This window comes from Rossellomorea sp. ABR4_004 (assembly GCF_056159585.1).
Genome location: NZ_JBSWVM010000003.1, coordinates 115343 through 173013 on the forward strand (window position 1 = coordinate 115343; position 57671 = coordinate 173013).

The 57671-nt window shown below is 39.9% G+C and carries 55 protein-coding genes and 1 tRNA gene (2 of these 56 running past the window's edge); 8 read left to right on the forward strand and 48 right to left on the reverse strand.

Features of this window, described 5'->3' with window-relative positions; translation table 11 throughout:
- The 4 genes from ACXAF2_RS17640 to ACXAF2_RS17655 form a co-directional block, all read right to left on the reverse strand.
- Window positions 1–134, reverse strand: partial view of an AAA family ATPase gene (locus ACXAF2_RS17640; protein ID WP_475140644.1) — the 5' portion only. The gene continues 3001 nt to the left of window position 1, outside the view; 134 of the gene's 3135 nt are visible here — the first part of the coding sequence; the start codon lies at window positions 132–134; the stop codon falls past the left edge of the window.
- Entirely contained in the window at window positions 131–1276 is a 1146-nt protein-coding gene (locus ACXAF2_RS17645; protein ID WP_475141276.1) for an exonuclease SbcCD subunit D, read from the reverse strand. The genes ACXAF2_RS17640 and ACXAF2_RS17645 overlap by 4 nt, the downstream gene beginning before the upstream one ends.
- 182 nt (window positions 1277–1458) lie before the next feature.
- The gene (locus tag ACXAF2_RS17650; protein WP_475140645.1) at window positions 1459–1596 is read right to left on the reverse strand and encodes a YvrJ family protein; all 138 of its coding nucleotides are present in this window, start codon (window positions 1594–1596) and stop codon (window positions 1459–1461) included.
- 107 nt (window positions 1597–1703) lie between these two features.
- Entirely contained in the window at window positions 1704–2231 is a 528-nt protein-coding gene (locus ACXAF2_RS17655) for a hypothetical protein (RefSeq protein ID WP_475140647.1), read from the reverse strand.
- A 303-nt stretch (window positions 2232–2534) separates the two neighbouring features.
- Here ACXAF2_RS17655 and ACXAF2_RS17660 point away from each other — a divergent pair.
- Window positions 2535–2631: transfer RNA gene (locus ACXAF2_RS17660), tRNA-Sec, on the forward strand.
- Window positions 2632–2676: 45 nt separating this feature from the next.
- On the opposite strand, the gene ACXAF2_RS17665 is transcribed toward ACXAF2_RS17660, so the two are convergent.
- A complete protein-coding gene (locus ACXAF2_RS17665) occupies window positions 2677–4002 on the reverse strand; it encodes an ATP-binding protein (RefSeq protein WP_475140649.1) in 1326 nt (441 codons plus the stop codon).
- Window positions 4003–4202: 200 nt separating this feature from the next.
- Between ACXAF2_RS17665 and ACXAF2_RS17670 the strand changes: the two genes are divergently transcribed.
- The gene (locus tag ACXAF2_RS17670) at window positions 4203–4628 is read left to right on the forward strand and encodes a DUF2621 domain-containing protein (RefSeq protein ID WP_475140651.1); all 426 of its coding nucleotides are present in this window, start codon (window positions 4203–4205) and stop codon (window positions 4626–4628) included.
- 145 nt (window positions 4629–4773) lie between these two features.
- Here the strand turns inward: ACXAF2_RS17670 and ACXAF2_RS17675 are convergent, their stop codons facing one another.
- From ACXAF2_RS17675 to ACXAF2_RS17690, 4 genes are all read right to left on the reverse strand, one after another.
- Complete coding sequence (locus ACXAF2_RS17675) at window positions 4774–5253, reverse strand: site-2 protease family protein (RefSeq protein WP_475140653.1); 480 nt, start codon at window positions 5251–5253, stop codon at window positions 4774–4776.
- Between the two features lie 171 nt (window positions 5254–5424).
- The gene (locus ACXAF2_RS17680; protein WP_475140655.1) at window positions 5425–5904 is read right to left on the reverse strand and encodes a CcdC family protein; all 480 of its coding nucleotides are present in this window, start codon (window positions 5902–5904) and stop codon (window positions 5425–5427) included.
- 121 nt (window positions 5905–6025) lie between these two features.
- Window positions 6026–6385 (reverse strand): response regulator, encoded by a 360-nt coding sequence (locus ACXAF2_RS17685; RefSeq protein WP_475140657.1) that lies wholly within the window; start codon window positions 6383–6385, stop codon window positions 6026–6028.
- A gap of 115 nt (window positions 6386–6500) precedes the next feature.
- Entirely contained in the window at window positions 6501–7208 is a 708-nt protein-coding gene (locus tag ACXAF2_RS17690) for a cytochrome c biogenesis CcdA family protein (RefSeq protein WP_475140659.1), read from the reverse strand.
- Between the two features lie 266 nt (window positions 7209–7474).
- Between ACXAF2_RS17690 and ACXAF2_RS17695 the strand changes: the two genes are divergently transcribed.
- Entirely contained in the window at window positions 7475–7651 is a 177-nt protein-coding gene (locus ACXAF2_RS17695; protein WP_148969234.1) for an aspartyl-phosphate phosphatase Spo0E family protein, read from the forward strand.
- 90 nt (window positions 7652–7741) lie between these two features.
- Here ACXAF2_RS17695 and ACXAF2_RS17700 read toward each other — a convergent pair whose 3' ends face one another.
- The 9 genes from ACXAF2_RS17700 to yneA form a co-directional block, all read right to left on the reverse strand.
- The gene (locus tag ACXAF2_RS17700) at window positions 7742–9547 is read right to left on the reverse strand and encodes an ABC transporter ATP-binding protein (RefSeq protein WP_475140661.1); all 1806 of its coding nucleotides are present in this window, start codon (window positions 9545–9547) and stop codon (window positions 7742–7744) included.
- 3 nt (window positions 9548–9550) lie between these two features.
- Window positions 9551–11299 carry an ABC transporter transmembrane domain-containing protein gene (locus ACXAF2_RS17705; RefSeq protein ID WP_475140663.1) on the reverse strand — a complete coding sequence of 583 codons (1749 nt, stop codon included), beginning with the start codon at window positions 11297–11299 and terminating at the stop codon, window positions 9551–9553.
- A 141-nt stretch (window positions 11300–11440) separates the two neighbouring features.
- The gene (locus ACXAF2_RS17710) at window positions 11441–12562 is read right to left on the reverse strand and encodes a CamS family sex pheromone protein (protein ID WP_475140664.1); all 1122 of its coding nucleotides are present in this window, start codon (window positions 12560–12562) and stop codon (window positions 11441–11443) included.
- A gap of 187 nt (window positions 12563–12749) precedes the next feature.
- A complete protein-coding gene (locus ACXAF2_RS17715; RefSeq protein ID WP_044337285.1) occupies window positions 12750–12971 on the reverse strand; it encodes a YneF family protein in 222 nt (73 codons plus the stop codon).
- A gap of 84 nt (window positions 12972–13055) precedes the next feature.
- On the reverse strand, window positions 13056–13493 hold the full coding sequence (gene sirA / locus ACXAF2_RS17720; RefSeq protein WP_475140666.1) for a sporulation inhibitor of replication protein SirA: 438 nt from the start codon (window positions 13491–13493) through the stop codon (window positions 13056–13058).
- 269 nt (window positions 13494–13762) lie between these two features.
- A complete protein-coding gene (gene tkt, locus ACXAF2_RS17725) occupies window positions 13763–15766 on the reverse strand; it encodes a transketolase (protein ID WP_475140667.1) in 2004 nt (667 codons plus the stop codon).
- A 185-nt stretch (window positions 15767–15951) separates the two neighbouring features.
- On the reverse strand, window positions 15952–16185 hold the full coding sequence (locus ACXAF2_RS17730; RefSeq protein ID WP_148969240.1) for a DUF896 domain-containing protein: 234 nt from the start codon (window positions 16183–16185) through the stop codon (window positions 15952–15954).
- Between the two features lie 105 nt (window positions 16186–16290).
- Window positions 16291–16941, reverse strand: coding sequence for a YneB family resolvase-like protein (locus tag ACXAF2_RS17735; protein ID WP_475140669.1), 651 nt, complete (start codon window positions 16939–16941; stop codon window positions 16291–16293).
- Window positions 16942–16952: 11 nt separating this feature from the next.
- Complete coding sequence (gene yneA / locus ACXAF2_RS17740; RefSeq protein ID WP_475140670.1) at window positions 16953–17279, reverse strand: cell division suppressor protein YneA; 327 nt, start codon at window positions 17277–17279, stop codon at window positions 16953–16955.
- A 158-nt stretch (window positions 17280–17437) separates the two neighbouring features.
- Here yneA and lexA point away from each other — a divergent pair, with 158 nt between their 5' ends.
- Window positions 17438–18058 carry a transcriptional repressor LexA gene (gene lexA, locus ACXAF2_RS17745; protein WP_148969243.1) on the forward strand — a complete coding sequence of 207 codons (621 nt, stop codon included), beginning with the start codon at window positions 17438–17440 and terminating at the stop codon, window positions 18056–18058.
- Between the two features lie 117 nt (window positions 18059–18175).
- Here lexA and glnA read toward each other — a convergent pair whose 3' ends face one another.
- From glnA to hflX, 4 genes are all read right to left on the reverse strand, one after another.
- Complete coding sequence (glnA, locus tag ACXAF2_RS17750; RefSeq protein ID WP_148969244.1) at window positions 18176–19510, reverse strand: type I glutamate--ammonia ligase; 1335 nt, start codon at window positions 19508–19510, stop codon at window positions 18176–18178.
- A 37-nt stretch (window positions 19511–19547) separates the two neighbouring features.
- On the reverse strand, window positions 19548–19964 hold the full coding sequence (locus ACXAF2_RS17755; protein WP_148969245.1) for a MerR family transcriptional regulator: 417 nt from the start codon (window positions 19962–19964) through the stop codon (window positions 19548–19550).
- Between the two features lie 139 nt (window positions 19965–20103).
- Window positions 20104–21381, reverse strand: coding sequence for a methionine gamma-lyase family protein (locus ACXAF2_RS17760; RefSeq protein ID WP_475140672.1), 1278 nt, complete (start codon window positions 21379–21381; stop codon window positions 20104–20106).
- 17 nt (window positions 21382–21398) lie between these two features.
- A complete protein-coding gene (gene hflX, locus ACXAF2_RS17765; protein WP_475140673.1) occupies window positions 21399–22652 on the reverse strand; it encodes a GTPase HflX in 1254 nt (417 codons plus the stop codon).
- A gap of 200 nt (window positions 22653–22852) precedes the next feature.
- On the opposite strand from hflX, the gene ACXAF2_RS17770 reads away from it, so the two are divergent.
- Window positions 22853–23461, forward strand: a complete 609-nt coding sequence (locus ACXAF2_RS17770; protein WP_149155616.1) for a trimeric intracellular cation channel family protein — start codon at window positions 22853–22855, stop codon at window positions 23459–23461.
- Between the two features lie 72 nt (window positions 23462–23533).
- Here the strand turns inward: ACXAF2_RS17770 and spoVK are convergent, their stop codons facing one another.
- The 5 genes from spoVK to ACXAF2_RS17795 form a co-directional block, all read right to left on the reverse strand.
- On the reverse strand, window positions 23534–24487 hold the full coding sequence (gene spoVK / locus ACXAF2_RS17775) for a stage V sporulation protein K (RefSeq protein ID WP_475140675.1): 954 nt from the start codon (window positions 24485–24487) through the stop codon (window positions 23534–23536).
- A gap of 387 nt (window positions 24488–24874) precedes the next feature.
- Window positions 24875–25111, reverse strand: a complete 237-nt coding sequence (gene hfq, locus ACXAF2_RS17780) for an RNA chaperone Hfq (protein ID WP_113968114.1) — start codon at window positions 25109–25111, stop codon at window positions 24875–24877.
- 27 nt (window positions 25112–25138) lie between these two features.
- Entirely contained in the window at window positions 25139–26098 is a 960-nt protein-coding gene (gene miaA, locus ACXAF2_RS17785; protein WP_475140677.1) for a tRNA (adenosine(37)-N6)-dimethylallyltransferase MiaA, read from the reverse strand.
- Between the two features lie 298 nt (window positions 26099–26396).
- A complete protein-coding gene (locus ACXAF2_RS17790) occupies window positions 26397–28781 on the reverse strand; it encodes a penicillin acylase family protein (RefSeq protein ID WP_475140678.1) in 2385 nt (794 codons plus the stop codon).
- Between the two features lie 156 nt (window positions 28782–28937).
- Window positions 28938–29975, reverse strand: a complete 1038-nt coding sequence (locus tag ACXAF2_RS17795) for a class I SAM-dependent methyltransferase (RefSeq protein WP_475140680.1) — start codon at window positions 29973–29975, stop codon at window positions 28938–28940.
- Between the two features lie 188 nt (window positions 29976–30163).
- Here ACXAF2_RS17795 and ACXAF2_RS17800 point away from each other — a divergent pair, with 188 nt between their 5' ends.
- Window positions 30164–30610 carry a DUF4385 domain-containing protein gene (locus tag ACXAF2_RS17800; protein WP_475140681.1) on the forward strand — a complete coding sequence of 149 codons (447 nt, stop codon included), beginning with the start codon at window positions 30164–30166 and terminating at the stop codon, window positions 30608–30610.
- A gap of 52 nt (window positions 30611–30662) precedes the next feature.
- Here the strand turns inward: ACXAF2_RS17800 and mutL are convergent, their stop codons facing one another.
- From mutL to ACXAF2_RS17820, 4 genes are all read right to left on the reverse strand, one after another.
- Entirely contained in the window at window positions 30663–32552 is a 1890-nt protein-coding gene (mutL, locus tag ACXAF2_RS17805; RefSeq protein WP_475140683.1) for a DNA mismatch repair endonuclease MutL, read from the reverse strand.
- Window positions 32553–32564: 12 nt separating this feature from the next.
- Window positions 32565–35183: a DNA mismatch repair protein MutS gene (mutS, locus tag ACXAF2_RS17810; protein WP_475140684.1), complete on the reverse strand. Its 2619-nt coding sequence runs from the start codon at window positions 35181–35183 to the stop codon at window positions 32565–32567.
- A 183-nt stretch (window positions 35184–35366) separates the two neighbouring features.
- Window positions 35367–35981 carry a DedA family protein gene (locus ACXAF2_RS17815; RefSeq protein WP_475140686.1) on the reverse strand — a complete coding sequence of 205 codons (615 nt, stop codon included), beginning with the start codon at window positions 35979–35981 and terminating at the stop codon, window positions 35367–35369.
- 117 nt (window positions 35982–36098) lie between these two features.
- The gene (locus tag ACXAF2_RS17820) at window positions 36099–36917 is read right to left on the reverse strand and encodes a hypothetical protein (RefSeq protein ID WP_475140688.1); all 819 of its coding nucleotides are present in this window, start codon (window positions 36915–36917) and stop codon (window positions 36099–36101) included.
- 130 nt (window positions 36918–37047) lie between these two features.
- On the opposite strand from ACXAF2_RS17820, the gene ACXAF2_RS17825 reads away from it, so the two are divergent.
- Entirely contained in the window at window positions 37048–37974 is a 927-nt protein-coding gene (locus ACXAF2_RS17825; protein ID WP_475140690.1) for a VanW family protein, read from the forward strand.
- 49 nt (window positions 37975–38023) lie between these two features.
- Here the strand turns inward: ACXAF2_RS17825 and ACXAF2_RS17830 are convergent, their stop codons facing one another.
- The 15 genes from ACXAF2_RS17830 to ACXAF2_RS17900 all read right to left on the reverse strand — a co-directional run bounded on the left by ACXAF2_RS17830 (window position 38024) and on the right by ACXAF2_RS17900 (window position 56292).
- Window positions 38024–38392: a VOC family protein gene (locus ACXAF2_RS17830; RefSeq protein ID WP_475141277.1), complete on the reverse strand. Its 369-nt coding sequence runs from the start codon at window positions 38390–38392 to the stop codon at window positions 38024–38026.
- A 103-nt stretch (window positions 38393–38495) separates the two neighbouring features.
- Entirely contained in the window at window positions 38496–39848 is a 1353-nt protein-coding gene (locus tag ACXAF2_RS17835) for an aminotransferase (protein WP_475140691.1), read from the reverse strand.
- Window positions 39849–39869: 21 nt separating this feature from the next.
- Window positions 39870–41336, reverse strand: a complete 1467-nt coding sequence (locus ACXAF2_RS17840; protein ID WP_475140692.1) for a CoA-acylating methylmalonate-semialdehyde dehydrogenase — start codon at window positions 41334–41336, stop codon at window positions 39870–39872.
- Between the two features lie 148 nt (window positions 41337–41484).
- Entirely contained in the window at window positions 41485–43086 is a 1602-nt protein-coding gene (locus ACXAF2_RS17845) for a PucR family transcriptional regulator (RefSeq protein ID WP_475140694.1), read from the reverse strand.
- Between the two features lie 72 nt (window positions 43087–43158).
- The gene (locus ACXAF2_RS17850; protein ID WP_113968124.1) at window positions 43159–43344 is read right to left on the reverse strand and encodes a hypothetical protein; all 186 of its coding nucleotides are present in this window, start codon (window positions 43342–43344) and stop codon (window positions 43159–43161) included.
- A 21-nt stretch (window positions 43345–43365) separates the two neighbouring features.
- Window positions 43366–43569, reverse strand: a complete 204-nt coding sequence (locus ACXAF2_RS17855) for a hypothetical protein (RefSeq protein ID WP_113968125.1) — start codon at window positions 43567–43569, stop codon at window positions 43366–43368.
- 62 nt (window positions 43570–43631) lie between these two features.
- On the reverse strand, window positions 43632–45104 hold the full coding sequence (locus ACXAF2_RS17860) for an NCS1 family transporter (RefSeq protein ID WP_475140696.1): 1473 nt from the start codon (window positions 45102–45104) through the stop codon (window positions 43632–43634).
- A gap of 130 nt (window positions 45105–45234) precedes the next feature.
- Window positions 45235–46662, reverse strand: a complete 1428-nt coding sequence (hydA, locus tag ACXAF2_RS17865; RefSeq protein ID WP_475140698.1) for a dihydropyrimidinase — start codon at window positions 46660–46662, stop codon at window positions 45235–45237.
- 16 nt (window positions 46663–46678) lie between these two features.
- Window positions 46679–47965, reverse strand: coding sequence for an NAD-dependent dihydropyrimidine dehydrogenase subunit PreA (gene preA / locus ACXAF2_RS17870; RefSeq protein WP_475140700.1), 1287 nt, complete (start codon window positions 47963–47965; stop codon window positions 46679–46681).
- A 22-nt stretch (window positions 47966–47987) separates the two neighbouring features.
- Window positions 47988–49343 carry an NAD(P)-dependent oxidoreductase gene (locus ACXAF2_RS17875; RefSeq protein WP_475140702.1) on the reverse strand — a complete coding sequence of 452 codons (1356 nt, stop codon included), beginning with the start codon at window positions 49341–49343 and terminating at the stop codon, window positions 47988–47990.
- 92 nt (window positions 49344–49435) lie between these two features.
- Complete coding sequence (locus ACXAF2_RS17880; RefSeq protein ID WP_475140704.1) at window positions 49436–50326, reverse strand: nitrilase-related carbon-nitrogen hydrolase; 891 nt, start codon at window positions 50324–50326, stop codon at window positions 49436–49438.
- A gap of 426 nt (window positions 50327–50752) precedes the next feature.
- A complete protein-coding gene (locus ACXAF2_RS17885) occupies window positions 50753–52201 on the reverse strand; it encodes a carbon starvation CstA family protein (protein ID WP_475140706.1) in 1449 nt (482 codons plus the stop codon).
- A gap of 277 nt (window positions 52202–52478) precedes the next feature.
- Window positions 52479–53000, reverse strand: coding sequence for an ankyrin repeat domain-containing protein (locus ACXAF2_RS17890; RefSeq protein WP_475140708.1), 522 nt, complete (start codon window positions 52998–53000; stop codon window positions 52479–52481).
- Window positions 53001–53101: 101 nt separating this feature from the next.
- Complete coding sequence (locus ACXAF2_RS17895) at window positions 53102–55270, reverse strand: DNA topoisomerase III (RefSeq protein ID WP_475140710.1); 2169 nt, start codon at window positions 55268–55270, stop codon at window positions 53102–53104.
- 485 nt (window positions 55271–55755) lie between these two features.
- On the reverse strand, window positions 55756–56292 hold the full coding sequence (locus tag ACXAF2_RS17900) for an outer spore coat protein CotE (RefSeq protein ID WP_113968133.1): 537 nt from the start codon (window positions 56290–56292) through the stop codon (window positions 55756–55758).
- Window positions 56293–56505: 213 nt separating this feature from the next.
- Between ACXAF2_RS17900 and ACXAF2_RS17905 the strand changes: the two genes are divergently transcribed.
- Complete coding sequence (locus tag ACXAF2_RS17905) at window positions 56506–56772, forward strand: hypothetical protein (RefSeq protein WP_475140712.1); 267 nt, start codon at window positions 56506–56508, stop codon at window positions 56770–56772.
- Here the strand turns inward: ACXAF2_RS17905 and ACXAF2_RS17910 are convergent.
- Both ACXAF2_RS17910 and miaB read right to left on the reverse strand, forming a co-directional pair.
- Window positions 56749–57180, reverse strand: coding sequence for a YlbF/YmcA family competence regulator (locus tag ACXAF2_RS17910; protein WP_148969272.1), 432 nt, complete (start codon window positions 57178–57180; stop codon window positions 56749–56751). The two genes, ACXAF2_RS17905 and ACXAF2_RS17910, sit on opposite strands and share 24 nt — an antisense overlap.
- Window position 57181: 1 nt before the next feature.
- Window positions 57182–57671, reverse strand: the final stretch of a protein-coding gene (gene miaB, locus ACXAF2_RS17915; RefSeq protein ID WP_475140714.1) for a tRNA (N6-isopentenyl adenosine(37)-C2)-methylthiotransferase MiaB. It continues 1076 nt past the right edge of the window; 490 of the gene's 1566 nt are visible here — the last part of the coding sequence; the start codon falls outside the window, past its right edge; it ends in the stop codon at window positions 57182–57184.

A 57671-nucleotide genomic window follows, 5' to 3' on the forward strand; every position in this document is an offset into this window, starting at 1 on the left:
AAAATAGTCGTCTTCCCAGAACCTGTCTTCCCTGATATCACAAACATTGTGCGGTTACCCAGCGAACGAAAATCAATTGTTTCTCTTCCTGCATAGGGTCCAAAGGCTTGCATCACTAATTGAAGAGGCTTCATACTTGATCAACCTCCTTTCTAGCTTTTTCAATAACGTTTTGCAGGACTTCTTCCTTTTCATCGGTAAATTCACCTGTCGTCATATCTCCGTAGAATTCTTTAAACAAGTCAAGCTCCGACCTTTTCTTATCCTCTAGTACGCGGAACGTATTTTTCTTTTTGGCATCGGTGAGATCCATTTTCCTCTCCAAATGAAGGACATTCGGATAAACTTGACGCAATTGGTTGATGGGATCGATTAGCGTTCCTTCATCATGTAACATAATCTTTAAATAGTCATCCACTTTCTGGGATTGATAGAATGTGGGATCAAGAAGCTCTTCCATAAGCCCCTCTAGTTCTCTCATATCTTGTTTGGGCTGAAGTACTCTTTCCCGTAAATGGAAGGATCCGTCGCGTTCTATTTCTACTATGCTCACTGATTTTCGCTGACTCGCTTCAGAAAAAGAGTATTTTAATAGAGATCCTGAATATCGAATCGTTTCATGCTTAATAGCATCTGGGCTATGAAGATGCCCCAAGGCTGTGTAATGAAAAGACTTAAACACATCTGCACCGACACACCCGGATCCTCCAACAGAAAGAGTGCGCTCTGAATCTGTGGTTTTACCCCCCAGTACAAATGCATGACCCACAAAGACATGTGGTTCATTCGGATTCATAGTTTCTTCAATCCGTTTCACAATCGCTTCCATTGCAGTGTGATGAGAATTGATTGAATCGTCTTCAAGGACTTGTCTGACATTACCAGGCTCAGCATAAGGAACGCAGTGGAAATGAACCCCATTTATTGTGATTGGAGTAAAGTCATTTGTCAGCTTCCCTTTCAAGTAAAAGTGACTATGCTTGTACCATGATGAACCAAATGATAATCGTTCTGCACTATCATGATTTCCTGATACAGCCACTACAGGTGTGTTTAACTCAACATTTATTCGGAATAAAACCTCATCCAACAGCTCTACAGCTTCAGTAGGAGGGACTGATCTGTCATATAGATCTCCTGCAATCACGACTGCATCGGGCTCCTCTTCTTTCACGAGCTCTATCAATTGCTCTAATATAAAGCGTTGTTCTTCTGTCATATAAACGCCATGAACCAGTTTACCTAAATGCCAATCGGCGGTATGAATGAATTTCACTGCTGTTGTCTCCTCTCCGGTCATCGAGTATCTCCCTAAATTATATCAAACTAAGAAGTTATAAGTGAAAGGAAATGTCACCTTATAGAACGATTGTTCCTATATCACTTTAATTATTATTGCCCTTTCATCATTAGGAAGGAAAGGAGGCCCCTCATGTGAAATGAGGGGCCTCCTTTCTATTATTCTTTTAGCTGCTGAGGTAGTGTTTGTATCGACGTGATCACGGCATCCAGCTTCGTCTCAATACGATATAGGAGATACATCGTGACAACAATCGGAAAGCCTACTTCAGAAATGAATGAAATAATAGCTTCCATCCTTTCCCCTCCTCTCATTTTATATATAGGTAAAATGAGGGAGAAAGGAGACTATATAAATGGAAAAAGCGAATCCATTAGTTACATGGAATCGCTTTTTCATTATATCATCCGTTTATATCACTTATTAAGCTAGAGCTTACTAATCCTGCTTCATCAAGAATTTCTTTGATTTGATTTTCTGCTTCGTTTAATTTCTCATTAGCTGCAGTTAAATCTGTTTCGCCCTCTTTAGAGAGTGCTTCAGCTTTCATATCATATGATTCTTTCAAGGTGGATTTGAATGAGTCCACCGCTTCTTGTTGATCACCAAGACTTTCAGGGATCTCCATGCCTTCTACCGCTTTAGCCGTTTTAGTGGCTGATGCAGCAGCAGCTTCCTTCATTTTTTCCAACTCTTCTCCTGCAGGCGGCTCTTCTCCAGCAACCGCTTCTTCATATCCATTAAGATCAATATCAACACCATTGACGGTTGTTGTTAAATTTAAATAAAAATCCATTAAATCACCAGCAACATTTGTTTCTTCTTCCGTTGCATTTGTTGTTTCTTCTTTTTTAGCTTCGTCAGAACCTGAATCGGAGCATCCAACCAGTGCTAAAGATAGACCCAGACCTAAAAACCATACTTTTTTCATACTTGTTTTCCCCTCTCTGTCTCAATCAACATGTTCAAGTATAGAAGGTAAGCAATCCCTGTAGGAAATCGCTTTCTTCAATTTATGATAAGCCGGCAAAAAGTATCTTATCACGGGGGGAATCGACTGGTAAAGAAGAATTTTCTAATTTCTCCAAAGTTTAAATCTTATAAATATTTTAAATATATAGCCTATTTCTCTATGGATCATCACACTTTACACACAGGTCAATGGTACTTATAGATTCTAAATACATTTGAACAAGTTATTCTTCCATGGTATAACATATATATACTTATTTTCGGGGCTGATTGTAGAGCTGGTGCATGCCTAGGTCTTCAAAACCTCTTGGGAGGCGCGTGCCGTCTCCGCTGGGTTCGATTCCCAGGCAGTCCCGCCATATGTTCACACACGAAAGAGCCCTTAATCCATAAGGGCTCTTATTTCATTGGTTTTGTAAAGTTTCCCTCCTTTTTCTATCTGAAGCTTGAACAGCTTCAAACATGATATGGAAGCTGGTTCCTTCTCCCTGCTCGCTTTGCACCCTGATATCAGCACCATGATCACGAAGAATTCTCAGACATATGGTGAGACCTAAGCCCGTGCCTTTCGTCTTCGTTGTGAAGAATGGCTCCCCGAGTTTATCCAGCGTTTCTTTTTTCATGCCTACTCCCTCATCTTTGAAGGTTAATTGAACCTTGTTATAAGAGGATAAGTCTGCACTTATCGTAATCGTGCCCCCATGAGGCATCGCTTCTATGGCGTTTTTAAGTAAGTTAATAAATACTTGTTTTAGCTGATTTTCATCTCCACGAATATGGAGCTCCCTTTCATGAAAATCGGTTTGGATTTCAATATTATATAAAATGGCATTCGTATTTAATAATTTCGCAACATGATCAAGGGTCTCAATGATATTGATTCGTCTATATGTAACGGATTGCGGCTTTGCGAGAATCAATAATTCGCTCAACACAAGTTCAATCCTCTTGATTTCAGAAAAGACAATCCCTAAGTATTCCTTCGTCTTTTCATCGGCATCATCTCTTAATAACTGTAAGAAACCGTTAATTGACGTAAGGGGATTACGTACCTCATGTGCAATTCCAGCTGCTAATTGGCCGGCGACAGAGAGTTTTTGAGATTCTATGGCTAACGTTTCATTCATTTCAATCAATTCTTCTTCATTATGTACTCTTTCGGTTATGTCTGAGATGGTTCCCACCGTTCCAAGAAGTTCCCCGTTTTTATTGTAATTTAACTTAACATTCACTTCACCCCAACGAAAATGACCATCCCTCTTCTGATAAGAGAAGTCCATTTTCATTTTCTCCTTTTTCATGCTTATACTTTGTCTTACCATTCGAAGAATTTCATGACGTTCATGTAGGGAAATAAAATGAAGTGCATTCTTATGTAAACTTTCTTTAACCGTATATCCCGTATAGTCTTCCCAAGATTGATTCAGAAATTGAAACTCTCCTTTGGAATTGGTATGAAAGACAACTTCATCTATACTCTGAAGCACATGCTGCATTTCTTCATTTAGAAGCTTCACTCTCTCCTCACTCTTTCGCAGGGCAGCTAGTGTTTTATAGCTTGTGTCATAATTTTTCCCCATATAGTAGCTAATAAAGAGAATCAATAGAGTGAACACCAAATCCACTTTCAAATCCACTGGATATTGCAGAACAAAGTAATAAATAAAATCCCATGTTAAGACTAGTAAAAGTCCACTGAGCACTGATACTATTCTCCCTCTATATATCATCCTGTGAGCCCCCTATCCATCCAAGCACGAGAATCGAAATAGAAAGAATTTTCGCGATATTTGTTATTTATTAGTATATCATTTCTAATTAAGAACAGTATAGACTTCTTTTGTAAAAACAGTGATATTCTTGTCACAAGCTTTTCCCTTGTCTATAATGAATACGATACATACGCTTTTTGAAAAATTGAGGTGAAAACATGCTTGAAGGTTGGTTCTTATATTTCATACTGTTTTGGGTCGTATTTTTAGTGGCTTCATTTGCTATTGGTGGATTCTTCATGTTCAGGAAATTCTTAAAGAGATTCCCTAAAGAGGATGGAAAATCCGATTTGGACTGGGAAGAGCATTATGTGAATGAAACCATCCATTTATGGGGTGATGAGGAAAAGAAAATGCTCAATGAGTTGGTCACACCGGTACCCGAATTATTTAGAGACGTAGCGAAGCAAAAAATTGCTGGTAAAATTGGAGAATTGGCTTTAAAAGACAGAGCCTCTTCCATTACTCAGGAATTAGTCATAAGAGGGTATATCCTGGCCACTCCGAAACGGGATCATAAGTTTCTTCGAAAAAAACTGGACGAAATGCAAATAGATGTAACCCCTTACGAACATTTATTCTAGGCGACAGGAAGGAAAGCGAATGGGATCGATACTAATTATTCCGATTGTGCTATATTTAATTTTTATTATAGGTGCGGCTTTTCTGTTTTATAAATGGAAGAAAGCAAAAAAAGGTAAACGATAGTCGTTTACCTTTTTTATATGATTAATCAATGGGATCCTCTGCCTTACCGTATCGAATGACGTCAAGTATCGCTTGTCCATCACTTGGTTTCCCGTCTCCATTCCGAAAAGGAAACAATGAAAAGAATATAAAATAAACGGAAAAATACACAAATTGATAGAAAAAGATGTGAACAGGGATGACTCCTTCAAATATCAGGGAGTTAATGGCTAAAATTGCAATCAGGTTAAATAAACTACCAGACAGATAAATAAGCACATGAACCCACACCTTGTTATACTTCAATTCTGTATATTGACACCAGCCTTCCATAAAATACATTCTCTTCACTTCCAATGGACCAATGCTCATTAAATGCTTACCGGTTCCAATGCAAAATTTTATCTTTGCACCAAATATGCGAGCAACGAGGATATGACCTGCTTCATGGACGATGGTGACCAATGGCAGTGTTAAAAAGAATGCCAGAAAAAACGTCCAAATATCTGCTAGTGTAAACAATACTTATCCCACCAATATCTCTTGTTATTTTCTTCATTTCTCTCTTTGCCCTAATTGCCTCAACCTTAAGCATATTGGTTTCCTTTGTAAAGAAATCGTAATCTCATGTGAAGAATTTCCCAAATGAAAAATAGCAGTGTGATAGGAATCACCCTGCTATTTTCAAGTGAATTAAATTGAATTCGTTGTTAAATCTTGTTGCTCTTGTTGCAGCTTTCTATATTGAAGATACATGGTGATTCTCCACGGAACGATCATACCAAAGGCAAGAATCCAAAACATCCCACTAAGCTCACCATAATCGATCGATGCACTTAGAATGGACTTGGCCAATATTCGTATTAATAGGAGTCCAATCAAAATAAATGCGAACGCTTTAGAACGTTTTAGATAAATATCATTATCACGAATTTCGAATTTGGAAGTCTTGATCAACAATATAGAAAAGATCATTCCTACGGCAATCGCTTCTAGAAACTCTCCTAAAGTAACTCGAAAAACAGGAAATAAGAACATTAATGCACCTGTACTCATAAACAAAGGAGGTAAGATAATCTTCTTGCTGTTAACAGGCTTTTTCTGAGCCTTCATTCTAATAAATATCACCATAAAACCCATGCAAATCGCAACAATGGATGAAGCAATCATCATAAACCATCATCATCCTTTTTTCTCTACTTTCATACCTTTCCCTATTATAGCCCAAATGAGGGAAAAACGAAAACACAAAAAAGAGAGATTAAATAGAGCCTTAATCTCTCTTTCGATTTTATCATCCTAATACTCTTTTGATGGCTTCTTCTACCCTCACTTCGTCAAAGGGTTTCACAATAAAATCCTTCGCTCCCGCTTCAATGGCTTCCACCACTACCTTTTGTTGACCCATAGCAGAACACATGATTACTTTAGCTTGGGAAAACTCTGATAAAATTCTTCTAACCGCTTCTATTCCATCCAGCTCAGGCATCGTGATGTCCATTGTGACCAGATCCGGCTGAAGCTCACGATACTTTTCTACGGCGATAAGTCCATTCTCTGCTTCCCCTACGACTTCGTGACCAACAGAGGAAAGCATGCTTCCAAGAGTCATTCTCATAAATTTCGCATCATCCACTACAAGTATCGTTGCCACAGATGTTTCCTCCTCGTATACGCTACCGATGTCTATTGAACTTTATTTCCTAATTCATCCATTTAAACTATACCATAAAACGTAATGAACTGTATATTCTATTCTTTATTTTGGTTTAAAACCCAGTGAATCCTCCAAATACCGAAGTAAAGTAAGCCAGGATGACGGTCATCCAATCAAAGAATAGCATGATCCCTACCGCAATCATCACATATCCTCCAACCTTTACAATCTTTCCACTGTTTTTTCTGATCCACTGCATTCTTCCGATGAAGAATGACAGAATGAAAAACGGAATGGCAAATCCTAATACGTAAGCTGTCATATACATGACGCCAGAACCTGGATTCGATGCGGCAAGAGCCAGAACGGAAGCAAGGATCGGCCCGGTACATGGTGTCCAGCCGGCAGCGAATGCCATCCCGATTAATACGGAGCCAAAAAAGCCTGCCGGTCTATTCTTGAATTCAATGCGACGGTCCTTCATCAATGTTTCCGGTGTGAATACGCCGATGACTACCAATCCAAAAATGACAATGAAGATAGCCCCAAGCTGACGAATGAGATCTTTATAATCTAAAAAGAAGTTTCCGATTAGGGAAGTACCAAAACCGATGGCGATAAAGATTGCCGAGAATCCGACTAAGAAAAATAACGTATGTAATAAACTTCTTCTTTGAAGCATTGCATTATCCGTTTTGAGCTCATTTACACTCATTCCAGTTATATAAGATAGAAAAGCGGGATATAATGGAAGGCAGCATGGAGAGATGAAGCTTAGGAAACCGGCCCCAAATGCTAAGAAAATATTAATATCAGACATTTTTACAACTCCTACATTTCAGTATATATCTCTATTCTATCAAACAAACCCGGTTTCTATGATGAATGTTTGTGTGAAAGATTTGTGACCATTATATTACATGTACATTTTACTTTTTCAAATGTGTTAAACTCTCTTTTCTTTTTAAAAAAACCAATAATTTTGCTTTGAAAAACAGTTCGATTTTCGTTATACTAATAAAAAGTTACAGTTATTACTAGTTTTGTATTCCGTTTGTAAGGACATACAAAAGAAAGGAAACAGCCGTGTCTAAAAAAGAGCTTCTCCAACGAATTGAAAAAAAGCGTGCTCAATTAATTGATATTGTTGCTGAAAATGGACTCACGTCGCCTCAAGCTATTCAATTTAGTCAGGAACTTGATCGTCTGTTAAATAGCTACAACTCCCTATACATAAAAAAATGCTCACCTCAAATGAGCTAAGGTATTATAAATTACAATTATACTATTCTAATATAAATATTAACGAACAAAGGGCAGACCCTTCATCTGTAGGGTCTGCCCTTTATACGTTTAAGAACCAGAAACGGCATCTTCCATACCATCTACTAGACCATTTTGCAGAAGATACATTTTATGATAAATGCCTTTTTGAACAAGTAATTCCTGATGACTTCCTCTCTCTACAATCTCCCCTTTATGAAGGACCAGAATCAGATCTGCATCTTGAATGGTAGAAAGCCTATGAGCAATGGCGATCGTTGTTCTTCCTTTTCTCATTTTTGATAATGCCCCTTGAATGGCTTCTTCTGTTTCCGTATCGATGTTAGCCGTTGCTTCATCCAGGACAAGGATTCTCGGTCGGGTTGCGATGGTTCGCGCAAATGCGATTAATTGCCTTTGGCCACTCGAGAACGTTGATCCCCTTTCAACCACTGGATGTTCATATGCTTCAGGTAGTTTTTCTATAAAAGTATTGGCTTGAACGAATGTGGCAGCTCCCTCCACCTCTCTATCCGTCATCTCTTCGGAATGAAGCGCAATATTATCTTTGATCGTTCCGAAGAATAGAAAGGGATCCTGCAGGACAAGCCCCATTTTCCCTCGGAGCTCTTCTACTGGATAAGACTTAATGTTTTGACCGTCTATATAAATATTTCCACGTTCAAATTCATAGAACCTCATGAGTAAATTGATGATTGAGCTCTTACCACTTCCTGTGTGCCCTACTAGAGCAACAGTTTCTCCCGGGCTTGCAGTAAATGAAATATTCTTAAGTACATCTTTCTGCCCATCGTAAGAGAATGAAACATTGTCAAACGTTATTTTCCCTTCAACGATTGACCTATTCGTATGATTTTCTACATTCTGTGCAGGTGAAAGTTCATCTTCATCCAGCAGCTTAAAGACACGGGAAGAGGCAATAATGGCCTGTTGAAACATCGATAGCCTCATCATGATTTGATTGACAGGCTCAAAGAAGCGGTCCAGATAATTTACAAAGGCATATAGTACCCCTATTTCAATAGTCTGATTGAATGATGTCACGCCAAAATAACTTAACACAACTATCAGGGCAGCTACATACACCAGATCAATAGCGGGTCTTAATAATAATCCATCCACTTTAATATTCTTCATTCCTGCTAAATAATGTTTTTCATTAATATCACCGAATTCTTCTCTTAGTCTTTTTTCCTGCCTGAAGACTTGAATGATGGACATTCCCTGAAGAGACTCACTAAGCTTTGCATTAAGCTGACTCAATCTCTCGCGCATATCCTGATAGAAGATAGCACTAAACTTGCGGTAAAGATTCATAATCATAAAAATGACCGGCAATATGAATAAACAGAAGAAGGCAAGTCGGGTATTAAGTGCAAACATGGCGATAAAGATGCCTGTTAATAGGAATGCTCCCTGAATGAATGATACCAGCACACTCACAAACATATCTTTAATCGCTTCCGTATCATTCGTCACTCGTGAGACAATGCTTCCTGCCGGGGTTTTATCGAAATACTTCATTCCTAATCCCTGTACCTTCGTAAAAACATCCACACGAAGCTGCTGAATGATTTTCAGTGCTATTTCCTGAAATTTCAATAATTGAAAGTATGAGATCAACACGTTTCCAATTTGTATGAATAAATAGGTCGCACCTAATCCTACAAGGGGTCCGTAGGGAAATTCTCTTGGGGTTAAATAATCGTCTATAAAGACCTTGATGATGATTGGTCCAAAGACATCGCCAATCGTTGTCAAAAGCAATAACGAAAATGCAAATAAAATCGTCTTCTTATGAGGCTTTGTATATCTCATTAGACGAAAAAATATGTTTCTCTGTTCTTTCGCCGTTAACGTCGGTATCGTATCCATAACTTATCCCCCATGTTCAACTATTTCTTCTAACTGTTGACGCAGATACATTTCCCTGTACCATCCTTTTTTCATCATCAATTCACTATGACTGCCTCTTTCCATGACCTTTCCTTCTTCAAGAACGATGATTAAGTCTGCATGCTGAATGGCACTTAATCGATGAGAAGTGATCATGGTCGTTTTTCCGGCTCTATTTTCCTTTAATGATGTCAAAATGGATTCCTCTGTCTTTGCATCAACAGCTGACAATGAGTCGTCAAGAATGAGTACCTCTGGATTCATTAACAGTGCTCTCGCAATCGAGATCCTTTGCTTTTGTCCACCAGACAAGGAAACGCCTCTTTCACCGACCACAGTACCGTATCCGTCGCTGAAATGAATGATATCATCATGGATATGCGCAAGTGCAGCCGCCTCTTCCACTTTTTCTTTCGGGGTAAGTGGATGAGTGAAAGCAATATTCTCAAGAATCGTTGCTGAAAAAAGAAAATGATCCTGAGGCACATATCCTATACTTTCACGTAAACGGGTTAATTTATAATCCTGGATCCTTTCCCCGCCGAACGTTATTTCGCCCTTATACCCTTCAAACTCCCTTAGTAATAATCTTAGTAGAGTTGTTTTACCTGCTCCCGTTTTTCCTACGATCCCTATCGTTTGACCTTTCTTTAAGGAAAATTGAATATTCTCTAAAGTATGCTCATCTTCATTTGGATAAGCAAAGGACTCAATCTTATATTCTATATCTCCTGAAGGCACTCGATCCAGTGCTCCTTCTTGATCTATAATATCTACCCTTTCATTTAACAGCTGTGAAACACGGTCGTAAGACGCACGTCCTCTTTCTACAATATTAAATAACCATCCAAATGCGAGCATCGGCCAAATGAGAAGTCCCAGGTAGGTAGTAAAAGAGATTAATTCTCCTATTGTCAGTTCTCCACTCACGACAAATCTTGACCCAAATACAATGGATAGAAAGAAAGATATTCCTACTATTATTGAAATGGTTGGATCGAAAAGGGAATCCACTTTTGCAACAGCTATATTCTTTTGCACTACATCTTCAGATTGCTTTCGAAATGATTCGATATCCTCTCTCTCTTGTCCAAACGTCTTAAGAACCTTGATCCCCGTTACACTTTCCTGTGTTTTATCATTTAAGGATGAGAATGCTTCCTGTGCTTTATGAAAGCGTTTATGCAAAAGAGTACCATAATAACTCGTCAGCATAGCCATGAACGGCATTGGGATCAAAGCAATAAGGGTAAGCTTCCAACTGATTGTAAAAGCCATGGCCAGTATCACGAATCCTCCTGTAGATATGGAATCTACAAATGTCAATACTCCAACTCCTGCGGTTTGTTGAATCGCTTGAAGGTCATTTGTAGCATGCGCCATCAAATCACCGACTCTTCTCTTTTGATAAAACGAGGGTGACATTTTGGTAAAATGATGATACAAACGATTCCGGAGCAAACGGGAAAGTTTGGTCGCTGAACCAAAAATCATGATTCTCCATACGAACCGAAGTCCGTACATCGATAGAGCCGTGGCGATGAGGATAAGAACCCATTTCAGCATGTCTTGACGGGTCAATGTGTTCTCTTTAATACTGTCCACAATGATCCCTACAATCTTTGGTGGGATCAATTGAAGACATGCTACAAATAAAAGCAGGATAGTTCCAGTGATATATGATTTTTTCTCTTGCAGAAAAAACCACTTTAAATCTAAAAACACTTTCATTCTGTCTCCCCCGTATCTATAATAAATCGACTCTTTATTTTACCAAATTTCAAAAAAATGAGAAATCTTTTTTAAAAAGATTTCTACACAAAAAGAACACCTCTTAATGTATTAAGAGATGCTCTTTTTGTTCATCTTATGCTAATGGATTTGAACAAATGGTTCCTGGTCCACTTCTTTTACAATGGTTGCTTTCAGACCTTTAGGTGTTTTCACATAGAGGTAAACAGGGGTGTGAGGGAAGTAATCAACAATCTCAGGTCCAATCGCCTGAGAAAAGCCTATTAGTTCTGTTTCTTTCACCATCCCTGTATGAACATCAATCACGAGTTTATTCAAGGTGTCTTTTTGGTATAAGCCTTTTCCGACAAACTCAATATCCTGGTGTGAAAAAAATTTCGAAACATAATCTTCTAGATCACGTATCCGATTATGTAGATCTCGATCTTTTTCTTCCCCTTCATCACTAGGGAAGTAATAATATTTATCCGTTACATCGTTCCATTTTTTTGCAGTCTTATCATTTTCGTCAACATAGCTGGAAGTAATATAGTTGCCTGACACTACGCTATTCAATGGTTGAAGTTTGTATAGGGATATCAGTACAGGGACATTTTTTAGTTCCTTATTGGCTTTCACCCTACTGACAACGGTGTTGGCTATCTCTTTTCCGTATTCTTCCAACTGTGGGTCATCGATCTTTACCTCATCAAAATGCATGAGCTTATTTTCATCTTCGACACGAATATAATCTACGGTATTCATAGCAAGACCGAGGGAAATCCCTTTTATTTTCCCTTCTGCGTCAACGTAGTTCTGTTCATGGATATATGCGAGATACATGGGATTCTTTTTTTCAATCTCCATTTGTTGTTCCCAGCCCATATCATCCTTAATTTCCAGAGCAGGATTAAGCCCTGATTTATTTGATTTAGACTTCCTTCCCAACCATGAATCTAAATCCTTAAGATATTGACCTTCCTGGTATACATAATCCTCTGGTGAAAAATGCTCGGTGGATAAAGACATGAGGCCAGTTTCAATTTCATCCATATCACTTCGATTATTAATCATCATCGTAATGAGACCACGATTGATTGATTTTTTCTCTTTGTTCACTTTATAATTTAAATATTCGCGCGCTTCTCCAGCTGCATTATTTTGAATTTCAAGTGTTTCTTCATCCATCACTTCTTGAGGCTTATTGCTGCAACCGGCAACAAGAATCATGAGAGACAGTGAAGCAATCATCCATTTTTTCATATGACTCCCTCCGGACTATATTCTATCATAAATTCAATTTTAATCTGAATGATAATCATTAAGTTTTTATGAATTGATTAAAATAATCATTTTTGCCTAATTGATTAAATAAATAGGAAAATAAACTCATCATAAATAGTATAGTCGCAAATAGAAAAAGCACTCATTACCTGAGTGCTTCTATCTATTACTTCATGTTCTTATTCATTGCATTCATCATTTGATTGATTTTCTTTTGGGAAGGCTTTTGACCCATTTGCATCATCATCATGCGTAACATTTGCTCGTTGATTGGTGGATTTTTCTTAAGATAGCTCATCATATATTTACGAGCAATGAAAAATCCTAGTGCAACTCCAGCAAGTAATGCTAGAACTCCAACTAGAATAAGTAACCCAGTCGTTGACATACTCTTACTTCCTCCTTCATGTTGTCCTTATAAAAGTGTACTAAACCATGAAACATTATACAATATTTCTGTCATAATTTCTTATTAATATATAAATTTTCTTTGTTTAATCGGTTTTAACCACCCAAAACGTTCATTTTGGATATCAATTGCGAGCAGCTGACCCATATTTCTGCGCAGAATTTCAAAGAAGACATATTCAGATTCATCGTGACCCCAAGCATTCAGCGTCATCCATTTCTCATTGAGAACAAGTGTAGCACCTGAATCGACCCTTTCAATCTTTGCAACTGAATCAACCCAAGCCGCTCCTTCAATTTTTATGATCTCGTGCTGCAGGAGTCTTTGTGTAGGAAGGTATGGAATGGGCCTGGTAATGTAATTTACTTGTTTCGAGATGATATCGTGAAGATCCCCTGAACTTGCTTCCCATTCGGAAAACAGCTGATAGAATATTCTTTCCCGACCATAATAGTGCTGAACAAACATTTCCTCAATCCAATAGATTTGATAGTTTCGCACCTTTACACCCTCCTACCTTTCTTTCATATAGTATAAATCAACTAGATAGGAGTCATTGTCGGAAATTGTTGAAAATCTACACTAGTTTTGTCGAAGAGCAAGCAAACTCAAAAATATCGGTGATTGTCCCAAGTTTTAATATTCAGGGACTTTTCATCATTCACCCATTCTCTTTCAAACATTCTTATTTTAACGACATTTACATAAGCTTAAAAAAAGTCGACTCCTTAAAGAGTATTAAGGAGTCGACCTTTCATGTCTTTAATTCATTACTGTATCAATGCTTTGATTCTTGAAACCACATTGTCTGTTGTAAAGCCGTACTCTTCCATGACTTTTGCTCCAGGAGCAGATGCACCATATCCATCAATAGCTAAAATATCGCCTTCGTCTCCTACATAGCGGTCCCAACCCATTGGAGATCCCATTTCGATAGCAAGACGTTTTTTCACACTCTTAGGCAGAATAGATTCTTTGTATTCTTTTGATTGTTTCTCGAAGCGATCCCAAGATGGCATACTAATGACAGATACGCTGATTCCATCTTTTTCAAGTGCATTTTGAGCGTCTACTGCTAAATGCACTTCAGAACCAGTTGCAATCAGTAAGGCATCAGGCTGTTCCTTACCAGAAGCAGATACGACATATGCGCCTTTGTCTACACCGTTATACGCTTTATCTGCAGTACCTTTAAGAGTTGGGAGATCCTGACGAGATAGAACTAACATCGTAGGCTGATCCTTAGACTCTAATGATAATTTCCAGGCTGCAGCAACTTCATTTCCGTCACCAGGGCGGATGACAGAAAGGTTAGGCATGGCACGTAGTGAAGCAAGCTGTTCTACAGGCTCATGTGTAGGTCCATCTTCTCCGACAGCAATACTATCGTGCGTGAATACATACGTTACAGGTAAGCCCATTAGTGCCGCTAAGCGGATAGCTGGTCTTAAATAGTCACTGAATACGAAGAATGTTCCTCCGAATACGTGCAGACCTCCGTGAAGAGCCATACCATTCATGGCTGCACCCATACCAAACTCACGAACACCGAACCAGATATTACGACCTTCAGGCGATTCATGTGTAAAGTCTGCTTCATCTTTAATCATCGTCTTGTTCGATCCTGCTAAATCAGCTGATCCACCAATGAACGAAGGAAGATTCTTTGCAATCGCATTCAACACTTCACCGGAAGAAGCTCTGCTTGCCAGTGCTTTTCCTTCTTCATATACCGGGATATCTTGATCCCATCCTTCTGGAAGGTCACCTTTGATTGCTGCTTCTAATTGGACTGCAAGCTCTGGATGTTCTTCTTTATATTTTATGAAAAGGTCAGCCCAAGCTTCTTCTTTTTCAGAACCTGCTTGTTGGATCTTTTCCTCGAATCTGCTGTAAACTTCATCAGGTACATGAAAATCCTGCTCAAACGTCCATTGATAAGCTTCTTTCGTTAGCTTCATTTCGTCTTCACCAAGCGGAGCACCGTGAACTGCAGATTTCCCTGATTTATTGGGAGCTCCGTATCCGATGACCGTCTTAACTTCGATCATAGTTGGACGGGATGTATCACCTTGAGCCTCTTCGATTGCTTTTGAAATTTCATCAAGGTCATTTCCGTCTTCAACACGAATATATTGCCAACCATATGATTCAAATCGGCCTTTCACACTTTCAGAGAAAGATTTGTCTAACTCTCCATCAAGTGAAATATCATTTGAATCATAAAGAACTACTAGACGACCTAATTTCAAGTGACCTGCCAATGAAGCTGCTTCAGAGGCCACACCCTCCATTAAGTCTCCATCTCCACAAATAGAATATGTAAAATGATCTACCATATCGTATTGATTCTTATTGTATGTAGTCGCTAAATGCCTTTCAGCTAGTGCCATACCGACTGCCATACCGATTCCTTGCCCAAGTGGCCCAGTCGTGGCTTCTACTCCTGGAGTGTGTTTGTATTCCGGATGTCCCGGTGTTTTACTTCCCCATTGACGGAATTCCTTAAGGTCTTCCATTGAAACGTCATAACCTGATAAATGAAGCAGGCTATATAATAGCATGGATCCATGACCAGCAGATAAAACGAAGCGGTCCCGGTTAAACCACTCAGGATTTTTCGGATTATGATTCATGAACCTTGTCCATAGGGCATACGCCATCGGAGCTGCTCCCATAGGCATTCCAGGGTGTCCAGAACCTGCTTTTTCAATTGCATCGATAGATAATGTACGGATTGTATTAATTGCTAACTGATCTGTGTTATCAAACATATGTCAGACATCCTTCCTTTTAATGTACCTTATTAATATTAATCTTCTTTGCTAGTTTATACAACTATCTTGAATGATAACATGACTTTATGATCGTTGAAAATAAAAAACCTTATGATTTCATAAGGGATGAAGATGAAAAAAACTGCCAGGTCCATATAAAATGGACCTGGCAGTTCAATCATTTAGTTCATTTTCTTCTTAGTCTGTATATCCTGAATCTTCTTAGGGGTCACTTCATTACCTTCCGGATCAAATATTCTTGTATTTTCAATGGTCCCTTTCATCGATTGACGAAACGTTTCCAGGTATTCTTTTCTCAACTTGGACTGCTCTTTTGCTTCTTGTTCGGTTAGTCCGCTACTCTTGGACTTCTTGGCAAGTTCATTGATTCGATTCATTTTTGTTTTTGAAAGCATCTATAAAAACTCCTTTATTGCATAGTAGGCAAAATCTAATACACAACTAATAGTAAAGCTTAATACTATCGTCATGTTACTAGATTAAAGGAGATAAAACAAGAGTTACGCATTTTCCAATGAAGACATATATTCTTTGAAACGCCTATGTACGGTAGCTTTGGAGACATCATACCCAAACCCTCTTAAAGTGGCTGCGATTTCAGCAAATGTCAGTTCGTTCTTTCTTAACCGAACAATTTCCTCAACGGGTACTTCAATCCGCTCTCTTCCTTCTGCATTCCCTTTGTTTTTCAGATTTTTATGAGGTTGAAAACCATTTTCCACTGCCCTTTTCATCCCTCGTCTGATTTTTAAATTATGGAGTTTCCTTTGATACTCCTCAACCATACTTACGATATTAATCACCATAGAATCTGATTCAGATAAGTGAAGCTCCCCACTATGTGTTTGACTGATAATCTTGACTTCCTCTTTTAATAAACAATGAATAAGAGCAATTTTGGCATTCCCTCTGCCAATTCTTGTTTCGTCCTGTATGAGAACAACCTCAATCGAATCCTCTTTAATCAAATCAAGAAGTTCAAGAACACCAGGGCGATCCAACTCAAAACCGCTTGCTTGATCTTTTATGATAGCAACAACTTCGTATTGGTGTTCTTGTGCTAACTTCACTAATTCCTCTTCTTGACGTTCCAAGGATGTTTCCTGTGTGTCTTTCTTTGTACTGACTCTGCAGTAAATTACTGCCTTCATCTTCTATCCCTCTATTCTTCGTTCATTACCAATTCATAGTTTGAATGGGTGGATAATGTTGGATTTTCTATAGGTAACACAAGCGATTCACCGGGTTTGATTGAGAATGATGTGAGATTATTTTCCTCTCCGACCCAAGCGATAAATTCTTCCACCGTCATAGAATATTCTTCATTGTACTGTTTGGCAATAGTCCAAAGTGTGTCTCCATCCTGAACGGTGATGCTTTGATATGACGGCTGGTTTGCCATGACCACTAGCAAATAGGCTGCAGATAAAAGAGCTAAAATAAATAATATAATAATGTAAGAGAAACGATTCCAAATGTGTGTTAACATAAAAAATACCTCCATACGAATGTTTGTTCTGTTTTTTGTTATATTCATTGTAATACGAACATTCGTTTGGTGTCAACAGAAATTCGAACTTATGTTTGTATCGGCTGGAAAGACATGCTATAATGGGAACATAAGATCTATAATAGAGGTGCGTGAACATGACAAAATTGTCTAAAAGACAGCAGGACATACTAGAATATATTAAAATTGCAGTAAGAGAAAAAGGGTACCCACCTTCCGTACGGGAAATCGGGGAAGCCGTTGGTCTTGCTTCTAGTTCCACCGTACACGGACATCTGGCCAGGTTAGAGAGTAAAGGTCTTATTCGCAGAGATCCCACTAAACCAAGAGCCATCGAAATCTTAAATCTTGAAGAGGATACGATACCGCGTCAGCGGGTTGTTAATGTTCCTTTAATCGGTAAGGTTACAGCGGGTCAACCCATCACGGCTGTTGAAAATGTCGAGGAATTCTTTCCACTGCCTGAGCGTATGGCACCTTCAGATGAACAGGTCTTCATGCTGGAAATCATGGGTGACAGTATGATAGAGGCCGGAATCTTGGATGGGGATTTTGTTATCGTTCGTCAGCAACAAACAGCGAACAATGGGGATATCGTCGTAGCGATGACCGAGGAAGATGAAGCGACTGTAAAACGCTTCTTTAAAGAAAAGGATTATGTTCGATTACAACCAGAGAATTCAACCATGGCTCCGATTATTTTACGAAATGTATCTATTTTAGGAAAAGTTGTCGGAGTTTATCGTCAAGTACATTAATATGTAATAAGCCGCTATGTATACATAGCGGCTTATATTTTTGATGGCCTAAAAAAAGAAGTGGGGGCAGCATTTGTGCTACCCCCACTCCATTTGAATAAATACACGTATTAAGGATTAATACATTTGAATGTATTGCTCGCGCTCCCATGGGTGTACTTGTGTACGGAACATATCCCATTCGATTTCTTTCGCTTCCACGAAGTGTTCGAAGATGTGTTCTCCAAGGGATTTAACGATTACTTCATTTGTTTTAAGATTTTCTAATGCAGCGTGTAAAGTTGCTGGAAGATCTACGATTCCCGCTTCTTCACGCTCTTTTTTATCCATAACATAAATGTTGCGGTCGATTGGCTTAGGAGCTGGAAGGTTATTCTTGATTCCGTCCAATCCAGCAGCCAGTAATACAGCCATCGCCAGGTATGGGTTTGCGGCCGGGTCAACACTACGGACCTCAACACGCGTGCTTAATCCACGGGAAGCAGGGATGCGGATTAATGGGCTGCGGTTACGAGCAGACCATGCAACATAACAAGGTGCTTCATATCCAGGTACTAAACGCTTATATGAGTTTACAGTCGGGTTCGTGATCGCTGTAAAGTCAGTAGCATGTTTAATGATACCTGCAAGGAATTGACGAGCTGTATCGCTTAATTGCAGATCTCCCTTTTCATCAAAAAAAGAGTTTTCCCCATTTTTGAATAGGGACATGTTACAGTGCATACCTGACCCATTAACACCAAATAGAGGCTTAGGCATGAATGTTGCGTGTAATCCATGCTTACGAGCAATCGTCTTAACCACTAGTTTAAATGTTTGGATATCATCACATGCTCTTAATGCACTTGCATATTTAAAGTCGATCTCATGTTGACCAGGAGCAACTTCGTGGTGAGATGCTTCGATTTCAAAGCCCATTTCTTCTAATTCTAATGCGATATCCCGACGGCAGTTCTCCCCTAAATCTGTAGGAGCTAAATCGAAATAGCCACCGTTATCGTTCAATTCTAATGTCGGCTCACCATTTACGTCTAATTTAAAGAGGAAGAATTCTGGCTCAGGTCCAAGGTTGAAGTCAGTAAACCCTAGCTCTTCCATTTGACTTAAGATGCGTTTTAAATTGTTACGCGGATCTCCTTCGAATGGAGTGCCATCTGGATTGTAGATATCACAGATCAGTCTGGCTACTTTTCCTTTTTCAGCTGTCCATGGGAATACTAACCAAGTGTCTAAATCAGGGAATAGGTACATATCTGATTCTTCAATTCGAACAAATCCTTCAATTGAAGATCCGTCAAACATCATCTTGTTATCTAGTGCCTTCTCAAGCTGACTAAGAGGGATTTCTACGTTCTTAATCGTCCCCAGTATGTCAGTGAATTGCAGTCGGATGAACTTTACACCTTCTTCATTCGCTAATCTTAAAACATCTTCTCGAGTATACTTTGCCATTTACGTGTTTCCTCCTCAAGTTTATTAAAGGTTTTATTTAATGAAAAAAGCGAGACATGTCACCTTGACGCAAAGATGCTTTAGTAAATCGACCGGAATGCATCAATTCATTTCGAAGTAATTTACGCAGCTCGTCATCGGATAGATCCTGTCGTGCTTTTTCTTCCTTTTCATTACTTACGTCAGATACTACTTTACTTTCATTATGACTGGATACCGCATATATCTTCTTAATCCCAGCCATGTTGATCCCTTGATCTAACAGATCCTTTACTTCCAATAACTTATCAATGTCATTCAAGGAAAAGAGCCTGCGATTCCCCTCAGTACGTGCAGGGCTGATCAATTGGTGCTCTTCATAGTATCGAATCTGACGAGCTGTTAGGTCCGTGAGCTGCATGACAATACTAATGGGGAATAATGCCATCGTTCGACGAATTTCACTTCCGCTCATCCTGATTCCTCCTTTTGTTTTCCTTCTTAACCTTATTATATGTAATGTAAGGAGTTCTGTCAATCAAATGTTAGATTTTCTTACATATGAATTCAGAAGAAAAGGATAGTCAGATTTAGACTATCCAATTACTATTTTATTATCCTTTTGTCACAGTGATTAAACCTTTTTCAATCAAATTATCTACTGCCGAGCAGACGGCAATTTTCACATGGGCGTAAGTTAATCCCCCCTGAACATATGCCACATAAGGTGGTCTTATGGGACCGTCTGCAGATAATTCAATGCTGGAACCTTGAATGAATGTTCCTGCCGCCATAATGACATCATCCTCATATCCCGGCATATAGTTGGGATATGGAGTAAAATGAGAATTAATAGGTGATGCAAGCTGGATTGCCTGACAAAACGCCACCATCTTATCTCTGTCATCGAACTGCACAGACTGAATTAAATCCGTTCGTTTAGCATGAGAACTTGGATTTGTATTCATGCCAAGTTCCGTTAAAAGCGCAGATGTGAAGACTGCGCCCTTTAATGATTGTGCCACCACATGTGGTGCCAAAAAGAAGCCTTGATACATTTCTTGCAAGCTATAAAGAGATGCCCCCGCCTCTGCCCCTATTCCAGGAGAGGTCATTCGATATGAACATGCGTCAACGTATTCTTTCTTTCCTACAATGTAGCCTCCGGTTTTAGCAAGGCCTCCACCAGGATTTTTGATAAGGGAGCCTGCCATTAAGTCTGCTCCTATGTGACAAGGCTCACTCTCTTCTACAAATTCTCCGTAGCAGTTGTCTACGAAGACGACTATTTCAGGGTTGATCTCTTTAACAAAATCAATCATTTCTTTGATTTCTTCTATCGTAAAGGAAGGTCGGTTGGCATATCCTTTAGATCGCTGAATCCCCACCATTTTTGTTTTGGAAGAAATGGTTTTTGCCACCCTTTCAAAATCGACCTTTCCAGAATGGAGTAAATCTACACTTTGATAGCCAATTTGAAAGTCTTTCAGTGACCCGGTTCCTTCCCCGCGAATCCCAACGATTTCTTCTAACGTATCATATGGTTTTCCCGTTATGTACACTAATTCGTCCCCAGGTCTGAGTACACCAAATAAGGCGATGGAGATTGCATGAGTACCTGATATAATCTGAGGTCGCACTAGTCCTGCTTCTCCTCCGAAAACATCGGCATAAATACTTTCTAATGTGTCTCTTCCTGCATCGTCATACCCATAGCCAGTTGAAGGTATGAAGTGAGAATCGCTTACACGGTGCTTTTGAAAAGATCTAAGCACACTGAATTGGTTATTTTCTGCCCGATCTTCAATTGAGTTGTGTATATCTTTAATGCTTGCTTCAACTTTTGTTACCAATGGTTTTAGAGTGTTTCCGTGCACTAATTGTTCAAACATGAGGTTTTGTTTCCCTTCTACCTTTGAAATTTCTTGATGCTGCCTGCGATTGGATGATCTTCCAGGTGATAGCCCGTCAATTCATAAACCTGGCTTTCTTCTATAAATTCCAGCTTTTTTAAGATGGTTTCATTCTTTAATTGTGAAAGGACTTTCCCTTCACTCGCTGGAATGAATACATGATAAGATGTCATATGTTTTTTTACGATTTCTTCTATTTTTAACAAAAGCTGCCCGCGATCGTGTTCGTTTAATGCACTGATCATGATACGATCCCATTCGCTGCTTGGGACAAAGTCATTGTGCACCACATCTTTCTTGTTGTAAACCGTTAACTGAGGCAGTCCAAACATGTCCAGGTCTTCTAGTATAGATTGAACGGTTTTTTCATGCTGACTGTAATCGGGATTTGAGCTATCCACTACATGGAGAAGAAGATCCGCCTCTCTCACCTCTTCCAGTGTAGAGCGAAAAGCCGCTACTAATGTAGTCGGCAGATCTTGGATAAATCCGACTGTATCCGTAAGTAATGTCAAGTAGCCACTGGGCAAGGGCATTTTTCTGGTCATCGGATCCAATGTTGCGAAGAGTTGATTCTCTTCATAAGAGTCTGCTAATGAAATTCGATTAAACAAAGTCGATTTCCCAGCGTTTGTATAACCTACCAGTGCAATTTGAAAGGCTTTGTTACGCTTTCTTCTTTCACGATACCTTTCTCTGTGTTCAACAATGATTTGTAGTTGTTTCTTAATATCATCAATTCTGCGATGAATATGACGACGGTCACTTTCGAGCTTTGTTTCACCCGGCCCTCTTGTACCAATTCCTCCTCCCAACCTTGAGAGAGAAGCTCCTTGACCGATTAATCGAGGAAGCAGGTATTGAAGTTGAGCAAGCTCTACTTGTAATTTCCCTTCTCTTGAACGGGCGCGCCCAGCGAAAATATCCAGGATCAGTTGAGTCCGATCAATCACCCTTGCATTTAAGTCTTTTGATAAATTTCTAATTTGACTCGGAGATAGTTCATCATTAAAAATGATTATTTCCGGTTCAAATTGCTCTTCTAAAAGGACCAACTCTTCCACTTTACCTTTTCCTATATATGTACCAGGATGAACACGATCCCGTTTTTGAGTTAGTATAGCCATTACTTGACCTTGAGCCGTTTCCGTCAATTCTTCAAGTTCGTCTATACTATACTGAAAACGCAAGTCATCTTCCTCGAGTTGACACCCAACAAGAATGACTTTTTCCTTTACTTCATTCTTCAATAAACATCCTTCTTTCTTTACATTTCATTATTATTTTCATCATACCAAATCCACCTAGTAAACTCTATGTAAAAAGGAATGAAAAATGGTTGCAATTAAGTGCAAACGTGTTAAAATCAGTATGTTTGAATAAACAAAACAACGCTCACATTCTACATACTGGCATGTAGCATATTGTAATAGGGTTAGGAGGAATGTGTATGACGTGGGAAGTATTGAGCATTATAGGTACCATTGCTTTTGCTATTTCAGGAGCTATTATTGCCATGGAAGAGGAATACGATATCCTCGGGGTTTATATATTAGGAATTGTCACAGCGTTCGGTGGAGGGGCTATTCGGAATTTACTGATTGGCGTCCCTGTTTCCGCTCTATGGGAGCAAGGCATGTTGTTTCAGATTGCCCTCCTTTCCATAACAGCTGTCTTTCTTTTCCCTAATAATCTCCTTAAACACTGGAGAAAATGGGGGAATTTCTTTGATGCCATAGGTCTTTCAGCTTTTGCTATCCAAGGAGCACTGTATGCTTCTGAAATGAATCATCCAATAAGCGCTATTATTGTAGCAGCTGTCCTGACAGGGAGCGGGGGTGGGATCATTCGTGATCTTCTTGCAGGTCGTAAACCATTAGTGCTTCGTTCAGAAATTTATGCTGTCTGGGCAGTCCTGTGTGGAGCAGCTATCGGGCTCGGGATCGTCCATTCAGCATTTGAACTCTACTCTTTATTCGTGATCACAACAACATTACGTGTTCTATCTTATTTATATAAATGGAGGTTACCGAATAGGAGCTTACGAGCACATGTATAGTAAAAAAATGCATTCACTTATGAATGCATTTTTTTATAGATTTTTATATTACTAGATGTTTACTAAGTATAATCATTCAGATGACCCTTTGTTAAACACCAAATCATTGCTGCGGATTGTTAATAAATCATGTCGATCATAGCAATTTTCCATTAGCAGCCGCATGGCCTGAGCACGAATTGATTTCTCTAATACATTCCGTACATACCTGCCATTTGAAAATGCCATAGGAGATAAGGTATTCTTGGCTGAGTGAAGATGTTCCCGGATCTTTCTTTCAGCATCATGGCTTAATAAATATTCCTTTTCATCTAACATCCTTCTGCCGATTTCCATCAGCTGATCAACTGAATAATCTGGAAAGTGAAAGACGAGAGGAAATCTTGATTGGAGACCGGGATTCAAGGTAAGAAAGTGTTCCATTTCCCTCGAGTATCCTGCCAGGATCAAGATGAATTCATGCTGCTTATCCTCCATATGTTTGACAAGTGTATCGATGGCTTCTTTCCCGAAATCCTTCTCTCCTCCTCTGCCCAGTGAATATGCTTCATCGATAAACAAAATTCCCCCTAGGGCTTTTTTGACAAGGTCTCTTGTTTTCTGAGCTGTGTGACCAATATATTCCCCAACCAGATCAGCTCTCTCTGCTTCAATTAAATGACCTTTAGAAAGTACATTCATTTTCAAGAACAGTTTTCCAATAATCCTTGCGACAGTAGTCTTTCCTGTACCAGGATTACCTTTGAACATCATATGAAGAGCTTGTTTTCCTGCTTTCAACCCCATTGTTTCCCGTTTCTTATTAACATATATCCAAGCATAGATTTCTTTTACCATTTTCTTCATTTCTTCCATTCCGACAAGTGATCCAAGTTCTTCTTCTATTTCTTTTAGTGCGATATGCTCTTGAGGGAGCGACTGAGGAACGGAATCATGTCTTATCGTATCTTTTACTGAACTCCGTTTTTGAGAATTCAATACAATGCTGATTTGACCATTATTTTTCATTCTCATTGGTTGATCCAATGGATTCACCTCACCATTCTTGAGACAGTATACTCTCCTGAAGATATTAGGGTGACAAACGCCTATATTTCACCTGGTTTTTTCGACAAATCAGAAGAATTCTGTCTATTTCTGCGCTTTCCCGAGAAATAAAAAGAAATAGGGAATGTTTTGCTTCGTTTATTTTTCATAACGATTCATCATATTCATAACTATTGAAAATCAATTTAGAACATTAAAAGTGAGGGACATAAAAAAAGCCTCTCTTATCATCCTATTCAGTTACTTTTCGTTTCATTAATTAATTCTTGCAATCATGAATCAGATTCATGACCTGTATGATAAATCATACTGATTATGACTACAAAAAAAGCTGCCCATTGAGGCAGCTTTCGCAGTCTTTTAATATTAATTGCTTTGTTCTTCAAAATTTATTTGGACATTACGCTGTGGAGCGAATGTTGAAATGGCATGCTTATATACAAGCTGCTGTTTTCCTTCGCACTCAAACAGCACTGTGAAGTTATCAAAACCTTTCACTTGTCCACGGATTTGGAATCCATTCAATAAAAATACCGTACATAGTGAACTCTCTTTTCTTAATTGATTTAGGAATTGATCTTGGATATTAATGGATTGTTTCATGGTTAGTCCTCCTCTTCTATCTCTACATTACTTATTCGACTTTAACTGTAGCTTTCCTGCAATAAATTCTGAAATATCCTCAAAAATTTTGGTGTGCTGACTCTCATTTGTCATATCGAACCAGGCAACATCCATTTTATTTCTGAACCATGTAAGTTGGCGCTTTGCATACCTTCTTGAATTTTGCTTTAGGCTTTCTATTGCCCTTTCCAAGCTGACAGTACCATCAAAATAATCGTAAAGCTCTTTGTACCCAATGGCTTGAACAGACTGAACATTTCTTATTCCTTCATCGTATAACTCGTTTACTTCTTCTAATAAACCTTGTTGCATCATCAGATCAACACGAAGATTTATTCTTTCATAAAGTTTTTCCCGATCCATGGTTAACCCAATTAAAGCCACTTCGTACTGCAGATCCTGTGATTGCTCTTCTTGATACTCAGACATTCTCTTGCCGGTACAATGATAGATCTCCAATGCACGAATGACTCGTCGGGTATTATTCCGGTGTATATTCCCAGCTGAAACGGGATCGACAGATACTAAACGATCATGAAGCCACTCGGAACCATTTTTCTCAAGGTTTGCTTCTAATTCCTCACGATAGTGTTCATCACCTGGAGTTTCAGTGAATTGATAATCGTATAATACCGACTGAATATATAGCCCTGTCCCCCCTACTATAAGAGGGACTTTTCCACGTGAATGAATCTCTGAAATTTTCTTTCGGACAAGCTGCTGAAAGTCTGCTACAGAAAAGGATTCCCAGGGATCTCTAATATCAAGGAGATGATGTGGGACACCTTCCATTTCCTCAGGTGTGATTTTCGCGGTACCGATATCCATTTTTTTATAAATCTGCATGGAATCACCGCTTATGATTTCGCCATTATACCTCTTGGCAAGTTCTATACTTGTATTGGTTTTACCTACAGCAGTCGGACCAATAAGAACGATCACTCTCTCTTTTTCAAAACTTGTCATACGTTCACTGCTTTCTATGTAAATGATTCGTTACATATTATCGTACCATAATGATAGATGTTGTTAAATCACATCTTGCTAGTATATCCAATTCTTTTATGATTATTCATTATTATATGCTGTTTTCCTCCCTTCTTCTTAGAAGTGAATGTACCCATTTCTATAGGTGATAAAACGCATCGATAGTAAACTCTCATACTATAAACGCCCTGGAGAGGGTCTCCAGGACGTTTATAAATGTTTATCATTTTTCATGTGAAGTTATTTTGAAACCTTTGATGACAAGCTGCTTTAACCATTAATTTGCTTTTAATATTAACTTATCCCCATCTCGGTTTGAAATGGACGTTTGATGATAGTCCCCGTTTTTCCATGCGTCCATTTGATTTTGGTACCATTTACTTTTATAATGCCCAGCTTGTCCAGGGCCAACAATATGATAGCCATTCTTCATGTTCTCTGTATCAATAACAAATCTCCATGAAGCACCATGATTGACGATCCCACTCTCATTGTAACTCGCAGCACCAACCGTCACTCTACTTCCTCCCACCGGCTCGGGATCCCTGTCATTTAAGAACTTTTTCAACACGGAAGAAGCTCCCGATAAAGGATGTTCAAAGTATACTCTATGATACAGTCCCCACTCCCACTCGTCCATGGAAGAACCATATGCTTCTTCAAGCTCCTCTAATGCTTGGGTAAGTGAAGCTGTTAGGAAAGTCTTGTATCCTCCCCTGTCCACAAACCATTGAGACTCCTCTCCGTTATGAGCTTTACGAATGAGCTCATCCACGACACTTTGACGGCCTTCAAATAATTTGAACATATCTTTTGGGATTTCCTTCTTAAAAAGCCCAGTGGAAATTTCGTTCATCCATTGATGAAATACGAGTGGTGCAGCTAATTTTTTATCATCTTTGTTGTTCCAGGACTTCAGCAACTCAACAGCTTCTTTTTCTTTACTTGTTAATGAGCCGCTTTCCATATCTCCAATCAGAATAGGAACCATTTCACGTGCATGTAGGTTCATCTGATCCATCTGAAGGTCTTTCATATCGGAAAGAGTGAGATCCTTTTTCTCTTCTAAATACTCCGATATTCTCATGTACCGATATGGCTGAGCCCAGTGATGACTAATATGATATGGATATTCATCGGTAACTACTTTATTATTTGCTGTTGCTATGAAACCCGATTCGGGATTCATGACTTTTGGAAGCTCTTCGAATGGTATAAATCCCTCCCATTCATAATCAGGATCCCAGCCAGGGACAGGCAGAAGTCCGTCCCCTTTTTTCCTAATAGGGATTTTCCCATTTGCCTTATACGCAATCGTCCCATCCTCTGAGGCAAAAACGAAATTTTGTGTAGGAACATGGAAGTCCTTTAAGGCTTCTTCAAATTCATCCCAATCTTTTGCTTTATTGATGTTAAGGATTGCGAGAAGTTCCAGACTTGGATCTAGAGCTGTCCATCTCATTGATAGTACTTCTTCACCCTCATTTTGATGAGTGAATTCTGAAATCACCGGGCCATGTCTTGTAATCGTGACTTCATAAGGGATGGTGTCACCATCTTTAACTTTAATAGGCTCTTCTAAGATCGTTGCCCTCTCCCACTTTTCATCATATAAAAACAGAGAAGGATCTTCTTCATTTTGTTTTTCTACATATAAGTCCTGAACATCAGGTCCCGTATTTGTCACCCCCCACGCAATTTGCTCATTATGACCAAGGATGATTCCTGGAATACCAGCAAAAATCACTCCACTCACATTGACTTGTGGTGATTCCAGGTGCATCTGATACCATATAGAAGGAGTTCCCAATGAGAGGTGTGGGTCGTCTGCCAAGAGGGGTTTACCACTAGCTGTTTTCTCTCCGCTTACCACCCAATTGTTGCTTCCATTAAACTCAGGTGGAATGACTGCACCGGCAAATGATTGCTCCATATCAACCTGAATTTCTCCTAAATCTGATAGAATGGTAGGAACGTCTTCAGGGTAAGAAGGGAACAAATCATACGCTTTATCCTTTGGCAGGTTTTCTAATGCCCAATACCTGAAAGCCTGACCTTGCCAGTGGCCCCCTAAATCAAATGCCATATACTTCCCGATGGTTAATGAATCGAGGGGAGTCCACTTTTCAGGTTTATAACCAAGCAGAGTGAATTCTATAGGTAGCCTTCCTTCATCTGTGGCTTCTTGCATATAAGCGTTGACCCCATCTGAATACCATTCCAGAAGCTGCTTGGCTTCATCAGGATATGCTGTAAATGAAACTTCCGCTGCCCTCCGCAAACCAAATGTCCGGAAGAACTTGTCCCGATCAATTGCTTTCTCACCGACTACTTCACTCAACCGTCCTGAAGCCTGTCTTCTGCTTAGGTCCATTTGGAATAGACGATCCTGCGCCTGTACATATCCTTGCGCCATATATAAATCTTTTTCATTTTGAGCTAGAATATGAGGGACACCGTCCGTGTCCCTTATTACTTCCACATCCTCAGATAGCCCCTCTAACGATATGGTACCTGATATAATGGGTAAGGATCTGTCAATATAATAGTTTACAAATATTAATATTCCAAGCAGGATAAACAGAAGTGACCCCGCCGTCCACAAAGTGATTCTTAATCGTTTATTCTTTTTCTCCCGATGAAGCTCTATGCCCCCGTTCATTCCTTTTCCCCCTATTTATTTTAATTTTCTGAAATTATTCATCATATCTAGTTATTAGCTCTTTAAGTGAGGAATTCCTTCTACTAATTTAGAATAGTAGAGTCAAATATAAAAAGCTTTTGATTGATTATCATTTCAATCAAAAGCTTTCTTTCCTTACCGGGCTTTTGCAATAATTCCATTATGGACCTTTATATAACCATGCTGCAAAATATCCACTCCATTTTCATATAAATAAAGACCCATTTGTTCAACAGTCATAAGTTCCCTATATGTGTGGTTCATCACATCAGACATTACTTCATAATAAATTTTGGATTTGAGCTGAGCTCTGGGAGTAGTTAGGACCATGTAGCCATTTGGCTTCAAAAATTTACGATGCCACTCGACGACTTCTGATTTATAATCATCAGGAAAATGTTCAAGAAGCCCGACACTGAGTACAATATCAAACTCCTTTCCAAAAGATAGGTTTCTTATATCATCTACAATATACGTTGTTGGAAAGTCACCTTTATAGTAGATTTTATTCTCCCCCGTAGCCGGATTCGGTCCCAAGAAAGGATAGGTGTCCGGAAAATCCCTGTACCGGGTATCTCTACAGAATGGGTCATAATCGACAAGAACAATTTCACTCCCCGGATACATTGCCGCAAGCTGCATGGCTTCATAGCCTTCGGCAGCACCGAGGAATAAGATTCTAGGCTTTATAACCTCAAGGCCACTAAATAAAGCCCGCTTCCCTCTAGGATCCCACACCCCATCTTGTATCCGGTGAACATAATTCCATAAATGGAGACGAAGATGCTCACCTAATGCAGCAGTCGTTTCTTTCACATTCAATTTTAAGGCATTGCTGATAAATCGTTTTTTACTATGATTCAACTCAGTGGGAACATCCTTCACAAACCACTCATGAAAGGAGCGATTAAACATTTCCCATGAAGTTTGAACCGGAAGAACTTTACCGTTCTCCGATTCCCATTCGTTTTTTTCTTTAGCGAAAGTTGTTACTTCGTAAGGCTTTCCTACATCTTTCCATGATAGTGTCGACCAATCTCTTACACCTTTTAATTTTACAAATTTATTATATTCCTTTTCTGTGAACTGTCTCTTATCTACCCGATAAGATGGCTGGAGGTATGTTTCTGCACTGACTACTTCATTATTAATAGATTTTTCCAGTTCTATCATTTTCTTTTTCTCCCCCTAAATAAAACGCTTACAATCCAATACTATATAAATTAACGATAAAAATGAAAATACCTCTAATAAAATAAAAATATTAGTCAACATAATATTATTATCGACAATAAACAGGCAATAAATTTCGTTTGAAGGTTTGCTCATATTGGGTACAGTACAGGAAGGAGGTTTAGAACATGCCATTTGATTACGATCTTGATTTCGAGACCATTGATTTTCGGGAGGAGCCTGAAAAATACCGGGTTGGACGTGGGGAACAAGGTGTTTTACTTGTCGAACCCTATAAGAGTGAAATCCTTCCCCACTGGCGCTTTAAGACCACTGAAATTGCCAAACAATCTTCTAATAAGATATATGAGATGTTTATCCAATATAAACTTGAAAATGATTTTGTAGGAATGGACATGGCCAGGAAATTTCTGCAAATGGGATATACAAGAGCTCGCCGTTACGCCAACTATCCTGGAGGGAAAAAGTATAATAAAGATGGAGATGTAAAGAGAAGAAAGATAGATGAAGAGAAAGCTGCAGCTGCAGCGATATTCGAAACAAAGTGGAAGCTTGCAAGAGAGGATGAAGAGTATCTTCATTTTAAAAAAGATCATCAAACCAATTATGGCTGATGACCATTAGAACAGGGATGAACTACTGCTGGTTCATCCCCTTGTTCTGGTACTACATTATCCGTTTAAACATCTTTTCCATTTCATAAGTTGAATAGTGGATGATAATAGGTCGCCCGTGTGGACAGGTAAATGGGTCACTGGTTCTTCTCAGTTCATCCAGTAAAGCTTGCATGTCTTCATTGCGCAAGTGATGGTTCGCCTTGATCGATCCTTTGCAACTCATCATAATAGCCGCTTCTTCCCGGAGTTTTTTGATATCAACCCGGTTCATTTTCAACACCTGTTCGATCATATCTTCGATGGTTTGCTGTTCTTCCCCTTTTGGAAACCATTGAGGATGAGCCCGGACAATAAAGCTATTGTAGCCGAATTCTTCCAGAAACACACCTACTTCTTCCAGAAGATGACGGTATTCATTAATCTTAATGTACTCATCTGTAGAGAATTCAAGGGTAAGCGGGACCAGAAGTTCTTGGAGCTCCTTCGCAACCTCCCCCACTTTTTCTTTAAAGAACTCATATTTTATTCGTTCTTGAGCTGCATGTTGATCAATGATATATAGACCCCGATCATTTTGGGCGAAGATATAAGTACCGTGCATTTGGCCAACAGGATAAAGTGGAGGAACTCTAAGAGAGTGACCTTTCTCATCGGATACTTCTTCCACATTTAAATCCTGGAATTTCACTTCTTCCTCAACTGTGTGCGTTAAGTCCGGAATTGCTGGTTCATCTGAAACAGCAATTTTTGACTCGTGGGATTCGTTTTTTTGTAGTTCTGACTCATAATGCTTTTCCAGCCCTACTTGAGGAAGCAACCGTTCATGAACCGCACCTGCGAATCGCGCTCTTTCCTCTTTCACCTGAGTTTTAGCCGAATGATCCAGATTCATAAACGTTTGCTCTGATTTCGGCTGAACAATCTTCGGTGCCACGGATCCTGAAGGAATCAACTCTTTTCCTTTGAACACCCTTTTGATTCCTTCAGTAACTAATCCATTTAATTCACTTTCTTTACTAATGCGGACCTCCATCTTGGAAGGATGTACATTCACATCTACCAGAATGGGATCCATCTCTATGCTAAGAAGGACGATGGGGTGACGACCAATAGGAAGAAGTGTGTGATACCCCTCGCCGATTGCTTTCGCCAGAGCATAGTTTTTAATAAACCTCCCATTGATCATCGTTGAAATATAATTTCTGGAAGCACGTGTAACCTCCGGCAGGGAGATGTAGCCCTTAACCTTGAAGTCAAGTGAGCTCACTTCAATCGGAACCATCTTTTTGGCAATTCCTACCCCATAGATAGCTGCCAGAACCTGCAGGACATCTCCATTACCATTTGTGTGTAAAAGTGCCTTACCGTTGTGCAAAAGCTTGATCGAAACGTTAGGATGTGCCAGTGCAATCCGGTTCACCACATCTGTAATGTTCCCCAGCTCAGTATGAATGGTTTTCATATATTTTAATCGTGCAGGTGTATTGAAGAACAATTGTGAAACTGTGATATCTGTGCCTTTTCTTGACGACGTTTTTTCGAGTGAGTTGATTTCTCCACCTTCAAGTTCGATATACGTCCCTGGACCATCTCCCGTACTCGTTTTCAGCTCAAAATGGGAAACGGAAGCAATACTGGGCAGGGCTTCTCCTCTAAATCCCAATGTCCGGATACGGAATAAATCATTTTCGTCTTTGATTTTACTGGTTGCATGGCGTTTGAAAGCTGTTTTCACATCATCCTCTTCGATTCCGTCGCCATTATCAATGATGCGTATCGAATGTAAGCCTGCTTCTTCAATATGAATTTCGATTACGGATCCGCCTGCATCTATACTGTTTTCAAGGAGTTCCTTTACGACAGAAGCCGGTCTTTCTACAACTTCACCGGCGGCAATTTTATTGGAAAGCGAATCATCAAGCTGAAATATTTTCACCACAGTTTCACCTCCTTACATTTTTAACTTTTTTTGGATCCCGTAGAGGGTGTTCATTGCATCCAAGGGAGTCATCTCCAGAATATCGAGCTTTTTAAGCTCATCTAAGCATTTCTTTTCTTTTGAAGTAAGATTTTCTTTTCTATCCTTCTTCTCAGTAGTAAAGAAGGAGAGTTGGGCAAGATCTTCTTTTGGTTCGTGTTTCTCAACAGCTGATTCCCTTGCAACAGCCACTTCTCTGTGGTGAGAAGGCTGATCCTTACGCTCAAGCTCAAGAAGAATTTCGTTCGCTCTTTCAATCAGGGCTTTAGGTAGCTCTGCAAGTTCTGCAACATGAATTCCATAACTTTTGTCAGCTGCTCCTTCCTTGATTTTATGAAGGAAAACAAGCTTCCCCTTTTGTTCCATGGCACTTACATGTACGTTTTTCACCTTTTGTAATTCTTCTTCAAGAACCGTCAGCTCATGATAGTGAGTGGAGAATAAGGTTTTCGCCCCAATATGTTCATGAATGTATTCAATAATCGCTTGGGCCAATGCCATGCCGTCATAAGTGGAAGTACCACGTCCAATTTCATCAAATAATATTAAACTCTGCTGAGTCGCATGGATAATGGCATTTTTTGCCTCTAACATCTCCACCATGAAAGTGCTTTGACCTGAAATCAGATCATCCGCTGCCCCAATTCGCGTAAATACTTGATCAAAGATTGGCAGGTTAGCTTCACTGGCAGGAACATAACACCCAATTTGAGCAAGAATACTCGTTAAAGCCACTTGTCTCATATAAGTGCTTTTCCCCGACATATTCGGTCCTGTTATAAGGAAGACTTCTTTTTCTTGATCCATATAGCAGTCGTTCGGAACATATTCCTGAGCACCCATCACCTTTTCCACAACCGGATGACGTCCGTCCCTCAACCGGATCATTCTTTCTTCATTAAAGACAGGGCGGGTATAATGGCGCTTTTCACTGACCGTTGCAAAGCATTGAAGAACGTCCAATTCACTTACGAGTTTCGCTAGCTTCTGCAGGCGGGGGATAAATCCCTTGACTCTTTCCCGAATTCCAAGGAACAGTTCATATTCCAGATCCACACTTTTTTCATCGGCCTGAAGGATAAGCGCTTCTTTCTCCTTTAACTCAGGGGTGATGAAACGCTCAGCATTCGTTAATGTCTGTTTTCTTTCATAGCGTTCTTCTTCCAGGTGTTGAAGGTTTGCTCTCGTTACTTCGATATAATAGCCAAAGACCCGGTTAAATCCAACTTTAAGGGACCTGATTCCAGTTTTTTCCCTCTCATCACGTTCAAGCTGAGCAATCCAGGACTTCCCGTTTCTACTTGCATCACGGTATTGATCAAGTTCATCATGATATCCATCCCGAATCAGGCTTCCCTCTTTAATTGTAAGAGGAGGGTTATCCACTAAAGCCAGGTCAAGAAGATCTGTCAGCTCTTCACATGGATCAAGTTTCCTTACGAGATCATCGGTTGCTTCATTTTCGAGTGATCCCACCAGGTGTTTTAACACTGGTACTTGCTGAAGTGATTTTTTCAGCTGAATCAAATCACGTGCATTTACATTACCGAACGCAACCCGCCCCGCCAGCCTCTCCAGGTCATACACTTCCTTTAATCGTTCCCTAAGGTCCTGCCTCTCAAAGAATCGTTCCAATAGCACCTCAACAACCGTTTGACGCCTTTCAATGTCTTCTTTGTGAATAAGTGGTCGATCGATCCATTGCTTGAGTAACCGGGCTCCCATAGCCGTCATCGTTTCATCTAATAGCCAAAGAAGTGAACCTTTCTTTCCTTTCGAGCGGATCGTTTCCGTCAACTCCAAATTTCGCTTCGAGTAGTAATCCATTTTCATAAATTGACGCAGCTGATAGGTCTCAACTACTTGTAAATGATCCAGGCTTCTCTTCTGTGTACGGAAGAGGTAGTGAAATAGGATGGAGGAAGATTTTATTAGTTTATCTTGTTTTAAAGGGGCAACGAGATGAGCAAAATCTCCTCCACCGTCAGATCCTTTCTCATATGACAAGGTAACTTCGTTTCGTTCTTTAATCTTTCCTTGTATCGCTTCATTTAGATCGGGGTGAATGACGACTTCCTTCGCACCAATCGTAGATAATTCATTCAATAATGCTTGAAGGCCATCTGTGACCAAAGTCACTTTTGTTTCCCCTGTTGTTAAGTCACTATAAGAAAGTCCATAAGTTTCATCATTAAAATCTGTTACAGAAGCAATATAGTTGTTCTCTTTGTCATTCAGGCCTTTACCATCCATCACCGTACCTGGTGTAATGAGCTGAACAACTTCTCTCCGCACAACTCCCTTAGCTTGTTTCGGATCTTCAGTTTGTTCACAAATTGCTACTTTAAAGCCTTTATCGATGAGCTGCTCTATGTAGTTAGGAGCAGAATGATAAGGAACACCACACATGGGAATACGTTCCTTCCCTCCCCCATCACGACTTGTTAACGTTATTTCAAGTTCCTGCGATGCTGCAATGGCATCGTCAAAAAACATTTCATAAAAATCACCTAAACGAAAAAATAAAAAGGCATCTTGGTATTCTGCCTTTACTTGTAAGTATTGTTTTATCATTGGAGTATATTGTGTCATGGTTTCATTCAAACCTTTCCATGTAAATCTACTAATCTCGACTATTCATTATATCACACGTAAAAGGGTTCGAGCATGTAGTAGATTGAGGAAACCAGTTCTGGTCAACTCAACCTCTGTGTGTACATCTCCTTTCTCACAAAAAAATCCGCTTCCCGATTGAGGAGCGAATCGATGTCTTGTTTATTCCGTTTGTTTTGCTATGCTTGACTCATCGTCCAAACAGCTGGTGCTTTTTGCCTTAAAAAAGTATTTATATGATAAGAAACCAAGCAACAGTATAGCCCCTCCAATGAGAAGGTACGTTTGTATGTTACTCATCAAAGACTGTACATATTTGAGATTTCCATTCTTGCCGACTATTAACATCGTGAGGGTAATTGGAAAGATTCCGATGAACGTTAATCCTCCAAATGTCCATTTGTTCACTTTACTAATACCTGCAACATAAGAAATATAGTTACCAATGCCAAGCGGTCTCGTGATGGCAATACTCCACAATCCACATTTCCGAAACCATTTCTGACCTTTAGCCATTTTCTTTGAGCTGGTTTTTTCTTTGAGTTTATCTTTTAATTTATACCCTATTCCATATGGGATATAACTAAATACCGTATAAACCAAACTGCTTGTGAATGCTAAAATGATCAGCTTCGTCCAAGATGGATCTAAGAGGTAACCATATGTCAGCGTCACGAGGGCTCCCGGAAATGGCAAGGATGACGCTTCAATTGCATTTCCAGCGAATAATCCCCACATTCCAAGCTCCTTAATTAAATTTATTACAAAATCAAACATCGGTGTGTTCCCTCCACGATTCTTTTATATACCCTTTTCCCTTTTTTTCATATTAAAAACGCTCATAAAGAATAAGATTTCATCCACTGGAGGGAAATAATGTATCTGAATCGACCCTTATTCTATTTCCTCTAGAAATGCATGACCGTCTATTTTCCATTGATCTTCAAGCGAATCTTTCCGAATGATGAATTCAACGTTATGTTCTTCTTTAGATTGATTGGAACGTATCCATTTCACTCTAACCTTAAGCTTCATCCCCAAAAGTGCAGGTAACTCCTCTACAGTTGCCATCGATCTTTGAGTAACATCTATATGTTTCACTCTCTTGAGGGTTTCCTTCACGGTCCCATTCCTTCCAGACATCACTTGTGAAAGTAGCTTTTCATCATGCTGATTGACAGCAATCTCCATAACACTGATCAACTCATAAGGGTCTAATTTGTATAGAAACCCATCCAGTTTTCCACCTGCTTTTAAAATCATGATCTTATGGGCCAAATCAGGGGTTGGCGTTTTATGGGTTGTACTTCCATAAAAATGCACGCAGAAATGTCCCGGAAAGTTGTTTTGGAGAGCGCCTGCTCCGTGCGGCATCCCGTTCATTGAGGCAGATATTAGTTGATCATGTACTAAAACGAGAATTGCACGACGGTCCCAGCTCCATTTTCCCCCATAGATGAATTTCATGATTTTCGTGTCTTTTTCTGTAACTGGTTGTACATCCGCATGTTTGCTTCCCGCTCTTCTTTGCACCTTGAAAGAAAGGCCGGTTTCAACATCAATGATCGTAAAATACGATTGTTTAGGAATGATTTCTTTCACCTGATCCCACGGAAGTATCTCAACAGTAAAACTAGGAATTGCCACCGCAGGTTTGGAACTGCAGGCAATAAGTAAAAACACAACCATCATGAATCTGAATAAATAAAGCATGTAAAGACCTCTTTTTTTTCCTTAGTTTCTAATCACAACTGCAAATACATAACCATCAATTTTTGGCAATTAGGATTTAACATGAAAGACGCCTTTTCCACCGATACTACATATGAAAGGAAGGGTTCACATGTTCTGGATTAAACTTAGCTCAATTGGTCTCTTACTGTTCCCTGTAATGAATGATCAAGATCAATTACATATTCAATTCCAAAATCAAACACCAATTTCTATAGAGCGAAATGCACTGACTATACCATTGACAGATGAACCAATAATGGACGAAAAGCAATATGAGGAATTAGTTTCAGAAGTGCAACATCGTGTCTATTCCCCTCCTCAGAATGCTTATATCAACGAGAATAATCAAATTATTTCAGAAAGAGCCGGTTACAAGCTTAATGAAAGGAGATTTCGTGAGCTGGTCCATTCCTTCTTCTTTTCTAGAGGATCAATCAATACGGAAGCCCCCCTTATGACATTACATCCCAAAGTCGATAGTGAGATCCTTGCACATATCCGAACACAGCTTATTGGAAAATACGTTACATATTTCAATAAGCATAATGAGGAACGGACTCAAAATATCGTTCTAGCAACAGAGAAGATCAATAATACAGTTGTGTTCCCTGGAGAAGTATTCTCCTTTAACGGTGTAGTAGGAAAAAGAACGAAAGAAAAGGGATATAAAAAAGCCCCCGTGATTGTAAAAGGGGAACTCTCAGAAGATATAGGGGGTGGGATTTGTCAGGTATCATCCACTTTGTTTAATGCGGTTGACCAGGCAGGTGTGAAAATATTAGAACGGTATCATCATTCAAAGAGGGTTCCCTACGTTCCAATAGGGAGAGATGCTACAGTTAGCTGGTATGGACCCGATTTCACTTTTAGAAACGCTTATAACCAGCCACTGCTTATCCGCGCAAAAGTAATTGGCGGGCAAGTTATCACTTCGATTTATTCTTCCGATCTTATCAATGTGGAAAAAAGAAAGGTACCTAGCGCTTCACAAAATTTATCTACGGAGAAAGATGTGGATAAATTCATTCAAGAATAGTGTTCTGAATATGAAAATGCACCTCCTAATTCATGAGGTGCATTCATTATTAATGGTATTCTAAAAATTCAATTCGATTTCCAAATGGATCTGAGACGAAAAAGCGATTTCTACCGTTAATCGGTGTATCTTCTTTTATCCTGATACCATTCTCCAACAGGTTACTTCTAAGGGCCTCTAAATCTGAAACAAGTAATCCTGGGTGTGCTTTTGTTGCTGGCACAAAATCATTTTGTACTCCTACATGAATTTCTTGTGGTCCATATTGAAACCAACAACCGCCTCTACCTAGAAGATTTTCAGGTTTCGGTATTTCCTTCAGACCAAGAATTTCACCAAAGAACTTTCTAGCTTCTTCTTCACAGCCTTTTGGAGCTGCAAACTGAATATGATCAATCCCTTTGAAAATGATGATCATCCCCTCCCCTTTGGTCTTACTCATTAAGTTTACCATAAAATTCAATTTAATAAGAAAAATGGAAAACACCTGCACAAACAGGTGTTTTCCCAACCATTATTATTTAAAGTTGCTTGATCCCATCGATCACGGTGGATAATAACAGATCCAGATCTTCCTCTTCTATGTTCAATGGTGGTGATAAAGTAAGCACATTGTTATAACCAGCGACTGTAGCCCCGTTTTTTCCAATGATCACACCTTTTTGTTTACAGTATCCAATCACACCATTGACCTTCGAGACGTCTAAAGGTTCTTTTGTTTCCCTGTCACTTACCATTTCAATTCCAATTAACAGACCCTTTCCTCGAACATCTCCAACGTATTGATGATCTTGTAAATGATTTTTCAACGTGTTCAATGCCTTTTCACCAAGATCAGCGGATCGTTCAAAAAGCTTCTCACTTTCCATGATTTCAATGTTTTTCAAAGCAAGGGCACATGCTGCAGGGTTTCCACCGAATGTATTGATATGGCGGAAGTAATCATACTCCTCAGATCCTTTAAACTCTTCATATATCTCACGCTTCACGGCTGTTGCTGATAGGGGAAGATACGCACTTGTTATCCCTTTTGCCATTGTGATGATATCCGGCTTCACATCATAATTCATGAAACCAAATGGCTTGCCTGTACGTCCGAAGCCACAAATCACTTCGTCGACAATCATAAGTGCTCCATGCTTTTCACAAACTTCTTTCGCCGCTTTCATATATTCATCTTGTGGGACGAGTATCCCACCTCCTGTGATGATCGGTTCCATGATCAACGCAGCCACTGTTTCACTTAATTCCCAGGTCATCGCTTGATCAATTGCCTTTACTCCAGGAAGTTCATGTGGACTTTGCCCCGATGTTTCATCGCGATAGCTATCGGGTGGAGCGATATGGATAAATCCGGGAGCTAATGGCTCATACTTATACTTCCGCTGAGCCTGACCTGTTGCGGCCAGGGCCCCCATGGAATTCCCGTGATACCCTCTATATCTGGAGAAGATTTTATACCGTCCATGTTCCCCTTTTTGCTGGTGATACTGCCTGGCAATCTTAAAGGCGGTTTCGTTGGCTTCTGATCCACTGTTGGAAAAGAAAATGACATAGTCATCCCCAAGTAAATGATTTAATTTCTCAGCAAGCTCAATAGCCGGCTGATGACTTTGTGTTAGTGGAAAGTAAGCCATTTTTTTTAGTTGATGATAAGCTGCCTCTGCTAATTCCTGTCGACCATATCCTACGTTTACACACCATAGCCCTGCCATGCCATCCAGAAATCTTTGACCATCCTTATCTGTAATCCAGGACCCGGCAGACTCTGTAACGACCATTGTTCCATCGGGATTGTATGGTTTCATGGAATGCCAAATGAGCTTTTCATCATTCCTTAACCATACATCTTGAGATTGACCTGCTTTCACCATGAAAGTTCCCCCTAACTCAGATTAAAAATCAAATCGAGAAGTGATCATTTTCTTCCTAGTATAGAAATTTACTCCGTCTTTACCGTTTACATGCATATCCCCATAGAAAGAATCCTTCCACCCTGAAAATGGGAAGAACGCCATTGTGGCAGGAACACCAACGTTGATTCCCAGCATTCCAGCGTCTGCTTCTTCTCTGAACTGTCGGACAGCCTTTGCATCTTTTGTGTAAATCGTAGCACCATTTCCATACCTTGATTGACGAATATAATCAAGTCCTTCATCCAAATCCTTGGCTCTCAGTAAACTGAGGATCGGGGCAAACATTTCTTCTTTTGCAATGGTCATATCCGGTGAAACATGGTCGAAGATCGTTGCACCCAGGAAGTTTCCTTCCTTGAAGTCATCCATTTCTTTACGCCCATCTCGTATGAGGGATGCACCTTCCTGGAGACCTTTGTCAATATAACCCAGTGTCTTCTCTCGATGTTCTTTTCGAATGACGGGAGTGAGAAGCACTTCTTCGTCCATACCGTTACCAATACATAACTCATCTGCTTTTTTACTTAAAGCTTTAACAAACGGTTCATTATCCCCTACAACCACTACGGCACTGCACGCCATACATCTCTGGCCAGCACTGCCAAACGCAGAACTGATAATATGCTCAGCCGCTTTATTCATATCTGCATCAGGCATGACAACATGATGATTCTTCGCCCCGGATAATGCCTGCACCCTTTTCCCATGAGAGGCAGCCTGTTGGTACACATATTTAGCCACCGGCTGAGACCCGACGAAGGATATGGCTGCGACATCTTTATGCTCGATCAACCCATTTACGACATCATGTGCACCATGCACGACATTCAATACCCCATTGGGCATTCCTGCATCTGTTAATAACTCTGCAAGCCTATTAGCTAAAATCGGGGTTCTTTCAGAAGGCTTCAACACGAAAGTATTTCCACATGCAATTGCAAGGGGGAACATCCACAGAGGTACCATCATAGGAAAGTTAAAAGGCGTGATCCCCCCCACTACACCAAGTGGATAACGGAACATTTCTGAATCTATATCCTCTGCAATACCACTCAGCGTTTCACCCATCATTAATGTCGGTGCACCACAAGCGAATTCCACACACTCAAGCCCCCGCTGCACTTCACCATACGCCTCTTTAAATGATTTACCATTTTCCTGTACAACCAGTTTGGCCAACTCCTCATGATTGTCAGAAAGTAAAGAATGGTATTTATATAGAATACGGGCACGTTTTGGAACAGGCGTCTTCTTCCACGTTTGTGAGGCTTGCTTAGCAGCCTTTACAGCCATAGCGACGTCTTCTTTAGTAGAAATCGGAACTCTTGCAATCTCTTCATTTGTAGCAGGGTTCACTACTTGTAAGGTCTGCGAGCTAAGAGAATCAACCCATTCACCTCCAATGTAATTCTTTAATACAGCTACATCTTTTTTTATTATCGTCATATTCAGTTCCTCCTTATTTTTTCATCGGATTTTTCTGCGTGATGTAGAACCTGTCGTATCGTTTATAGTTTTATTATGAAAGAAATTGTAAGTGGTTTCATTAGACATTGTGTAAAAGAACCTGACCTCTCAATTTGACATTTTACATTTAATTAATCTTCGACTTTTTCAAAGAGCTAAGTGGTTGCAAATAGTCATGGGCAGCAAGGAGAAACTCGATGGCCACACGTTTATCAGAGGTCATGAAATCATCTCCAAGTAAATCTTCAATTTTTTTGAGGCGGTGGTAGAGTGTTTGTCTTACAATAAATAGTTGTTTTGATGTTTCCTGCTTTGATCCCTGACATGCAAGGAAAACCTTCAACGTATTCAATAAACTGCCATCATGTTTACGATCATAATCCAGGAGCGGAGTGAGGTACTCTTCGATCATTTCCCACAAATTAACATTGTTGTTAACAATTGAAATCAGCCTGTATAAATGCAAATCATCAAAGAAAAAATACGCTTTTGAAGCATTCACCTTTGACTGAAACATGAGACTATCTTTAGCTGTTTCATAGCTCTTGTGAATTTCCATCGTCTCCATTTGGTACTTGCCAGTTGCAAAAACTGTTTGTGAAGAGTCTTTAAAGAAATCAGACTGTAGAATCTTTTCGTAGGCAGTGGTGACTCTCGATTTCCAATCTCCTGTCCTCCTGGTGTCCAGAAGAATGAAAATGAGATGATTTCCTACTCTTTCGGGTAACACACGAAAACCCTGTTGTTCAAAAATGCTTCTGGTGACAAGGTTTAAAAAGGTAATATCAATCGGCTCTTGTCCATTCAGCCTATTCGTCTGGCAAATGCAGACGACTCCACCATTGACCTGTACTTTTAAGTCGGCTAAAAATGCGGAGAGTCTCTCATAAGACTGTTCTCCTTTTAGCCAACAAGTAATCCATTTAGAGTCTTCTAACCGTTTTTGCTCGTTGAAATACAATTCTCTCATTAAATACTGGGCTAACGCAGTTGAAGTTCTATCCAATATGAGAAGCTCATATTCACTAAAAGGATGATCGCTTCTGTATATACATAACTCTGCGTATTCCTGGTCAAATAGAATCACTTTAGTGGAGGCAAAATGATGATTATGGGAATCTTTATGACTGTAATAACATTTTCGTATTCTCTCTTCATCCGGTGAGCACATGAGGGGATAGATTTCCACCTCTTGTTCTTTTAACTGAAATAGTACAGGAACAGTAAGCTCCTTATGTAAAACCTGAAGGATCTCTCTGAAGTGATTAACGCTAAGCAGCCTTCTGTTTAACTCCTGTGCATATGAATCCAGTTTTTTTATCATGTCGTATTGCTGATTGATGAGTACGGAATGAATATCCTGAGTTATACTAACGAACGGAACTTCCCTTTGAAACACGATAATAGGAAAATCAAATGTATCTGCACACTTTAATACAGAAATCGGAATCGTAGAAATATTTGTATCAAGTTCAATGCAAATGGCTGCTGCTTCACTCTCGATTAACTGTTGAAGAAGTGAGAGAAAAGCCTCTTCCTCTTGTAAAGCGATTCCTGTAGAAAGGATCAGTTCATTTCCGTTAAGAAGATTTTTTATCGATGTTACTTCGACTACATGTACCCACTTCACCTGACGGCTGAGACCATTGTGCCCAGCAATCACTTTAGCATGTTCAAAGTATTTTCTTACAAGAATATCTTCTACTGAAAAATAGTAATTACTTTTCATTTTTCTCTCCTCTAGTTCTGCCTTAGGAAAATGAAGAAAAAGGATTGGCGGAACCAATCCTTCAATTTGCTTCTATTCTTCTATATAGGGGATTGCAAACTGGATCTCTTCACTCCACCATTTCATTATTTCTTCATCTGATAGCTGTTGTGAAGATAAAACGGCTAACACCCAATCGATTAGCTCGTCAGACGTTTGCATATTTCCAGGAAAGAGTGTCAGTTCCTTTCCTTCACGCGGTCCCATAACGTCACTCATCCAAGTTTCCCCCTTCAACTGTTAGTTTTGAAGTAATAGATTTGAAAAATATTTTCGTGCATTTGCCGTTTTCACATGAAGAGTGGCACTTCTTTTATTTTCAGTATGCTTAAACAGAACAAAGGCCCCACTTAGGTTCTCTGTTATTTTCTCAATTTTAAACCCTTTTTGAATGAGAAAATCAATTTTATCCCGTTCACTTAAAAACTCTTGATAATCAGACATGACAACACCCCTTCTATCGTTTCTTCAGATAAGTACTACCTTAACTACCTTGTCTCATGATTCTAGGAAAAACTGGTGCCTGTTGGGGATTCGTCTGATACAATGACTTCTTCTTCGACTTGAATTTCCCAATCGCGGCCGACAGACAAGCCAAGATATTTCTCATCACTCGGATCAATTAGTTCTGCCTGCTCGTATTTCTTAAACCACCAGAATTTAGCTAATACATAATAGCAAATTGCTCCAACCCCGAAGCCGACTAAAAATGAGAAGTTTGGAACGTAATAGGAGGCAACTCCTCCAATAATCCATGAAATGAATCCTGCAAGATTCACTCCATTCATATACTTGAATTGTCCTTTGTCTTCATATAATGCAGGTACATTGACTCTTCGCTTCCTGATAAAATAATAATCTGAAATCAAAATCCCTACGATGGCTGACAAAATGCCTCCTACGAATAGTAAAACGGGGATGATTACACCAAAAAGGTTCCATGGTTGTACGATCGTACCCACAATACCAGCAGTGATGACCCCTGCCCAGAACGGGAATTTTGGCCCCCCTACATTAGAGAATATTGTTGCAGCAGGAACAATATTCGCAGCAATATTCGTTGACCATTGAGCCAGGACGATCATTAGAAGGAGGACACCTAAAACGAATCCGCTCGCTGCTTTTTGAAGTGCTACTACGGGATCATAATTCAGGACGGCAATATATGAAATCCCACCAATTAACACCATAAATGATTGAGTGATAGGAAGTGCTACAAGGTTACCAATTAACGAGCTTTTATTTCTCTTAAACCAATTCCGCTCATTTTTTGGAGCTTTCATGAATCTGGAAATGGAAGGAATATCAGCAGATAGTGTGGCCCAAAATCCCATATTACTAAAGATGACCACTAGAAAAGCCGTAAACGTGGCAGCACCTGTTACCGGACTTTCAACCCAACTCCAAATGTCTCTTCCTTGAGAAGCGGCAGATTCAGATAAGGATGAATACATCCATACAGAAATAAGAATGATGACAGGTGCGGCAAGGTCGGCAAATCTTTCCACAGCTTTAATCCCAAGAGCTGTATTCACTAATTGAAGGACCGCAAAAATCACGAAACAAACAAACCAATTATCAAAACCAAATAAAATATTTAAAATACCATTCATCGCTGTTGCACCAAAGTAAGTGTTTATTCCAAACCACATCGATGCGGCCAGACCACGCACGACAGAAGGAATATGGGTCCCAAGCGTTCCAAAAGGTGCTCTCATATAAACTGGAAATGATACCCCATGCTCAATCCCGATATCCCCTGTCAATGTAATAAATAGACCGATTGCAAGTGACCCAATGATGGTGGCAAGTACAACAAGAGGTAGGGGTAGGGATACGACCCCTGCTCCGCCAATGGCGAAGGTCGCAAGAACTACAACCATTCCAACCCACATAAATGAATAGCCAAGCTTGGTTATTTTTCTTTCGCTCTCTTTAATCGGTAATAAATCAGGAGACTTTAAATAACTTTTCTTCATCTTGAACACCCCTTATTTGTTTGCATCGAATGGCAAAACCAAATCTTAGACAAGAGAGGCCGGAGGAAGGCAGTCCCCCTCCTCCAGCAGGAGTTGTTCTACAGGTAAGATGCATTATTTTCTAAAGTTTTTAAGACTTAGAGGATTGAAGTGCTTCACTCTCTTCACTTGCAAGAAGCTTTCCGTATTTCGCTCTCTTAATATACTTTCCGGTCCCAAGCTTACCGACGAACTGTTTATCTTTAATGACATATTCACCTCTGGACAATACAGAAACAGGTTCCCCTTTTATCTTCATGCCTTCAAACGGGTTATAATCTGCTGCCATATGATGAGTTTCAGCACTTATCACTCTCTCGGCATTTGGATCGAAAATGACCACATCTGCATCAGAACCTACTGCAATGGTTCCCTTCTGAGGATACAGACCAAACAGCTTTGCACTTCGTGTAGACATGATATCCACAAACTGATTTAAGCTTATCCGCCCTTTTTCAACTCCTTCTGAGAATAAGATGGATACACGGTCCTCGACGATTGGTCCTCCATTTGGGATTTTAGTGAAATCATCTTTCCCCAGATCTTTTTGCCCTTGGAAATCAAATGAACATTGATCTGACCCTAATGTTTGCAGCTGGCCACTTTTCAAGGCATTCCAGAGAACATCTTGATGCCACTTCTCACGAAGGGGCGGCGACCAAACGTATTTAGCTCCCTCAAAATTGGGACGCTCTAAATAGGTTTGATCAAGCACAAGATACTGAGGACATGTTTCTCCCCAAACATTCAATCCTTTACTTCGCGCTGCTGAAATCTGTTCAACGGCATCAGAGCAGGAAACATGGACAACATATAATTGTGAATCCGCCAAGCCGGTAAGTTTAGCTGCGCGGCCAGTCGCTTCACCCTCCAGTTCAGGAGGTCTCGTCAGCGCGTGATAAATTGGTTTCGTTTTCCCTTCCTCTAAAGCCTTTTCGGTTAAATACTCAATAACGTCGCCATTCTCTGCATGTACCATTACGAGTGCTCCTAATTCCTTTGCGGCTATTAAGGTTCTAAATAGTGTTTCATCGTCTGCCTGGAATACATTTTTATATGCCATAAAGACTTTGAATGATGTGATCCCCTCTTTATCCATCACCTCAGGAAGCTGTGATAGAACATCTTGATTGATTTCCCCGATCATTAAATGGAAACCATAATCGATGACTGCTTTATCCTTAGACTTCGCATGCCAAGTATCAATTGCATTTTGAAGAGGTTCTCCCTTGTTGGTCAAACAAAAATCAATGAGTGTCGTCGTTCCTCCAAATGCTGCTGCAATGGTTCCACTCTCGAAATCATCCTTTGATACCGTCCCACCGAAGGGCATTTCCAGATGAGTATGGGGGTCGATCCCACCAGGGAAAATGTACTTTCCTTTCGCGTCTATTACTTCTGCACTGCTAGTATCAAACCCTTTACCTATAGCTGTGATCTTCCCATTTTGTATAAGCACATCCGCTTTATATGTGTCTGTTGCCGTAACAATGGTTCCATTTTGAATAATTTTATTCATTTTCATACCTCCAGAATTATTTCGCCGTGTTTACTCTAGCTTCGGATAGGTTCCCTACTACCGCTTGACGTTCATTCCATGTCATTGGCATATGTCCGCTTGGAACCTCTATCATGTCAATAGCTCCATCAACCGGGCATACAATCGAACATAAATTACAACCGACACAATCTTCTTCCCGCACTTTTAAATAGCTGTTTCCTTTAGAATCTTTCAGCATGTCAATGCATTGATGAGATGTATCTTCACAGGCAATATGACATTTATTACAGTTAATACATACATCTGTGTTGATTTTTGCCACAACACTATAATTAAGATCAAGATTTCCCCAATCAGAAAATCTCGGTACTGTTTTCCCGACAATGTCCTGGACTGAAGCAATCCCTTTTTCATCCAAATAATTATTTAAGCCATCAAGCATATCCTCGACAATTCTAAACCCGTGATGCATAGCAGCAGTGCATACCTGAACACCCGATGCTCCCATTAGCATAAATTCGACGGCATCCTGCCAATTTGAAACTCCCCCCATCCCTGAGATCGGAACGTTGATACGTGGATTTCTGGCGCATTCGGCAACCATATTCAATGAAATTGGCTTAACTGCAGGTCCGCAATAACCTCCATGAGCACCTTTTCCCGCTACATGAGGAATGGTATTCCAGGAGTCCAGATCAACACCTGCTAAACTGTTGATTGTATTGATCATACTTACTGCATCCGCTCCACCGCGGACAGCCGCTTCAGCTGTGACAGTAATGTCTGTAATGTTGGGTGTCAATTTTACAATTACAGGTGTCCTGGCCACCTCTTTCGCCCAAAAAGTTTGTTTCTCGACTAATTCTGGTACCTGACCGGACGCAGATCCCATTCCCCTTTCAGCCATTCCGTGTGGGCATCCGAAATTCAGCTCTAGCCCATCAACACCGACGTCTTCAACCTTCTTTACGATTTCATGCCATTTTTCTTGTTTAGGTTCTACCATTAATGATGCTATGATTGCATGATTGGGAAACCGTTTTTTTGTTTCATAGATTTCCTTCAGATTCACTTCTAATGGTCGATCGGTAATGAGTTCGATATTATTGAATCCTGCTACTTTTTGACCATTAAAACTTACAGCTGCGAACCTTGAAGAGACATTTATTATGGGTTCCCCTAATGTTTTCCATACTGCACCGCCCCAGCCAGCCTCGAATGCTCTTTGAACCTGGTAACCTGAGTTCGTTGGTGGCGCGGACGCCAGCCAAAAAGGATTAGGTGATTTTATTCCTGCTAAATCAATGTTTAAATTTGCCATGAGTTCCCCCCCTAGGACAATCTTAATTCACGTGTACTTTCTCCAATTGTGCATGTAAATGATAGGCGGCAAGTTTCCCTTGCTCTGCAGCCGTAACGACCATTGCTTCCCCTACTCCCTTACCAAAAACAACGTCTCCACAGGCGAAAATCTTTGGATTAGAAGTTTGGAAGGTGTCTCGATTAACCTGTACGACACCGTCTGAATGCTCCAGTCCGAATTGCTCAATTAGTGATAGATGACGAGTTTGGCCAATCGCCTTAATGACTGCGTCAACAGGAAGCACAAACTGTGAGCCTTTGACAGGAGTGGGACGCCTTCTTCCATCCTCACCAGGCTCACCTAACTCCATCTTGATGCATTCGATTCCCGTTACTTCTCCCACTTCATTTCCTATAATTCGCTGAGGTGCTGTTAGCCAGCGGAATTCTACTCCATCCTGTTTTGCAAATTCGTATTCAAAATCATAAGCCGTCATTTCTTCTTGTGTACGTCGATATAAGATTTTTACATTGCCTGCTCCTAAGCGGACAGAACAGGTAGCTCCATCGATGGCTGTATTTCCCGCCCCGATCACCACCACTTTTTTGCCTACATAGTCTTGCGTCAGCTTGCCACTTTTCGTTGCCTTAACAAATTCAATGGCGTCATGAACACCTTTTAAGTTTTCCCCTTCAATTTTCAAATCTGGAACATGGGACATGCCTGCTGCCAGGATGACAAAATCATGGCTCTCTACGATTTCATCTGCAGATATGTCTTGACCAACTTTTACATTCGTTCGAATATCGACATTCAATTTCTTTACTTGGTCAACCTCCCAGAAGGATACGCTCTGGGGAAGGCGGAAAGATACGATACCATAAGTATTTAATCCTCCCGCTTCTTTTTCCGCTTCATAAATGCTCACTTCATAACCGAAACGTGCAAGTTCCCTTGCAGCCGATAGGCCGGCTGGTCCCCCTCCGATAATCCCTACTCTAATCCCATTTGGCTCACCTGCTTCAAATAGCATTGTTTCGTTATGTCTTGCCCAATCTGTTGCATATCGCTGCAGGTCTCCAATCATGATTGGCTTAGTAGAATGATTCAGTACACACGCCCCTTCACACAGCTCTTCTGTCGGACAGACACGTGAGCAGCTTGCACCCACAGGATTTGCAGACATGATAGTTTTTGCCGATCCTTTCAAGTTCCCGGATGCAATCTTTTTGATAAATGAAGGTATATCAATGCTTGTGGGACAAGCTATAATGCAAGGAGCATCATAACAATAAAGGCAGCGATTTGCTTCCTCTACTGCTTCCCTTTTGGTTAATCCCTCATGTGCTTCCAGAAAATTCTTCTCAAGATTGAGTAACGAAAGTGTGTTAGACAAACTGACTTCCCCCTATCCATTTCCAATTAATTCCCATGACCTATTAAACACCTCATGGCTGACAATGATGGTTCACCGTCAGCCTATATTTATTAAGGAAGTAAAGCCGTCATATCGTTATAAGTTTCAGGCCTGCGATCTCGATAGAACTGCCATGTATCCCGGACTTCACGTAATAGCTTCTTATTCATTTCACCAATAATGACCTCATCACTATCTCTGCTTCCAATGGAAACAAATCTGCCTCTCGGATCTACTAAATAGGACTGTCCGTAAAATTCACCCATATTCCAAGGACCCTCAAAACCAACACGATTAATAGCTCCTAAGTAATAGCCGTTTGCCACCGCATGTGCAGGCTGCTCAAGCTTCCATAAGTATTCAGATAAACCAGCGACAGTTGCAGATGGATTGAACACGATTTCTGCCCCTTTTAAACCTAATAAGCGGGCACCTTCAGGGAAATGGCGATCATAGCAAATATAAACCCCTACTTTTGCATAAGCAGTATCGAATACCGGATACCCGAGATTTCCTGGTTTAAAGTAATATTTCTCCCAGAATCCGTAACCTTCCTCTCCAACCCCAACATGTGGAATATGCTGTTTTCGATATTTTCCGAGATAGGATCCATCTGCATCGATGACCGCTGCCGTATTATAGTAAGTAGCTATTCCTTCTCTCTCATAGATTGGTAGAACGATGACGACACTCAGCTCTTTGGCTAACGCCTGGAACTGTTTAGTTGTAGGACCATTTGGTATTTCTTCAGCAGAATCATACCACTTTGGATTTTGTTCAGAGCAAAAGTAAGGACCATAGAAGATTTCCTGTAAACAAATGATTTGAGCTCCCTTTTTTGCTGCGTCTCGGACCAGTTCCACATGTTTCTTGATCGCTTGCTCCTTATGGACGTCTACCCCTTCACTTCCATCTACATCATGAGAAGCTTGAACAAGTCCAATTTTCACCAAGTCTGACATTTCATTACCCCCTACACAAATAGATTTAATAAAATAGTAAGCGCTTTCATTGTTTTTTCCATTGGTTCACACTTACTAGATTTTACTGTCTGAAATAAAAATCTGAATTTTAAGTATTTTCACTTTATTTTAACCCTTACATTTACAGAATGCACTATACATTCTGTAACACTAACTCCGTTCCTGATTTGTCATTATGTACATTCAATAAAATGAATGGTTTCTCTAAAGGTAGCATACGTTCATTACGAATTTTGTAGAAACTTTTGTTTTAATATTTAAAAAATTCAGTTTTCAGTCGACAAAAAATACAAACTTCCTTCCTGATTCATTCATTCTCATTCCTAAAGGTCAGTGCAAGACCATTTGAACTTATCCTAAAAAAACAGCCTTCTCTACTGAAAAGGCTGTTTTTGTCGATTATGGTTATGAACTTACTGACTTCATCTCTAGTAATTGTTTCCTGCGAGGACTGTATTTTACTACTTGTGCCACAAACCAAATCAAGACAGCCAACCAAATGACGGAACCGATCACCATTGCTGTTGAATAGGGAAGTCCAAAACCTTCTGGTGCGTAAAAAATATACGAGCTTACTACTCCTGTCATGAACAATGCAGGAATACTGCATATCCAGTGGAACCTTGCTTGTTGTAATAAGTAAATGGCAGCAGTCCACAACATAACGGTTGCTACTACCTGGTTGGACCATCCAACATATCTCCACAGGAAGGTATAGTCAATCTGAGTAAGTAAAAACGTCGGGACTGCCACCGGAATAACTAACAAGACCGGCAGCCATTTCCCTTCTACATCTTTCTTACGTATATCATTCATTAAATCAGCAAGCATCATTCTTGATGACCTTAACGCAGTATCCCCTGTTGTGACTGGAAGGATGATTACACCCAGGACGGCTAGAACTCCGCCTAACGTGCCTAACGTCGTTTTGCTGATTTCATTTACCACTCCTGCAGGTCCGCCAGCTGCCAATGCTTCTTGAAGCCCAGCTGTTCCATTAAAGAATGCCATACCTGCTGCCGCCCAGATCAATGCGATGATTCCTTCAGCCACCATCGCTCCATAGAATACTTTTCGCCCTTCACTTTCTTTTTTTAAGGTTCTGGCTAAGATGGGACTTTGAGTGGAATGGAATCCAGAGATAGCCCCGCACGAAACGGTAACCATCAGTAAAGGCCACAAAGGTAAATCATTTGGATGTAAGTTTTCAAATGTTAGATTTGGGACTGGATGTTCAAAGAAAAACAATCCAATTCCAATCGCAACTGCCATAAAGATAAGGATGGCTCCAAAGAACGGATACACCTTTCCAATAATCTTATTAATCGGTAAGACAGTCGCAATGAGAAAGTATGTAAAAATAATAACAAGGGACGTCATAAAATTAAGCGGTGTCACCTCTGCCATTAGCTGTGCAGGGCCTGATGTAAAAGCAGCTGCTACGAGAATCATCAGCACGATCGATAAAATGTTCATAACGGATTGTACAGGTTTCCCTAAATATTTTCCTACGATTGAAGGAAACTGAGCTCCTTTATGTCTTAGAGATAACATTCCAGAAAAGTAATCATGCACCGCTCCGGCAAATAGGGTGCCAATCACAATCCACAGGAATGCTACTGGCCCATACAAAGCACCTAAAATTGCCCCGAAGATCGGACCTAACCCCGCAATGTTTAACAATTGAACCAGGCTTGCTTTCCACCAGCTCATGGGCATATAGTCTAAGCCGTCCTCCTTTGAGTATGCAGGAGTCACATTGGTATCATCAATACCGAAAATACCCTCTACCACCTTTGAATAAATGAAATAACCTACTACTAGAATACAGATGGATGCAAGAAATGTTAGCATCACGATGTCCTCCCTTCAGTAAATGAATTTAACGTTTATTTTAATATGGGAAACGACAAAAAACAACAGAATTTTCTAAAAATATTATTTCTTCCGAATAAATAATTAATTTATACTCAAATTAAATACCGTCAAATCAACAATGTAAGGGATTACACTGTTCGAAAAAAGTATCAAAGCATAATACATTTAGAGTGTATTATGTTGCTTTCTAATGAACCAAAAATCGTAAAAATAAAATACACCCCATTATAGGGGTGCATGAAACTTGTGGGAACTACTGAACTTTTCCTTTTGCAAATTCTTCATGAGCTTTTAAAAACTCTTTATTATTTCTTTCTCTAGCAATTTCCAATGGAGTCCGGTCATTTCCTGAATGTATCTCTTTTCCATCTCCGTGAGCCAGTAACAGGGACACAATTTCTTCACTTCCGTCGAAAGCAGCAATATGTAACGGTGTGTGCCCTGATGAATCGGGTTGATTCACATTCGCTCCTTGTTTTAGTAAAAACTCCAACAGTTCTTTCGAAGCCTCCCCGGCGATTCCTGCATGTAAAGCCGTATTAGAAGGAATGTAAGAAACTTTCGAATTTGAGAAGGAATTGATATCCGCACCAAAATTCAGCAGAAGCTCAACGATCTCCCTATGACCATAATGTGCAGCCACCCCTAATGCTATTAAACCTTGTTCATTATTTGCGTTACAAAGATTGGTGTCATTTCTCAATGACTGCTCCACTGTCTCTTTATCGCCTTTTTCAATTGCTTCAAAAAATTCTTGAATTGTAATTGATGTCATCATACTCACCTCATTTTCACATAATTAAAAATATTCTATCAATAATAACCAAAAAAAGATAGAGATGACTCCTAAAATAGGGAGTCATCCCTATAAAAAAATTACTGATCCAGTTTTAATTTTGCCAAAGCATCGGCTAATGCAGTGTTGACCGGCTCATCATTTTGCTGTGTTTTCAAATACTTATTTACATCCCTTTTAGTTGCTTTGCTATTCTTTTCTTTTTTTCTGCGATCGTTAAAGGTTGAAAGTTTCTCTCTATGTCCACACACACATGTGAACATCTGCCCTTCCCCTTCTCCTCTTAGATCTAAGCGTTTATGGCAATTCGGGCACCGTGCATTTGTTTTTTTGCTAATATTTTTCCGGTGACCGCACTCGCGATCTTGACAGACCAGTTTCTTACCATGCTTATTCTTTATTTCCAACATCAGGTTTCCACAGTCAGGACATTTCGTCCCGGTTAGATTGTCATGAGAGAATTTCTTAGTAGAGTTCTTAATTTCACTAACCGACTTACTTGTATAATCTTTAATCTCATTTAAGAATTCTTGTTTATTAAGAGATCCATTTGCGATTTTCTCAAGCTTTTGCTCCCACTCTGCTGTAAGGGTCGGGGATTGTAATTCAAGAGGTGCCAACTCCAATAATTGCTTTCCTTTAGACGTAATAAGAATTTCTTTTCCTTTCGGTTCAATCACTCCTGAGTTAAAAAGCTTTTCTATTATATCTGCCCTTGTCGCAACTGTACCGAGTCCCCCTGCTTCATGTATGGTGTCAAGAAGATCTTTGTTGCTTTCTTTCATGAATCTTTTTGGGTTTTCCATAGCGGATAGAAGAGTTCCTTCGTTAAAACGGCCGGGAGGATTGGTCTGCCCTTCTGTTTCTTTTATTGCCAGAACAGAAAACGTATCCCCTTCTTCCATTTTTGATAGCAATTGATCTTTTTCTGAATCAAAATCATATACTTCTTTCCAACCGATTTCTACAATCCGCTTTCCTTTCGTTTGAAAGGTTTCAGTACCAATCGAGGCTTCAATCGTCGTTTGTTCATACAGATATGGAGGATAGAATACAGCTAAGAAGCGTTTCACGACTAGATCATAGATCTTTCTTTCACGGTCCTGTAACTTTTGGAGGAAAGGTGTCTCCTCCGTCGGTATAATGGCATGGTGATCCGTCACCTTTTGGTCATCAACGTATGCTTTTGAAAGTTGGTTTGAACTCTGCAACGCTAAATGAGCCATTTTACGATATGGTTGTACACTGACCGCTTTCAATCTGTCCTTCAATGTGGCGACCATATCACTGGATAAATGTTTACTATCTGTTCTTGGATAAGTGACTAATTTATGTTGCTCGTACAATTTCTGCATAATGGATAGTGTTTCTTTGGCAGAATAGCCAAAGACTTTATGAGCATCTCTTTGCAATTCTGTTAAATCATATAATGAAGGAGCGTAATTTTTCTTTTGTGATTTTATTACTGACTGAATCGTGATTTCCTTTTTATCCTTCAATAATTTCATGACGCTTGTTATTTCTTCTTTAGAAAATGTTTTTGTATCTTTATTTTTATGGTTTGACCAAATAAACGAACCGCGATCCGTTGTAGCCTGTATGCCATAATACGTTTGTGGTTTAAAGTTCCTGATTTCTTCTTCCCTCTGAGCAATGATGCTCAACGTAGGTGTTTGTACACGTCCACATGATAACTGTGCATTGTGCTTGGTAGTCAAAGCCCTGGTAGCATTCATTCCCACATACCAATCGGCTTCAGATCTGGCTTGGGCAGCTGCATATAGGTTTTCGTATTGTTTCGCATCTCTCAGTTTATTGAATCCGTCTTTAATCGCCTTGTCGGTGACAGATGAAATCCATAATCGTTTCAACGGTTTATTTACCCGGGCTTTCTCAATGATCCAGCGGGCAACAAGTTCCCCTTCCCGGCCGGCATCAGTGGCAATGACGATTTCTTTGACATCCGGACGGTTCATTTGTGCTTTCACTGAGCTAAACTGTTTCCCCGTTTTCTTAATGACTACAAGATTAAGGGATGAAGGAAGCATGGGCAGATCCTCAAGCTTCCATGCTTTGTAGCGGTCGTCATAGCTTTCAGGCTCTGCTAATGTGACTAAATGTCCCAGTGCCCAAGTGACGATATAGTCGCTTCCTTCTAAGAATCCATTTCCTTTTTTCGTACACTGAAGCACTTTGGCAATATCTCTACCGACAGAAGGTTTTTCTGCCAGGACTAAAATCTTTTTCATGTTAAAAATCCTTTCAATACTGGGTGTTTTGTTTCTATACTCTTTTCTATTTTAACATACAATAAATTGAATCGTGTTTTAGAGTTCACGCTATTATAGGTTGTACTATACTAAGGGATAGTTGATTTTTCACAAAGGAGCTATAGGACATTGCAGCATGACATACAAAAAGGTTCCTTTCTTCCTAAAGAAGCTTCATGGTAACGGCAGCAGTAGGTCTTCAAGTGAGAATAAAAGACATTATTCAGTTAGGATATAAACCCCTCCTCACTGGATTAATTGCTTCTATTACATATGCACTCATCAGTCTGTTCCTTATTCTATAGACTAAATAACCAATCACATGTACATGTGATTGGTTTTCACGACGAAAAAAAGAGCATCTAGAGAGATGCCCCCTGTACTGTTTACCATCCCTTATGCGATAAATTCCTTTAAACTCTTAAGAAGAAAAAACTAGGAAGAGGCCGTCTTCCTAGTAAATGCTATTCTTCGTCTCCTTCTAAGAAGTCTGGATCTAACTCTTCAAATTCTTCATCATCTAAGTCACAATCCCAGTCTTCATCGTCACAACCTTCAGGATTTACAAGGACACATACTTTCGTTTCTCCTATAACTTCCACTAGGAATTCACGTTCGACGTGAACAATGATTTTGTTACCGTTAGGTGAAATAACCGCTTCGCAGCAATTCGGCTGTTGTAGTACGCGAGCACATACTTCAATATCATCTAAGCAATCAGGATCACGGTATTTCAGCTTAATGCAATCTGTATACTGTACTCTCTCCGTTACAACAGATGTCTTTGTGTTGTCACTGTGGGAGTACCATACGTTGATATCGTATGAACCGTGAATTTCAACCTTCTTGCCTACTTTGTGTGCTTCATACTGGTGATTAATGATCCAGCAGCCTAAAATGCTCGATGGATTATGCGGCGGGCTAATCGTATGATGAGACTGTGTGAATTTACGTCCCTTCGCTACGACCGCTTTAGTAATAATCTCTCTATATTCTGCCATTCGAGCGAACCTCCTCATTCATTTTCAATTCATCTTATGCGACTATCTAGGTGTTTGTGCGAGAAAATTTAATTACATAATGGGATTGTTGCGAGATAATGTATTGTATGCGAATACCCATTGAATGTTCCGGAATGCACTACCCGTCACCATAGAAAAATGGTAAACTAAGAATCAGCAAGGAATTGATGATTTGAAGAGGAGGATGTATTCATGTCAAAAAGCAAAGCAAGACGAAAAAGGGATCATGTCCTTAGAAATACGGGCCGGGATGTGACGAAGCTCCGAAGTATCCTACCAGACTTTTCGATAATGGAGCGCACAACTAAAACGAAGAAGGAAACAATAGCAAAAGGTCAAACAAAACACAAAAAACGATCTCCGCATGAAAGGGATATTCCTTTAAGCAGAGATCGTTTTTATTTTCACTATGCACCTATTTACACCATTCTTCTATTAAGAACAGCTTCCAGGCGTTGAGTTTTTCACTTGTGATCCGGTTTCACCACGAAGTAAATCTCCGCCTGTGGTTTCAATGATGTGATCCGTCACATTGTTAGAAATGACGGAAGCAACAATTTGCAGTAAATCATTCACGTCCGTTTGAGACTCTTTAAATTGTTGCACGACTGGAATGGCATCAATTTCCTTTTCCAGGTTTTCAATCTTTTCTTCAACCATTTTTAATGCTTCTGTCTTACCATAGTGCTGGAAGTTAACCGCTTGTTTTTGTAAGCTCTTAATACTCGCAATCATTTCACGCACTTTTTGATTTTCGTGAATCTGAGCTTCAGCGCGTTTAAAGAAATCCACTTCTTCTGTTTCAGCAATCATCGTTGCAAGCTCTTCTGCCCGCTTCATAATATCGTCTTTTGTGTACTTTGCCATATTAATTCACCTCTACCGGTTCTTGAAATTCTGATCCAATCTGGCCGCTTTCGACCATTTCCCCATCCAATGACCACGATTTAGCATCTGTGATCTTAACCTTTACAATTTTTCCAATGGCTGTTTTAGGAGCCTTGAAGTTGACAAGCTTGCTCCGTCGGGTATATCCGGCAAGGATGTCAGGGTTTTTCTTACTCTCTCCATCCACCAGTACCTCGACGATCTGTCCTTTATAGTTCTTCATCGCTTCAGCAGAGTATTCCTTCACAACTGCATTTAATCGTTGAAGCCGTTCCTTTTTGACTTCCATCGGTACATTGTCATTCATTTTCGCCGCAGGGGTACCTTCCCTAGGAGAATAGATGTACGTAAAAGCCGATTCAAATCCAACTTCCCGATACAAAGAAAGAGTTTCTTCGAATTGCTCGTCGGTTTCATTCGGATATCCGACGATGATGTCAGTTGTAAGTGCAACGTCCGGCATCGCTTTT

Bases quoted from the DNA above. Each gene is read 5' to 3' on its own strand.
- ACXAF2_RS17655 (WP_475140647.1), bottom strand. From the start codon at position 2,231: ATGAAAAAAGTATGGTTTTTAGGTCTGGGTCTATCTTTAGCACTGGTT.
- ACXAF2_RS17835 (WP_475140691.1), bottom strand. From the start codon at position 39,848: ATGGTGAAAGCAGGTCAATCTCAAGATGTATGGTTAAGGAATGATGAA.
- ACXAF2_RS17885 (WP_475140706.1), bottom strand. From the start codon at position 52,201: ATGCTAACATTTCTTGCATCCATCTGTATTCTAGTAGTAGGTTATTTC.
- ACXAF2_RS17770 (WP_149155616.1), top strand. From the start codon at position 22,853: ATGACGTGGGAAGTATTGAGCATTATAGGTACCATTGCTTTTGCTATT.
- ACXAF2_RS17825 (WP_475140690.1), top strand. From the start codon at position 37,048: ATGTTCTGGATTAAACTTAGCTCAATTGGTCTCTTACTGTTCCCTGTA.
- ACXAF2_RS17670 (WP_475140651.1), top strand. From the start codon at position 4,203: ATGCTTGAAGGTTGGTTCTTATATTTCATACTGTTTTGGGTCGTATTT.
- ACXAF2_RS17815 (WP_475140686.1), bottom strand. From the start codon at position 35,981: ATGTTTGATTTTGTAATAAATTTAATTAAGGAGCTTGGAATGTGGGGA.
- ACXAF2_RS17665 (WP_475140649.1), bottom strand. From the start codon at position 4,002: ATGATATATAGAGGGAGAATAGTATCAGTGCTCAGTGGACTTTTACTA.
- ACXAF2_RS17700 (WP_475140661.1), bottom strand. From the start codon at position 9,547: ATGGATACGATACCGACGTTAACGGCGAAAGAACAGAGAAACATATTT.
- ACXAF2_RS17715 (WP_044337285.1), bottom strand. From the start codon at position 12,971: ATGTCAACGACTGGGTTACTTATTCTAGTTGGAGTTCTAGCATTACTT.
- ACXAF2_RS17650 (WP_475140645.1), bottom strand. From the start codon at position 1,596: ATGGAAGCTATTATTTCATTCATTTCTGAAGTAGGCTTTCCGATTGTT.
- preA (WP_475140700.1), bottom strand. From the start codon at position 47,965: ATGGCAAATTTAAACATTGATTTAGCAGGAATAAAATCACCTAATCCT.
- ACXAF2_RS17820 (WP_475140688.1), bottom strand. From the start codon at position 36,917: ATGCTTTATTTATTCAGATTCATGATGGTTGTGTTTTTACTTATTGCC.
- lexA (WP_148969243.1), top strand. From the start codon at position 17,438: ATGACAAAATTGTCTAAAAGACAGCAGGACATACTAGAATATATTAAA.
- ACXAF2_RS17705 (WP_475140663.1), bottom strand. From the start codon at position 11,299: ATGAAAGTGTTTTTAGATTTAAAGTGGTTTTTTCTGCAAGAGAAAAAA.
- ACXAF2_RS17845 (WP_475140694.1), bottom strand. From the start codon at position 43,086: ATGAAAAGTAATTACTATTTTTCAGTAGAAGATATTCTTGTAAGAAAA.
- hfq (WP_113968114.1), bottom strand. From the start codon at position 25,111: ATGAAACAATCCATTAATATCCAAGATCAATTCCTAAATCAATTAAGA.
- ACXAF2_RS17730 (WP_148969240.1), bottom strand. From the start codon at position 16,185: ATGCTTTCAAAAACAAAAATGAATCGAATCAATGAACTTGCCAAGAAG.
- hydA (WP_475140698.1), bottom strand. From the start codon at position 46,662: ATGAATAAAATTATTCAAAATGGAACCATTGTTACGGCAACAGACACA.
- ACXAF2_RS17830 (WP_475141277.1), bottom strand. From the start codon at position 38,392: ATGATCATCATTTTCAAAGGGATTGATCATATTCAGTTTGCAGCTCCA.
- ACXAF2_RS17905 (WP_475140712.1), top strand. From the start codon at position 56,506: ATGTCAAAAAGCAAAGCAAGACGAAAAAGGGATCATGTCCTTAGAAAT.
- ACXAF2_RS17735 (WP_475140669.1), bottom strand. From the start codon at position 16,941: ATGAAGGCAGTAATTTACTGCAGAGTCAGTACAAAGAAAGACACACAG.
- glnA (WP_148969244.1), bottom strand. From the start codon at position 19,510: ATGGCAAAGTATACTCGAGAAGATGTTTTAAGATTAGCGAATGAAGAA.
- ACXAF2_RS17910 (WP_148969272.1), bottom strand. From the start codon at position 57,180: ATGGCAAAGTACACAAAAGACGATATTATGAAGCGGGCAGAAGAGCTT.
- ACXAF2_RS17850 (WP_113968124.1), bottom strand. From the start codon at position 43,344: ATGAGTGACGTTATGGGACCGCGTGAAGGAAAGGAACTGACACTCTTT.
- ACXAF2_RS17790 (WP_475140678.1), bottom strand. From the start codon at position 28,781: ATGAACGGGGGCATAGAGCTTCATCGGGAGAAAAAGAATAAACGATTA.
- ACXAF2_RS17860 (WP_475140696.1), bottom strand. From the start codon at position 45,104: ATGAAGAAAAGTTATTTAAAGTCTCCTGATTTATTACCGATTAAAGAG.
- ACXAF2_RS17900 (WP_113968133.1), bottom strand. From the start codon at position 56,292: ATGGCAGAATATAGAGAGATTATTACTAAAGCGGTCGTAGCGAAGGGA.
- ACXAF2_RS17895 (WP_475140710.1), bottom strand. From the start codon at position 55,270: ATGAAAAAGATTTTAGTCCTGGCAGAAAAACCTTCTGTCGGTAGAGAT.
- ACXAF2_RS17710 (WP_475140664.1), bottom strand. From the start codon at position 12,562: ATGAAAAAATGGATGATTGCTTCACTGTCTCTCATGATTCTTGTTGCC.
- ACXAF2_RS17690 (WP_475140659.1), bottom strand. From the start codon at position 7,208: ATGTCTGATATTAATATTTTCTTAGCATTTGGGGCCGGTTTCCTAAGC.
- mutS (WP_475140684.1), bottom strand. From the start codon at position 35,183: ATGACACAATATACTCCAATGATAAAACAATACTTACAAGTAAAGGCA.
- ACXAF2_RS17755 (WP_148969245.1), bottom strand. From the start codon at position 19,964: ATGAGCGGAAGTGAAATTCGTCGAACGATGGCATTATTCCCCATTAGT.
- ACXAF2_RS17680 (WP_475140655.1), bottom strand. From the start codon at position 5,904: ATGATGATTGCTTCATCCATTGTTGCGATTTGCATGGGTTTTATGGTG.
- yneA (WP_475140670.1), bottom strand. From the start codon at position 17,279: ATGTTAACACACATTTGGAATCGTTTCTCTTACATTATTATATTATTT.
- ACXAF2_RS17795 (WP_475140680.1), bottom strand. From the start codon at position 29,975: ATGATAGAACTGGAAAAATCTATTAATAATGAAGTAGTCAGTGCAGAA.
- ACXAF2_RS17760 (WP_475140672.1), bottom strand. From the start codon at position 21,381: ATGTTTGAACAATTAGTGCACGGAAACACTCTAAAACCATTGGTAACA.
- ACXAF2_RS17880 (WP_475140704.1), bottom strand. From the start codon at position 50,326: ATGTCAGACTTGGTGAAAATTGGACTTGTTCAAGCTTCTCATGATGTA.
- ACXAF2_RS17840 (WP_475140692.1), bottom strand. From the start codon at position 41,336: ATGACGATAATAAAAAAAGATGTAGCTGTATTAAAGAATTACATTGGA.
- ACXAF2_RS17890 (WP_475140708.1), bottom strand. From the start codon at position 53,000: ATGACATCAATTACAATTCAAGAATTTTTTGAAGCAATTGAAAAAGGC.
- tkt (WP_475140667.1), bottom strand. From the start codon at position 15,766: ATGTTTGATAACACAGATCAGTTAGCAATTAATACAATCCGTACATTA.
- ACXAF2_RS17855 (WP_113968125.1), bottom strand. From the start codon at position 43,569: ATGTCTGATTATCAAGAGTTTTTAAGTGAACGGGATAAAATTGATTTT.
- miaA (WP_475140677.1), bottom strand. From the start codon at position 26,098: ATGACAAGTTTTGAAAAAGAGAGAGTGATCGTTCTTATTGGTCCGACT.
- ACXAF2_RS17800 (WP_475140681.1), top strand. From the start codon at position 30,164: ATGCCATTTGATTACGATCTTGATTTCGAGACCATTGATTTTCGGGAG.